This window comes from Duncaniella sp. (genome assembly GCF_029056165.1).
Taxonomy (GTDB): Bacteria; Bacteroidota; Bacteroidia; order Bacteroidales; family Muribaculaceae; genus Duncaniella.
In genome coordinates this window covers 1-57,671 of sequence record NZ_JAIDBW010000014.1, presented here as the reverse complement: position 1 = coordinate 57,671, position 57,671 = coordinate 1, and the positions used below count along the sequence as shown (strand labels likewise).

At 47.8% G+C, this 57,671-nt stretch carries 33 protein-coding genes; 29 read left to right on the top strand and 4 right to left on the bottom strand.

The window, feature by feature from the left end; genetic code table 11:
- Positions 1–256 precede the first annotated feature (256 nt).
- Together K2G41_RS03940 and K2G41_RS03935 are read right to left on the bottom strand one after the other, a co-directional pair.
- Entirely contained in the window at positions 257–2,791 is a 2,535-nt protein-coding gene (locus tag K2G41_RS03940; protein WP_300114759.1) for a carboxypeptidase-like regulatory domain-containing protein, read from the bottom strand.
- Positions 2,788–3,669: a GLPGLI family protein gene (locus tag K2G41_RS03935; RefSeq protein WP_300114756.1), complete on the bottom strand. Its 882-nt coding sequence runs from the start codon at positions 3,667–3,669 to the stop codon at positions 2,788–2,790. The genes K2G41_RS03940 and K2G41_RS03935 overlap by 4 nt, the downstream gene beginning before the upstream one ends.
- A 188-nt stretch (positions 3,670–3,857) precedes the next feature.
- Here K2G41_RS03935 and K2G41_RS03930 point away from each other — a divergent pair, with 188 nt between their 5' ends.
- Together K2G41_RS03930 and K2G41_RS03925 are read left to right on the top strand one after the other, a co-directional pair.
- On the top strand, positions 3,858–5,351 hold the full coding sequence (locus K2G41_RS03930) for a HAMP domain-containing sensor histidine kinase (RefSeq protein WP_300114754.1): 1,494 nt from the start codon (positions 3,858–3,860) through the stop codon (positions 5,349–5,351).
- Entirely contained in the window at positions 5,351–6,025 is a 675-nt protein-coding gene (locus K2G41_RS03925) for a response regulator transcription factor (RefSeq protein WP_300114804.1), read from the top strand. Before K2G41_RS03930 ends, K2G41_RS03925 begins: the two co-directional genes overlap by 1 nt.
- A 283-nt stretch (positions 6,026–6,308) precedes the next feature.
- Here the strand turns inward: K2G41_RS03925 and K2G41_RS03920 are convergent, their stop codons facing one another.
- Entirely contained in the window at positions 6,309–7,319 is a 1,011-nt protein-coding gene (locus K2G41_RS03920) for an arabinosidase (RefSeq protein WP_300114751.1), read from the bottom strand.
- A 345-nt stretch (positions 7,320–7,664) separates the two neighbouring features.
- Here K2G41_RS03920 and K2G41_RS03915 point away from each other — a divergent pair, with 345 nt between their 5' ends.
- From K2G41_RS03915 to K2G41_RS03785, 27 genes are all read left to right on the top strand, one after another.
- Complete coding sequence (locus K2G41_RS03915) at positions 7,665–8,057, top strand: YkvA family protein (RefSeq protein WP_300114749.1); 393 nt, start codon at positions 7,665–7,667, stop codon at positions 8,055–8,057.
- A gap of 210 nt (positions 8,058–8,267) precedes the next feature.
- Entirely contained in the window at positions 8,268–11,480 is a 3,213-nt protein-coding gene (gene carB, locus K2G41_RS03910) for a carbamoyl-phosphate synthase (glutamine-hydrolyzing) large subunit (RefSeq protein WP_300114802.1), read from the top strand.
- Between the two features lie 381 nt (positions 11,481–11,861).
- On the top strand, positions 11,862–13,514 hold the full coding sequence (locus K2G41_RS03905) for a leucine-rich repeat domain-containing protein (RefSeq protein ID WP_300114747.1): 1,653 nt from the start codon (positions 11,862–11,864) through the stop codon (positions 13,512–13,514).
- 330 nt (positions 13,515–13,844) lie between these two features.
- A complete protein-coding gene (locus tag K2G41_RS03900; protein ID WP_300114744.1) occupies positions 13,845–14,666 on the top strand; it encodes an AraC family transcriptional regulator in 822 nt (273 codons plus the stop codon).
- Positions 14,667–14,756: 90 nt separating this feature from the next.
- Entirely contained in the window at positions 14,757–15,323 is a 567-nt protein-coding gene (locus K2G41_RS03895) for a DapH/DapD/GlmU-related protein (protein WP_300114741.1), read from the top strand.
- A complete protein-coding gene (locus K2G41_RS03890) occupies positions 15,323–16,471 on the top strand; it encodes an aldo/keto reductase (RefSeq protein ID WP_300114738.1) in 1,149 nt (382 codons plus the stop codon). The genes K2G41_RS03895 and K2G41_RS03890 overlap by 1 nt, the downstream gene beginning before the upstream one ends.
- Before the next feature lie 44 nt (positions 16,472–16,515).
- On the top strand, positions 16,516–17,211 hold the full coding sequence (locus K2G41_RS03885) for a flavodoxin (RefSeq protein ID WP_300114735.1): 696 nt from the start codon (positions 16,516–16,518) through the stop codon (positions 17,209–17,211).
- Positions 17,208–18,023 carry a carboxymuconolactone decarboxylase family protein gene (locus tag K2G41_RS03880; RefSeq protein ID WP_300114733.1) on the top strand — a complete coding sequence of 272 codons (816 nt, stop codon included), beginning with the start codon at positions 17,208–17,210 and terminating at the stop codon, positions 18,021–18,023. Before K2G41_RS03885 ends, K2G41_RS03880 begins: the two co-directional genes overlap by 4 nt.
- A 419-nt stretch (positions 18,024–18,442) precedes the next feature.
- Entirely contained in the window at positions 18,443–19,507 is a 1,065-nt protein-coding gene (locus K2G41_RS03875; RefSeq protein ID WP_366145387.1) for a glycoside hydrolase family 43 protein, read from the top strand.
- A 287-nt stretch (positions 19,508–19,794) separates the two neighbouring features.
- Positions 19,795–23,886, top strand: coding sequence for a hybrid sensor histidine kinase/response regulator transcription factor (locus K2G41_RS03870; RefSeq protein ID WP_300114730.1), 4,092 nt, complete (start codon positions 19,795–19,797; stop codon positions 23,884–23,886).
- 174 nt (positions 23,887–24,060) lie between these two features.
- Complete coding sequence (locus K2G41_RS03865; protein ID WP_300114727.1) at positions 24,061–27,330, top strand: TonB-dependent receptor; 3,270 nt, start codon at positions 24,061–24,063, stop codon at positions 27,328–27,330.
- An 11-nt stretch (positions 27,331–27,341) separates the two neighbouring features.
- The gene (locus tag K2G41_RS03860; RefSeq protein ID WP_300114724.1) at positions 27,342–29,222 is read left to right on the top strand and encodes a RagB/SusD family nutrient uptake outer membrane protein; all 1,881 of its coding nucleotides are present in this window, start codon (positions 27,342–27,344) and stop codon (positions 29,220–29,222) included.
- A gap of 35 nt (positions 29,223–29,257) precedes the next feature.
- Positions 29,258–32,419, top strand: coding sequence for a SusC/RagA family TonB-linked outer membrane protein (locus K2G41_RS03855; RefSeq protein ID WP_300114721.1), 3,162 nt, complete (start codon positions 29,258–29,260; stop codon positions 32,417–32,419).
- An 11-nt stretch (positions 32,420–32,430) separates the two neighbouring features.
- A complete protein-coding gene (locus tag K2G41_RS03850; protein ID WP_300114718.1) occupies positions 32,431–34,191 on the top strand; it encodes a RagB/SusD family nutrient uptake outer membrane protein in 1,761 nt (586 codons plus the stop codon).
- 174 nt (positions 34,192–34,365) lie between these two features.
- On the top strand, positions 34,366–35,034 hold the full coding sequence (locus tag K2G41_RS03845; RefSeq protein WP_300114715.1) for a GDSL-type esterase/lipase family protein: 669 nt from the start codon (positions 34,366–34,368) through the stop codon (positions 35,032–35,034).
- A gap of 10 nt (positions 35,035–35,044) precedes the next feature.
- Positions 35,045–36,328, top strand: coding sequence for a trehalase family glycosidase (locus K2G41_RS03840; RefSeq protein ID WP_300114712.1), 1,284 nt, complete (start codon positions 35,045–35,047; stop codon positions 36,326–36,328).
- Positions 36,329–36,353: 25 nt separating this feature from the next.
- Complete coding sequence (locus K2G41_RS03835) at positions 36,354–38,246, top strand: hypothetical protein (RefSeq protein WP_300114709.1); 1,893 nt, start codon at positions 36,354–36,356, stop codon at positions 38,244–38,246.
- Between the two features lie 37 nt (positions 38,247–38,283).
- Positions 38,284–39,819 carry a family 43 glycosylhydrolase gene (locus K2G41_RS03830; RefSeq protein WP_300114707.1) on the top strand — a complete coding sequence of 512 codons (1,536 nt, stop codon included), beginning with the start codon at positions 38,284–38,286 and terminating at the stop codon, positions 39,817–39,819.
- A 21-nt stretch (positions 39,820–39,840) separates the two neighbouring features.
- Positions 39,841–42,357 (top strand): glycoside hydrolase family 3 C-terminal domain-containing protein, encoded by a 2,517-nt coding sequence (locus K2G41_RS03825; protein ID WP_300114704.1) that lies wholly within the window; start codon positions 39,841–39,843, stop codon positions 42,355–42,357.
- 12 nt (positions 42,358–42,369) lie between these two features.
- Positions 42,370–45,600 carry a glycosyl hydrolase gene (locus K2G41_RS03820; protein ID WP_300114701.1) on the top strand — a complete coding sequence of 1,077 codons (3,231 nt, stop codon included), beginning with the start codon at positions 42,370–42,372 and terminating at the stop codon, positions 45,598–45,600.
- A gap of 2 nt (positions 45,601–45,602) precedes the next feature.
- A complete protein-coding gene (locus K2G41_RS03815; RefSeq protein ID WP_300114698.1) occupies positions 45,603–46,964 on the top strand; it encodes a family 43 glycosylhydrolase in 1,362 nt (453 codons plus the stop codon).
- A 5-nt stretch (positions 46,965–46,969) separates the two neighbouring features.
- Positions 46,970–48,862 (top strand): sugar-binding domain-containing protein, encoded by a 1,893-nt coding sequence (locus K2G41_RS03810; RefSeq protein ID WP_300114695.1) that lies wholly within the window; start codon positions 46,970–46,972, stop codon positions 48,860–48,862.
- The gene (locus K2G41_RS03805) at positions 48,859–49,833 is read left to right on the top strand and encodes a hypothetical protein (protein ID WP_300114693.1); all 975 of its coding nucleotides are present in this window, start codon (positions 48,859–48,861) and stop codon (positions 49,831–49,833) included. Before K2G41_RS03810 ends, K2G41_RS03805 begins: the two co-directional genes overlap by 4 nt.
- Positions 49,834–49,917: 84 nt before the next feature.
- Entirely contained in the window at positions 49,918–51,138 is a 1,221-nt protein-coding gene (locus K2G41_RS03800; protein ID WP_300114691.1) for a hypothetical protein, read from the top strand.
- A gap of 143 nt (positions 51,139–51,281) precedes the next feature.
- Positions 51,282–53,234 (top strand): CotH kinase family protein, encoded by a 1,953-nt coding sequence (locus tag K2G41_RS03795; protein WP_300114689.1) that lies wholly within the window; start codon positions 51,282–51,284, stop codon positions 53,232–53,234.
- 8 nt (positions 53,235–53,242) lie between these two features.
- The gene (locus K2G41_RS03790; RefSeq protein ID WP_300114687.1) at positions 53,243–55,048 is read left to right on the top strand and encodes an alpha-L-rhamnosidase C-terminal domain-containing protein; all 1,806 of its coding nucleotides are present in this window, start codon (positions 53,243–53,245) and stop codon (positions 55,046–55,048) included.
- Positions 55,049–55,051: 3 nt separating this feature from the next.
- A complete protein-coding gene (locus tag K2G41_RS03785) occupies positions 55,052–56,710 on the top strand; it encodes a beta-L-arabinofuranosidase domain-containing protein (protein WP_300114684.1) in 1,659 nt (552 codons plus the stop codon).
- 123 nt (positions 56,711–56,833) lie between these two features.
- Here K2G41_RS03785 and K2G41_RS03780 read toward each other — a convergent pair whose 3' ends face one another.
- On the bottom strand, positions 56,834–57,466 hold the full coding sequence (locus K2G41_RS03780) for a nitroreductase family protein (RefSeq protein ID WP_300114681.1): 633 nt from the start codon (positions 57,464–57,466) through the stop codon (positions 56,834–56,836).
- Positions 57,467–57,671: the final 205 nt, after the last annotated feature.

The window sequence follows — 57,671 nt, the reverse complement described above, 5'->3', positions numbered from 1 at the left end:
GGACAGTATAGAAATAAGTAAGATTTATCTCATACAGCAAGATTAACAATTAAGGTAAAAGATTGATTTAAAGTAAGCCGGGGACAGACCTACGTGAGTATCTCTGTCCCCGGTATTTTTTATTTAGTTCATATAGCTTTCCACTATCTGATTTACTGATAATTGTGACTGCGTACTGATTAAGTGTGATTCTTTATTTCCACTATACATGACGTTGGTTATAAAAGAATTTTTTTTATAGATTAATCAAAAACTTTCAGAAGCGGTATTGTAGTGAGGCGAGAATTGAACGCGGTCTGATATTGAACCTGTGTTCCGAGCGTGAAAGCGTTCCATAGTTCACATATTCATAACATCTTTTATCAAGGAGGTTATTGGCTGTGGCTGCAAATCTGATCTTACTATTTATCTTCCAGACAGCAGAAGCATCAAGCAGGATGAGATTTGAGAAATTACCCTCCGGAAATTTCGTGAGATAGTGCTCTCCACCGATGGTGAATTGTACGATATCATTCGGGATTATCGTTGCGAAAAGATTCTGGTGAAGGGTTCGGTATCTGTTTGTGACTTCGGCGATATTGAGCTTTGAGAAGCCACATTCCGCATCATAGTTGGCTGAGAGCCAGCTGAGAATACTTCCTTTGAAATAAGGTTTTATCCCGATTCTCACCTGCTTGTAGGGAATGACTACGTTATCGCGCATGGAAGAGGCGGATGTGAGCGATCCGTCAGTCTCGACTCCGATCACCATTTTGCTGTGACCAAGACCTTTACTGAAACCACCTTTCAGATGCCATGTGTCGTTATGTGAAAGCTTGTCAGTATAAGTCGATATGATGAAATCTTCGATAAACAGTTGATCCGACATTATATGACTGCGATGGTAGCTATATGCTGCCGATAAGTTGACAAACAGTGATTTCATTGGGTTGCGATAGCGGTAAGAAAGAGCCGATGTTACATTATGTGAATATCTGTCAGGGTTACAGGCGATTAAAAGATTCCGGTAATCGGATAGGATCGGGATGCAGATATCGAGATAGGCCTGCGGAGAGCCGAGAAGATAGCCCATCGTCCACGATAGCTCTGATTTTGCGGTAAGTTGCTTTCTCGCATTGAGCTTCGACGCAATATTTATATAGTCATGATGCCCGGTTATGGAATAATGATACCATTTCAATGGCACTACGAGCGATAATTTCCAACCGTTTCTGTCATAATCGGCCTGAGGCGAGGCGTAGAGATTTGACAGGAGTGCCTCATGCACACCATCGTTGTCAAATTCCCCAAGACCTTTGAGCATACTGTTCATGCGGTGATAGTTGATGTCGATACCGGTTGTGAGGTAGTATTTCCAGAAACGTGTCAGTTTTCCTAAGCGAGTTTCTGTCCGGCTTCTGAAATCCGCAGTTCCGATGGTCTGCGTCGCCTCTTCATTCCCTGACACGATTAGTTTATCGGGATGATGCCGGAAAGAATTTCGGGACGAGAGTGTAAATAATCTTTTTTCATTACGTTTGACCAGTTTCAGATCGTTCACGGCTGAAAAGTAGTCTCTGTTCACGCGCTGCGCGAGATCGTATGAACCAGTGATAGCTGAGTTTGACTTATTATGGCCCGTTGAAAGTGTCAGTTTATCTTTCAGATAATAACCGGGTTTGTTTGTCTCGCTATAAAATTGAGCGGACATGTCGCGGCTTTTCATACTTTGAGAATTATACTGAAGGAAAGTCGGTATCTGCTCACTGAAATAGTCAGTGACAATCCCTGAATTGTACTCCAGCCTATCACCTGTAAAATCTATTTTGAGCCTCATTGACGTATCACCCGATTTCCATGCGGTGATTGCGTTGCCGAGCCACGATAGATTGTCGCGTGTCCGTTTTTCTGATAGAGGCGTGTCAATGATGTCCGCTGAGACATATTCGGGCCAAAGAGAGGATTTGTCGTCCGATGAAAACATCATGTCGAAATCATTATCGCGTATCTCATTCGCAGGATTCCATCCGGTATTGTCGGCTTTCAGTGTGAACATGTTCTGTATTTTGGATGCCATACGCAGCGTGAACACAGAACCATCATAAAGAACAGGCTGCACTCCTGCGGCGGCTTTAGCCACACCGACCCAACGGCTACGGGCATCATCTTTAAGTTTCAGGTTGATTCCGGCCTCTTCCGGGAACTCGATACCTTCGAGGGCCTTGACCGGCTGATGGTGTTCCATAACCTCGACGGATTTCACATCCTTGTGCGAGATATTATTGGTGGCCAATCCATACTGACCTCCGATAAAGTCATTGCCGTCAAGATAAAACTTATTGATCGGTTTGCCCTGATACTTTATCGTACCGTCCTCCTCGACCTTAATGCCGGGAAGCCGCTTGATGACATCGATAATCGCATCATCCTTAGCATTGGCATAGCGCGAGACGTTGAACACCAGAGTGTCCCCCCTGGCATAGATGTCCGGAGCTTGGACTATCACATCATTCAGCTGTGTAGCTTTCGGGTTAAGCCTTATCTCCCCAAGATCGGCCGATGCTGCTAACGTGAGAGTCTCGTAACCTATGCAACGGAACGAGACCGAATCCGCATCGGCTTTCAGTGAAAGATTGAAATGTCCATCGCTGTCAGTCGATGTGAATGAACCCTTGGCCTTCACGATCGCACCGACGACCGGTTCGCCCGTGACGGCATCTCTGACAGTGCCATGCAGTCTGCCCGGATCTGCCGCCATTACTGACAGCAGACCGAGCATGAGGCATAGTATGAAAAAGCTGTATCTGTTCATTTCTTCCAATCGAGTTCGATGTAGTCAAACGGCAGCTCTATCGGGTCGTAAGCATCGAGCTGGATATTCCCGGTCTCATCACTTACCGTTATGTGTCCACCTGTTGTTGCTTCAAAATAGGCGTATGGATTCACCTCGTAGCGATGCTTGGTATCGTAGTAATCGCTGCGTTTCACTTTGTTGAAAGGGACTTTGTAGATTGTGATCGGTCGATCGGCTTTCGATTTTATACCTATACATTCGAAGGTATAATGCCCTTTTTCATCAGATGCCCTCATTATAAGTCCCGGCAAACCATGTAGTTTCCAAGGGCCGTCGGCGAGGGGAATATCCTCCGTATAGAATACCGTCCATTCTCTTCCACGGAACATGCATTTGGCACTCTGACATTCATAGCCGAGCACATTTATGACGGAATCCATAAGCTCCCAATCAAAGCAGGGCATATCCTCATCGTAGCTGAACCAGTCCTGACAGATTTTCTCCGTATGCGTCAGTCGCCCTGCCGGATAGTTCTTATAGATCGTCATGAATTCACCATTGCTGAGTTTTCCCTCCAGAGCGGCGTTGGCAATCTGCTCCTGACTTGAACGCATGAGGAGGGAATCGACCGTGAGATTCTTGTAACTTGAAAACTTCGAAAGACCATCCGGTCCTATCTGAAGTAGCATATTGTCACTCGATATGTTATCTTCAATTATATTAGTGGTATCGATGCAACAACGGTAGTCATAGACGAACTCCATAGTTCCACGGGCGAGCGTTTCGGTTTCCGGAACTGAATTTTGAAAAATACTGAGCTGACGCTTGATAATCTTGCCTGAAACAGTGGTTGACAGCATGACTGTAATAGTGAGAATTAAAAGATTTCGTTTCATTCGGTATATTGGTTATATGGTGTCGAAGTGTTGATTGATTTCACGATGCAAAGTTATCCATACGAATCCCTTTATGCCGAAAATAATCATTACTCAAACATTATGGAATTATTACTAAATTATTACTGTCAGTCAAATAGCTTGATATGTATGGTGATCAACTGCCGTGGCTTTCGTAAATTTGCATCATGGAAAAACGTATCAAGTCACTGTATATAATTACTATAATTGCCATACTCGCGTTCCTCGGAATGCAGGTCTATTGGCTGTATGGCCGCTATGAGTACGCGCTCACGGAATATGAGAGATCTCTGTATGAACGGATAACTGAATGCGTGGAAGACTATGCTGAAATCCGTAATTCAGCCAGCAATAGTATTGTTGATTCAATAAATAAAAATGATGCTGAGAAGATCATGTCAGTTCCGACATTCTCACTCCGGCATGAATATGGAGATTCAATTAAGACTACGCGTACCTCCAAAATCTATACTTATGTTTTCTCCGCCCACGAACTTCTTGGTATCGAACCCGGAACATCTCTAAGTGACAGTCAAAAAGATCAGGCTATTGAATTGGCTCAAATGCAGATGAAAGAGCCTGTCGATTCAATGTCTTTCGATGCTTCGGGGGCTAAAGATGAGAATGAAGCTTGGATAGCCACTAAAAATGTCCAGATCGAGAGGAAATCTCCATTTACGGTCCAAGGTATTGACTCTGTTCTTATGAATGCCGGAATAAAGGCCACGATAAGTCTGGCCAAGGCAGATACGACGGTGTGGAGAAATAAAGTCGAAGATCACAGTCCGGTCTTTAATCCCGAACTGTCGGTTACAATACCGTATTCACAGTTGGAAGGTAGGACGGTCACTATCCTGATTGCCATCAATCCTTTTAAGATCCTTCCGGGAATATGGCAGATACTTACCATCTCGATACTCGTGTCATCCTTACTGATAATATGTCTCATTCTGCAATTTTCCACGGTGTTGAAACTGTCACGCCTTGACAAGATGCGAAATAGCTTCATCACGACGATGATCCATGAACTTAAACGCCCTCTCTCCACACTGAAGATGTGCGTATCGGCTCTGTACAACGAGCGGATGATGGAGGACAAGATAACGAAGAAGGAGATCCTGTCGGAGACAAGAAATGCCCTTGATAATCTTTCGGCGTACTTTTCAAAACTCAGGGACATCATATTTAATAATGTGGAGCAAATACCGCTCAACTTACGGAGCGTTAATCTCCATGAATTGTTTGACAACGTGATTTCTGCAACTGCCTTCCCTGCCGATAAAGCGGTTAGGATAAAGAACGGGATTGATAGGGGAGTGGTAGTTTCGGCGGACCGTACCCACCTGTATAATATTTTGAATAACCTTGTTGAAAACGCTGTCAAATACTCCGGAGCTTCAGTAGAAATCAATGCTACTGCGGATGAGAAAAATGGATGTGTCGAACTTCACGTGAGCGATACCGGCAACGGAATTCCATCCTCCGATATAAAGCATATATTCAAACGTTTCTACCGAGGAAAGGCATCTGCCGGCAAACAACCCGGAATGGGACTTGGACTTGCATACGCAAAGCTTCTGATAGATGCGCATGGAGGCGATATCTCAGTTGAAAGTTCGGAGGGCGAAGGCTCGTGTTTCACTATAATATTACCTCAATGATGAAGGCGATTAAGATACTTCTGGTCGATGATGATCTCCGCAATTCGATGCTTCTGAAACGTTTCATCGAGGCGGAAGGTTATGAAGTGATCTATGCCAACAACGGTATGGTAGGATTGGAAATGTATAGGGAGATCCGTCCGGATCTTATCCTCCTTGATATCAATATGCCGGAACTCGACGGATTTGAGATGGCGCGTATCATCAGGCAGAACGACAAAAGAGTCATTATATTCTTTCTTACTGACCGAACGGATAAGGTTGATCGTCTGCACGGTTTTTCTCTTAAAGGGAATGACTATATACCGAAACCGTTTTACCCTGAAGAGCTTATGGCCAGAATCAACGAGCGGTTTGGGAGTATGACGGTCAATCAGGACGTTGAATACCATTTGGGTAATACTATTTTCCGGCCGAATCTGTCATCACTGACCTACGAAGGCGAGACACATTCCCTTTCAGTCCGTCAGACCGAAATTCTCCAGATACTTGCTGAGAATATAGGAAATCTGGTGGAGCGTGATGTAATACTTGATAAGATATGGGGTGATATAAGCTATTCCAACTCTCTCGCCTTGAATGTGCAGATCACCTATCTCCGCCGACTCCTCCCTGACCCGGCTCTGACAATCACTTCAATTAAAAAGAAAGGATATATACTGTCAGTTACCTGATTGAAAATAAGGCTAAAATAGACAATAAAGATTGAAAACTTCAGGTGAAAAAATCTCATCGAGTTGGATTGCCGGAGTTGGTACCAACGTGATCATGGCAGTAAGAAATCTAATTTGTAGTAACGTTGGATTAATACGTTGTTAAGAACACAGCGTATAGCAGAGCTGATTGTGACTCAATGCTATACGCTGTGTTTTATTTGTGTTCTCGATACGGTCTGTCCCGAAAAAATGCTCTTAGATCAAAACTTCGGTTACTGAACGGATATCGGATATCTCCGGTTTAATTCGACTCATTTTCTGAGCCGGCATTTTTGTTGGCCGTTTCCAGCATATTTTTCAATACTGACTCCGGAGCTTTGAAGATTGTGCCGTGCTTGTGTCCGTTCGGAATAGATATCTTGTCGTCGATAGGGGTGAATGTCTTGAAATCTTTTGTCGAAACCGCACCATATTTCCCCTGACGATACACGTCGAAATATATCAGCCATTCATCGCCGACTTTCACGGCACAAGGACCTTCGGAATATGTAGGAGCGAATTTCTCGGATGGATCAGAGAAAGGTCCTTCGGGAGAATCTGAAGTGACACAAAAGAGATCGCTGAAACCGGGCTTGCGATTATCTTTAAGTATATAGACATAGTCATTCTTGTCGCGTTTCAGTAGGAAACCGTCAATAGAATTAAAACCGGGATCGTAAAATTGCTTAGTGGGTTCGAATGTCTGGAAATCAGTGGTCGTCGTGTAGTAAGTACGGTGGGCGATATTTTTTCCTAAAGTATCTGCCGCAGTATATTTTTCAGGCATTATTGACGATGACCATATTATAAGGAAACGGTCATGATCATCATCGTAGAACAATTCAGGAGCCCATACATTGTTGGTCATCGAATCAGTCATGACTTCTATCTCACGCTGCTCTGTCCAGTTGACCAAGTCCTTTGAGGACGAATAGCCGAAACCTTTTCCTCCGCTCCAGCCAAGGGTCCACACCAGATGGAACGTACCGTCAGGTCCCTGAATAATCGACGGGTCTCTCATCATTGAGTTCGGGAAATATTTAGGTTGCTCAACCTGCTGAGTGTGATAGTTGAAATATTCTTTCTTATTGCCTATCTTCGGTTTGAGCCACACTCCCGGCACACTGTCCCAGTGATAACCGTCGTAACTGTAGAGGAAATGGAGTCCGTCAAGAGCGGGTTCGCGATGGGAGGTAAACATATAGACCTCTTTTTCTTTATTTACACACGCCATAAATGGCAATAACAGAAGGATTAAAAGCAGTTTCTTCATTATAAAAATTTATATTAAAATTGATTATTCCCGCATGTAATGCCGGAATTAAGATGTCTTCACGGAATGATTGTCTTTGCGAAATTAGTGATTATATCGCTGCCGGCATAGTAATATATGTTTAAAAATATGTTAATTCTATCATAGAAGTAGAAGGGATATTCTCTTCTTAGATCATAGTCGTGTCTATTAATAGCTGGGTATTAAACGCTTATGCCGTCGTTTTGCTCTTGTGATAAAAATACTGCATAGAATTTATATTTTTGCACCGGATAAACTTATCGTAAGTATAACCGTCATATATATAATGGTAATAATCTATTAATATGAAATTACGACGCACCGATGAACATAAAATCTTTTACCAATAATCTTTCCAAGTATGCAGGATACTATAATCCACCAGCTCTCCTTGATAAAATAAAGAAGGTGGCGCGAAAAGCGGGCATAAAACTGACCTATGTAATATTGATTCTATATTATTCTACCCTTGATAATGAGTTACCGGTTAAGGATAGATTGCTGGTATTGGCCGCACTCGGTTATTTCATTCTCCCCATCGACTTTATACCGGACACATTGCCCGGCGGTTTTACGGATGACACGGCAGCTTTGATATATGTAGTGAAGCAGATTTGGAAAAATCTCACACCCGAAACAAAACGTAAGGCAAAGGAGCGTCTTACAGAATGGTTCGGCAATGTATCTGAGTCTGATCTCCATATTCCGGGACTCTGATCTTATTCGGATAAAGCCATGATATGGCTAAGATTACAATTGCACAGATAACCATTGAGGGGAGAGTGAGGAAACAGGCGTTGCACTTCTTATTGGAAACTTTGATCGGAACTTTTAAAAAGTTTAAATCAGGTCGTTGTAGGAAAGTGAAAATTTATGTAATTTTGTGGGCAAATTATACTCATTTTCGAAAAATCATTATCATAACCGATAAACCACATTATGAAGAAGGTACTACTACTCGGTTCCGGCGCCCTCAAAATCGGGCAAGCGGGCGAATTTGACTACTCCGGTTCTCAGGCTCTCAAGGCACTGCGTGAGGAAGGTATTTCCACCGTTCTGATAAACCCCAATATCGCAACAATCCAGACATCAGAAGGTGTTGCTGATCAGGTTTATTTCCTCCCGATCACTCCCCATTTCGTGGAAGAGGTAATTAAAAAGGAACGTCCTGACGGTATTCTCCTTGCTTTTGGTGGTCAGACTGCACTCAATTGCGGAACAGAGCTCTATCTTAACGGAACTCTCGAAAAATATGGCGTGAAGGTGCTCGGCACTTCGGTTGAAGCAATCATGATAACCGAGGACCGAGACCTTTTTGTAAAGAAGCTTAATGAAATAGATGTCAAGACACCTGTTTCACAGGCTGTTGAAAGCATAGAGGACGCTGTTGAGGTGGCTCACCGTATCGGATATCCCGTTATGGTTCGTTCTGGCTACGCTCTTGGTGGTCTCGGTTCTGGTATCTGTACCAACGATGAGGAATTCCGTACGCATTGCGAAAGCGCACTCGCTTATTCAAAGCAGATTCTCGTAGAAGAATCACTGAAAGGCTGGAAAGAAATTGAGTTTGAAGTTATCCGCGACGCCAATGACCACTGCTTCACTGTAGTTCCGATGGAAAACTTCGATCCGCTTGGAATCCATACAGGTGAGTCGATTGTAGTAGCTCCGATTGTTTCCCTCTCGAAAGAGCAGATCAAAATGCTCGAAGATATCGCCACCAAGGTTGTGCGCCATATCGGAATCGTCGGTGAATGCAATATTCAGTATGCTTTCAATGCCGAGACCAATGACTATCGTATCATCGAGATCAACGCGCGTCTCAGCCGTTCGTCAGCTCTTGCATCGAAGGCATCCGGTTACCCCCTCGCTTTTGTGGCAGCCAAACTGGCATTAGGCTATACTCTTGATCAGATCGGTGAAATGGGTACACCTAACTCTGCTTACGTTGCACCCTCCGTTGACTATATGATCGTGAAGATCCCACGTTGGGACCTTACGAAATTCGTCGGTGTGGATCGTGAGATCGGAAGTTCGATGAAGTCTGTCGGTGAGATCATGTCAATCGGTAAATCGTTCGAGGAGATCATTCAGAAGGGTCTCCGTATGATAGGGCAGGGCATGCACGGATTTGTCGGCAACAATGACATCCATTTCGATGATCTTGATAAAGTCTTGTCTCACCCGACGGATATGCGTATTTTCGCCATAGCTCAGGCTCTTGAGGAGGGATATTCGATAGAGCGCATTGAGGAACTGACGAAAATCGACAAATGGTTTATCGAACGTCTCAACAATATTGTAAAATACAAGAAAGTTCTTGAAGGTTACAACAAGATAGAGGATCTCCCGAAGGATGTGCTTAAAGAAGCCAAGCGTCTTGGCTTCTCAGATTTCCAGATCGCACGTTTTGTTGAAAATCCTGAGGGCAATCTTGAAAATGAGATCCTGCGTGTACGCAATCACCGCAAGAGCCTCGACATTGTGCCCTGCGTGCGCCGTATCAACACTGTGGCTTCCGAGTATCCGGATCTCACCAACTATCTCTATGTTACATACGGAGCTGATGAGAACTCGATCCGTTACGACATGAACTCCGGCAACAATATAGTCGTGCTCGGTTCAGGTGCTTACCGTATCGGTAGCTCTGTTGAGTTTGACTGGTGCTCGGTGAATGCTGCTACCACTTGCCGCCGTCTCGGTTACAAGGCCATCATGATCAACTACAATCCTGAGACTGTTTCTACTGACTATGACATGTGTGACCGTCTCTATTTCGATGAGTTGAGCTTCGAGCGTGTGATGGATATCCTTGATCTTGAAATGCCCCGCGGTGTGATTGTCAGCGTCGGCGGACAGATCCCCAATAACCTTGCGATGAAGCTTTACCGTCAGCATGTCCCCGTGCTCGGAACTTCACCTATCAGCATTGACCGTGCCGAAAACCGCCACAAGTTTTCGGCAATGCTTGATCAGCTCGGCATAGATCAGCCTCGCTGGAAGGAACTGACCACTACAGAGGAAATCGACGGCTTTATCGCTGAAGTAGGCTTCCCGGTTCTTGTCCGTCCGAGCTATGTGCTTTCCGGAGCAGCTATGAACGTATGCTATGATCATGAACAGCTTCACCGCTTCCTCTCACAGGCAGCTAAGGTGTCGAAGGAGTATCCTGTGGTCGTTTCCGAATTCCTCCAGAATGCCAAGGAAATCGAGTTTGATGCCGTGGCCCGTAATGGTGAGATCGTTGAGTTTGCGATATCAGAGCACGTGGAATTTGCCGGTGTCCACTCCGGTGATGCCACACTTGTGTTCCCCGCACAGAAAATTTACATGGCCACCGCACGTCGTATCAAGCACATCAGCGCGCAGATAGCCAAGGAGCTGAATATCTCAGGACCTTTTAACATTCAGTATCTTGCAAAGGATAATTATGTGAAGGTAATCGAGTGTAACCTGCGAGCTTCACGCTCCTTCCCCTTCGTCAGCAAGGTGCTCAAACAGAACTTTATCGAGACCGCGACGCGCATCATGCTCGGTGAGAAGGTTGATGCTGTCGATACTTCGACATTTGACATTGACTACGTTGGTGTGAAAGCTTCACAGTTCTCGTTCGCACGTCTCCATAAGGCAGATCCCGTCCTCGGCGTGGACATGTCATCAACCGGCGAGGTCGGTTGTCTCGGCAAGGATTTCGATGAGGCTCTACTCAACGCCATGATCTCTGTAGGACATAATGTCCCCAAGAATGCTGTTCTTGTCAGCTCCGGTGATGTCCGCGGTAAGGTGGATATGCTTGAGGCATGCCGTATGCTTGCTGAAAACGGTTATAAGATCTATGCAACTGAAGGAACTGCTGCATTCCTCAACGACAATGGTGTGGTGAGCGATTCAGTATGCTGGCCTGATGAGGAGGGAGAAAACATTCTCAATCTCATAGCTGACCATAAGGTTGATCTCGTGATAAATATCCCGAAAAATCATACGAAACGCGAGTTGACCAACGGTTACCGTATCCGTCGCTGGGCTATTGATCATAATATACCCTTGCTCACAAACGCCCGTCTTGCAAGTGCCTACGTTAAGGCATTCATCAACAAGGGCACTGAGAACATCGGTATTACTCCTTGGAAGGAATATTGATTCTATTTCCGGAATTAAGTAGATTATAAAAAAGAGGAATCGGTCTAAAAATAGGCTGGTTCCTCTTTTCATTTTACGATATGCATTGAAATATACGTAAAAATTTAAAAAAAATTAAATAATTTGCTTGCAATATGAGATATTATTCATACATTTGCTTCAAAAGCCATTATCACTTTGAACATTAGTGACTTTGAGTGATAGTGGGATATTGACTATTGTAATTATATGCTTATTTGCAATGACTATTTTGTAATGGCAGTTATATAATTAGCTTGAATATTTTTTAATAATTAACATTCTGTCTATTCATTACTATTACATATACAGAGTTGTTAAGGGAAAGGAACGACAGAATATTTTAATCCCCTCATTCAAACCATGAGAACAAAAGAGCTTTTGATGGCGTCTCTGCTATCACTTACAGTCATTTCATGCGGACAATCGGAAGATCAGCCACAACCGGACGTAGTGGAGGATTCTCCTCTTGAGAGTGTGACGTTCAGCATTTCGACAGGTGAAATGTCACGTGCCGGAACAGACAATGCCGAGCCGTCACCGACAAGAGCATTCATGTATGTCAAGGACAATACTACTGGCGAGATCCTGTCAAAGGCTCAAGAGGAAAGAGTCAGCAATGGAACATTCAATTTTGAAATCGATCTCAGGAGGACGCATAGTTATGCTATCGCATTCTGGGCTGATGATGAGAAATATGACATCGATCTGGATAAAGGGTTGGAGGTCATAACGTATAAAAGTGAATTTGTCAATAATCCCGGAATTGCTTTCTCATATCAGATTGATAATTTTTCTCCGGATGGAAATTCAAAACAAGTGGTACTGACACATGCGGTCGGCAAGCTGATCATACGTGAAAGTGATGTGCTGGATGTGAATGACAGGGTTTCGATTGCGTTTGACAGGGAGGATTGCACGTATTCAGCCATAACAGGAGAGTATAAGAAAACTTCTACTAAAACTCCGGTTTCAATTAAATTTATCGCTGATGCATCAAATCGGAGCGGTGACTTGATATCAACCTATATGCTTGCTCCTAATTCCGAGAAGACATCCTTGATGATTGACAATATCAATTTGGAATATACTCCTGACGGAGATACGGAATCAAGTAAAAAAAGGATCTCCTATGTTCCGCTGAAGGCAAACAGACGCACGATAGTTGAAGGTGCTTTCAAGGGACTATCCTTAGTGTCACAAAGCTTTTTGGTTTCTGTAGATACCGGATGGGAGGGGGATGACTCATTACCATCGACAGGTAACGATGGTGACGATATCAATACGCCCTCATCAGATGTTTTTGAAATAGCACTCTCTTCCTCAGTCCGTCTTACATCATCAATGCTGGATGGAATAGGAGATGCCACTACTCTGAAGATTACCGGAGAGATGAAAGATGCGGATTTCTTGGTATTCCGTGACTATTTTTCAACTAACGGAGCAGGGGAGAGCAAACGTATCGCCCTTGATCTGAGTAAGGCTTCCTTTACATCGATGCCTGAATATGCATTCTCCATTGATGATGAGGATATCTATGATCAGACACCGATCAATCCAATGTTGGCTCTAACATCCATAATATTACCGGAGGGATTGACGGCTATATCAAAAGGCGCATTCATTGATTGTCAGAATCTAAAGAGTATAACAATACCGTCAAGTCTAACCGAATTGGGCGAACTCTCCTTGTATCGCAGTGGTATCACCGAACTTAATGCTCCATCAGTGACAACCATTGATGTAGATGCTGTTGAGGATTGTCCTGATCTTACGACTGTTGTTCTCGGTCCTTTGAGCAAGGTTGGGAACAATGCTTTCCGTAACTGCCCGTCGTTAAAAGAAATGGATCTGACAATGTGTACCGGAATCCCGGGTGGAAACCAGCCTGTATTTGGTGGGTCTGCATCTACTACTCCATCCATCAATATATATGTTTCTTCGACCGACATAGCCAATGCGTTCAAAGGATCTAATAATTGGAATACCAAGAATCACAATTGGATAGTGAGATAACTCCCGGACCTATCTCTTCAACTCATCACAAAGGAGTCAGACGAAATGCCTGACTCCTTTGTTGCTTCATCAATAATGGAGGGTATTTTATATATTTTATAATGGTAATCATTCTAAGTTATGGATTGCTGCAGTTGTAGAAATTGCAACAAAAATCTCATATATCTCTCAGAAGTGATAGGAAATTTCGAAAGTTCTATCAGAAAGCGACAGATGTCGATCGAGTAAGCTGCCACAGATATGACAATATCATAAATATGTCGAAATTGAGCTTGTCAACAAAGTGTTTCTTGATATTATATACTAATTTTGCAGCGTAAACCTCTTGATATGGAAAAACTTGAAGTTTTTGATTGCTCAAATGTTTTCATTGCGAGCTTTTTCACGGATGACCGCGGTTGCGCCCACTGTAACCGCGAACATACACTCATATATATTCTCTCCGGAGAGTTGGAGATCACTGATGGTGGAAAAAAGACAATCCTGCATCCGGGAGATTGTGCTTTCATGCGCCGTGACAACAGAATGTGGCTACAGAAACGGGCTTCAGAAAACAAGCCTTACCGTTCTGTGGTCATGAAATTCTCACGCAATTTCTTAAAGGAATTTTATCATAATATAAATCACCGCGAGATACCGTCCGACTCAAAGAGGGAGAAGGTGAGCCTTATAAAATTTCCTTCCAATCGTCTGGATGTCAGAAGTCTTTTTGAGTCATTAGTCCCTTATTTTGATGCAGGGGTAAAACCAGACGATGACATTCTTAGGATGAAGATGACCGAGGGTATGCGGGCTATCCTGAAGACAGATGTAAACCTCTATGCTTCGCTTTTTGATTTCATAGAACCTTGGAAGATAGATATTGTCGATTTCATGGAGAAGAACTATATGAATGAACTATCCATGGAGGAAATGGCATATTATACCGGACGTAGCCTTGCGACTTTCAAAAGGGATTTCAAGAAAGTAAGCGAGCTGACTCCTCAGAAATGGCTGATACGCCGTAGGCTGGAAGCTGCCCGCGATCTGATCCTTAAAGGTGGGAAGAAGGTATCGGAGATATGTTCCGATGTCGGATTCAAGAACCTTTCGCATTTCTCAAAACTCTACAAAGAAATGTACGGTATCGCACCAACACTTTCTGCAATTTGAACTTCCTGACAAAACAGTATGAGCCTCGCAACAAAGCGGAGCTATTTTTTTAGAAGTAATTTTGCATCATAATAATTAAACAATCAAGGTATGGAAAATATATTTGAAAGAGACCGTAACGGTGAGGTCATATCACCCAATGAGCCGGGATATGAACTCCTGATTGACGACATTTTTTCCTGTATGGAAACTGCTCAGGAACTTTCTACCGTAAGCGTCCGCGATCAGAAACGCGTACACGAGCTGATGGGAGAGATTCTTGGCAAGCCGCTTCCCGAAAGCACAACGGTCCTTCCTCCGTTCTATATAGACTATGGCAAACCAGTAACCATTGGAGAAGGCTGCTTCATTCAGCAATGCTGCACGTTCTTCGGACGCGGTCAGATTACTATTGGCAACGGGGTCTTCATCGGTCCGAAGTGTAACCTTATCACCATCAACCATGATGTGAATCCCGACAACCGCAGTGCGACTTACGGCCGTCCTATCGTTATCGAGGATAAAGTATGGATCGGTATAAACTCTACGATTCTACCCGGTGTCAGAATCGGTTATGGTGCGATTGTCGGAGCGCAGAGTGTGGTTACACACGATGTTCCTCCGATGACAATTGTTGCCGGAAATCCTGCACGTGTAATCAAGAAAATCGAGCTGTAATGAGCGGAAATAAGTTTAGCCGAAGAGGATTCATTAAGACTCTTGGATTGACTATGGGTGCGATGGCATTGGAACCCACCTATAATAAAGTGCAGGCTGCTACCAAACTCGTTGAGCAGAAAGACGGTAAACCTATGTCCGGAAGCCTTCCTGTCCGTACGCTTGGTTCGGGTAAGGCCGCTTTCGATGTATCGGCTCTCGGATTCGGTGTAATGGGTATGACCTACAACCGTTCGCAACATCCGGACAAAAAACAGTGCATCCGTCTTCTGCATGAGGCTATAGACAGAGGTATAACGCTTTTTGACACTGCAATCATCTATGGCCCGCTGACGAATGAGATTCTTGCTGGTGAAGCCTTGTCTGAGTTTCGCAGAAAAATCAATGTCACCACAAAATTCGGCCATGAGGTTATCAATGGAAAAGGTACGGGGCGTCAGGACAGTAGCCCTGCAACGATTCGTCGTTACTGTGAAGATTCCCTGCGTCGATTGAATACAGATTGCATACCGATGTTCTATCAGCATAGGTTTGACCCCAATACACCGATAGAGGATGTGGCCGGGACAATCAGTGATTTAATGAAAGAAGGAAAGGTTCTTCATTGGGGTATGTGTGAGGTCAGTCCCGAAACAATCCGTAAAGCTCATACGGAATGTCCGCTTACCGCTATCCAAAGCGAATATCACCTGATGCATAGGCTCGTTGAGGAGAACGGTGTGCTTGATGTATGCAAGGATCTCGGTATCGGATTCGTGCCTTATAGTCCGCTCAACCGTGGTTTCCTTGGCGGTTGCATAAATGAATACACCGTATTCGACAGCAATAACGATAACCGGCACACACTTCCACGGTTTCAGCCTGAGGCGATGAGGGCGAACACAAGAATAGTAAACGTGTTGCAGAACTTCGGACGTGAACGTGGTATGACCTCCTCGCAGGTTGCTCTTGGCTGGCTACTGCAGAAAGAACCGTTCATAGTTCCGATACCCGGTACGACAAAGCTATCGCATCTGGAGGAAAACCTCAGGACATTGGATTTCGAAGTGTCGCCCGAAGAATGGAAAGAATTAGAACTCGCAGTAGCACAAATACCCGTAGTAGGGGACCGCTACAATGCAGAACAACAAAAGCAAGTAGGATTTTAGAAAAAACGCAAGCATATATGAAGAGAATCGTTTTTATTTTAGTAATGATGATTGGTTGCTTGTCAATCAATGCGAAAACACTGATAATATATTACAGCTACACCAATAATGTCGAGAAGATAGTCAACGAACTCAACCGGCAGATAGAAGCGAAAGTAGTAGAAATAGAACCAACGGAGAAAGGTCTTGACTATGCGGCCAACAACTACGCAATAGGAAGTGCACAGATCGGAGCTATAAAGAATAATCCTGCCGACAGTTCCTCATATCCTACAATTGACTCTGTGAATGTGAATCTCGATGAATACGACACCATAATCATAGCGGCGCCTCTGTGGTGGAGTCAGATGGCAGCTCCATTACAAACCTATCTTTTTCACAACGGTAAGAAAATGGTAGGAAAGAATATAGGATTGATTGTATCGAGTGCAAGTAGCGGTATACGCGGAGTTGAGGCTGATATGAAACGCCTTATCCCTGATGGAAATTTCCTGAGTCCCAGTCTCTGGATTCGTAGTTCCCAGATCTCAAATGCCTCATCCATGCTTGAAAACTGGCTGAGGGAAATTGACTATGAGAAGTTGACCTCCGGAATTAATCGCGTAAGCAACGATGTAGCAGCAGATTTCACAGTCTATACTTTATCAGGAAGACAGCTCATGTATAAATCCAAATCCATTGACTCACTGCACGATGGAATATATATAATAAATGGAAATAAAACTTACATATCACGATGAAACGATTAATAATAATGCTAATGAGCATAACCTTCATTTTCAACCTTATGGCACAGACAAAAATAGTTCAGACTGCCGGACGCGATGCGCTCGGCGAGTTTGCTCCTGAGTTTGCCCGTCTCAATGACGACATACTCTTTGGAGAGGTATGGAGTAGAAATGATCTTCTTTCCCTGCGCGACCGTAGCATGGTCACGATAACTTCCCTTATTTCACAGGGTATCACCGACAGTTCGCTCACCTATCATCTTCAGGAGGCAAAGAAAAACGGTATCACCCGAATAGAGGTGGCTGAGATAATTACCCATGTCGCATTTTATGCAGGTTGGCCCAAAGCATGGGCAGCCTTCCGTCTTGCCAAAGATGTATGGAACGATGATATCAAAGGCGATGATGCGAAAGCTGCTTTTCAACGTCAGATGATATTTCCGATTGGAGAGCCAAACACCGCATACGAGAAGTATTTCATCGGCAACAGCTATCTTGCTCAGATTTCAGACTCCCAGATCCCGTTCGCGAATGTCACCTTTGAACCCGGATGCCGCAACAACTGGCATATCCACAAGGCAGAAAATGGGGGAGGGCAGATGCTTGTTGGTGTTGCAGGTCGTGGCTGGTATCAGGAGGAAGGGAAACCGGCAGTAGAGATTCTACCCGGTACAGTGATTCATATTCCGGCCAATGTCAAGCATTGGCATGGAGCCGCCAAAGATTCATGGTTCGCGCACTTGGCATTTGCTGTTCCCGGAGAAGAGTCCGAAAACGTATGGCTCGAACCTGTGACTGACGAGCAGTATCTTTCAATTGAGTAAACGAGCTATGGCTGTGTCAGAATGAATAAATTCCGGGTTGATGCTGTGTCAAAATCAAATCAGTTGATTTTGACACAGCCATATCTTTATTTCAAGGATGCGAACACGCCTTTAGGACATGTACGGATACATTTATTCGTTAATGGATGTCGTTCAATGAATTTAAACTCACCGTTGTTTTTCAGTGCACTCTACGAGCTGCATGAATGAAGTTAGTACGTTTTTCTGTTATTGACCATCAGTCCGCGTGTTGTTGACATTGGATCTTTCACTACTGCACGGTGTGAGGCCTGATTTATGCGGATAAGCAGTCAGTGAGTGGAAAATAGAGAATTTTGCAAAATTATGGCGGTATTGTGGCATTTGATGTAGTTGAGGAATGATATTTTTGCAGCAGTTAAACTTCGCTTCTATTTGATATGAAACTGTTCTACTATTTAATTGGGATCTTTATGTTTACCGGCGGCATTACGGTCAATGCAGAGAATGTAACACCATTATATGAGAATCCTGTGTGGCCAATGCCCACTGCTGATCCGGCGGTAATCCGTGCTGATGATGGGGCTTTTTATGTTTATGCCACTCAGGGAATAGATGCAGATAGTATAATGTGTAATATACAGGTGCTCCGTTCGTATGATTTAATTAACTGGACACATCTTGGAGATGCATTGCCCAAGAAACCTAAATGGGCTCACTCAACTCAGAATTTCTGGGCACCTCATGTGACTCGTCATGAGAATAAGTATTATATGTATTATTCAGCTGAGCCGGATGCTGAAGTCAAGACAGGAACTGATTTGGGACTCTGTCTCGCAGTGGCTGTCTCCGATAACCCCGTAGGTCCGTTTATTGATTCGGGTTCACCCTTGATTTCCGGTGATGGTTTTGATAATATAGATCCGATGGTATTCAATGATCCGGTGAGCGGGAAAAATTTCCTTTATTGGGGATCGGGATTCAAACCTTTAAAAGTTAAAGAGCTTGCCGATGACATGATCAGTTTTAAAGACGACACTCCGGGGATTGAACTCATCAAGGCTTTCGGGCCGGGTTACGGATTCCTTGTTGAAGGATCATGGGTGATTTACCGCGACGGTTATTATTATCTGTTTTATTCCGGTGACAATTGTTGCGGTGAGCGTGCCCACTATGCAGTGATGGTGGCGCGATCCAAGAATCCTACAGGTCCGTTTGAAGTCTATTGTGATGGCCGTGATGACGGCTGTCCAATTCTGGCCGAGGGTGCCAGATGGATGGCATGCGGACATAACTCCATTATCACCGATGACGATGGTCGGGATTGGATTATGTATCATGCGATAGATCGGTCCGATCGTGTAATTCATAAATACAATAAGTCAGAAGATAAACGTGTGCTGATGATTGATCCGATAGAGTATCGTGACGGATGGCCGAGAGTAGTGGGTGATTATCCGTCGGAAACTGAATGCTCAGCACCGAGAGTAAATAGGTATAAGTAATACGACTAAGCTATAGTTGACATTTGTGTTGGGCGGGGCGATTGAGCCTGTGACATTATTGTGTCACAGGCTTTCATTGTTTTATTGTCGTATAAATGACTGAATATTCTGTTAAATGAGAGTAATGTTCAGAGCTAAAGGCCTGTAGCTTGTGCGAGGATATTGCCACCAGTGAATTGGCAGTGACAAAAATGTTACCTTTGACAGAATTGTTGTAGTAAATGCGCAGTTTATAATAGTATATAATCAAGTAAGATTTTAATTTTGCATTAACATAAATTTGGTATATGAGTGCAAAATTTGAACGTGTGCTGAAGTTCCCAAATTTCTTCATTGTAATCCTGCTGATGTTTATGACAGGAGTAGAGATGAAGGGTATGGACGACTATCAGTTTAGAATATACAGAGTGGAGGATGGATTGTCGCAAAATACAATATGGTGCTCTCTGCAGGATCATAACGGTTTTGTGTGGTTCGGCACAAGGGATGGCCTGAACCGTTTTGACGGATGTCATTTCAGGGTCTTCAGAAACACCCCGGATGATAATACCAGCTTGGGCAATAACTTTGTCCGCGCACTCTACGAAAAGGCTGATCATATTATCCTCGTTGGCACGGATAACGGTCTGTTTAAGTATGATCCTGACGAGGAGACATTTGCTAATGTAAGCCTTCCGGGAACTGAAAATGACAGGCAGGTGGCGATCAATGCCATTACCGCTGACCGCGAAGGCCGGATATGGATAGGAACATTCGGGCAGGGAGTCTATGTCTATGACAATGGTAAGTGGAGTAATTACCGTGCCACAGGTAAGGAGGGAGCTTTGAAGTCTGACCGCGTATGGAAACTCTATCTTGATTCATACGGGACAATCTGGGTCGGCACTCTTGGCGGCGGTCTCTGCCGTTATGATGCGTCGCGTCGTTGTTTCAAGTGTTTTAACTCCGATAGCGCCGGAATCGACAATGATATATATGATATATATGAGGATTCCTCACATCGTTTCTGGATCGGAACATGGGGCAGGGGACTGCTCAGTATGAATCGCCGTGATGAGACTTTCACCACTGAAATATCTCAGGATATATGCGTGGCCGTAAGGGCTATTCACGAGACAGATCCGGGAGTCTTTCTGCTGGGTGGCAATTCGGGCCTGTTTCAGTATAATACAGTGACCGGAAAGTGCAGCGAAATTCAGCTTTCAGGTATAAATACACGTCTGCAGGTCAAAGATGCTGTCTATTCAATACTGTCTGATAGAGAAGGTGGATTATGGGTGGGCGGATATTTCGCCGGTGTAAACTATACTCATAGCCATGCGCGTAATTTCATTCACTACCGTCTGTCGGATATCGATCGTAGTCCTGCCAGTTCGGTGGCAGGTAAGATGATCGAGGATAAGAAACGCAATCTGTGGGTAGCCACCGAGGATAGGGGACTTGTCTATTTCGATAGATATAACCGTAATATGAAATTTATCAACGAGCCAAAACTCTCACATTATAATCTCCATGCATTGATGCTTGAAGGAGATCACCTGTGGGTTGGCAATCTCAAGGGTACGATAGATATTGTGAATGTGACAAATTGTAAGGTCGAAAGGACCGCGGATCACACCGACGGACTGGATGTCGGTCCTATATATACTATTTTCCGGACGCGCGACAACGATATATATGTTGGCGGAATCTTCGGACTGTTGAAATATGACAGGGCGTCACGGCGGTTCATCCGTGTTACAAAATTTCCCCCCACGGCCTTTGTCTATGACATAATCGAGGATAATGAAGGTCTGATGTGGGTTGCCACCAACGGCAGCGGTGTCTTTACGTTTGATACACGTTCGGGCAAATGGTACAATTATCTTCATAATCCGGCGGATCAAACCACGCTCATGTCCGACAAGATCATCAGCCTGTGCATGGATGATCGCGGGGTGATATGGGTCGGAACTGAAGGTGGTGGTCTCTCCCGATTCAACCGCACGGATGAAACCTTCACCACATATATGGAAAAGGACGGACTTCCGAACAATGTGATTTATGGTATCGTGCCTGACCGCAGTGGCGCGTTGTGGCTGAGTTCTAACGCCGGACTCTCCTGCTTCTATCCTGACAACGATTCTATATGTGCCTATAAGTATGGAGACGGAATGTTCGGTTCGCAGTTCAACTACAAATCCTCTCTTCGTCTGGGTGATGGTTCGCTCTGCTTTGGGGGTATCGATGGAATCAATATTTTCAATCCCGGCCATATCGATCGTAATACTTACGTGCCTCCGGTGATGATAACGCGCTATGACTGTACGCGTCACGATGGCACGCATGATGAAAATTCAGTGGCCGGTAAATACGGAGACACAAAACTTGATTTTTACGATGTAGCGTCGGTGTCGTTTGACTTCGTGGCTCTCAGCTATATTGATCCGTCTAAAAACAGGTATGCCTTCAGGCTTAAAGGTGTGGATCATGATTGGGTCTATACGGATGATCCGCACAGCGCGATCTACAGGAATCTGTCGTCGGGCAAATACACATTCGAGGTGAGAGGCTCAAACAGTGACGGTATGTGGAATCCCGACATTACTTCGATTGACTTTGAGATCCATCCTCCGATTTACCGCAGCAATATGGCCTACGTCATCTATATTCTGCTGGGCTTAACGTTGATATATTGGACCTACACTGTTGTCAAGGCCCGGCAGGAACGTCGGCGCATGCTCGCACAGATGAAATATGAGAATGAGAAACAGCATGAGTATTACGAGACTCAGCTGAGCTTCTTCACCAATATCGCTCATGAGATCCGCACTCCGCTCAGCCTGATCAATGCTCCGCTTGAGGACATAAAGGATATGTATCCGGATGATCGTGAGTTCAATGAGGCGGTGGATGTCATGCGAGACAATACGTCGCGTTTGATGACACTTGTCAATCAACTGCTTGATTTCCGTCAGATTCCTCACATGTCAACCCTGAGTTTCTCGGCCGTGGACATGAACGCTCTTATTGCGGGCATCCGCAGTCGCTTCGGCCTGCTTGCGCGCCGGCGCGGAGTGAATATCATGCTTGACCTGCCTGCGGAATCCCTTGTGGTTTACAGCGACAAGGAAGCGATCACCAAGATATTGAGCAATCTTATGTTTAACGCCGTAAAATATACGCGTGACACCATAAAGATCGGTCTAAAGGTGGCTGATTCGGGGCGCATTTTTGCAATTACCGTGACGGATAACGGTAAAGGCATCCCTGCAGGACAGAAAGAGAAAATATTTACTCCGTTCTATACCACCGCTACTATGGAAAATCTTCCTGTGACCGGTTCCGGCTTGGGTCTTGCGATAGTCAGCAGACTTGTGGAATTGCTGAAAGGTAGGGTAGAGGTGACGGACAATGAGCCGTCGGGCTGTGTGTTTACCGTTGAATTGCCGCTCGGCGACAGCAGCATGGTGACGGATAGCAGTGAAAATGACAAGGCCTATGATGAACCGTCGGACGAAGAGGTCTCGACCGCCGGCGATACCGTAGGTATGCTGGTCGGTTCCGAGTCTGAAAAACCTACAGGTGCGCTCAAAACCATACTCGTGGTAGAAGACAATGCCGAGCTGCGTGAATTTTTAGTGAAAAAATTGCGGACGGAATATAATGTGATGTCGGCTGAGAACGGCAAAGTGGCACTTGGCGTGCTTGATAATCAGGACGTCGATATGGTCATTACAGATGTGCTTATGCCTGAAATGGACGGCATGCAGCTTTGTGAGGTCATAAGGTCCAAGAACAAATGGAATAACGTGAGCATCATACTCCTTACAGCCGTGTCAGGTGAGATGGTTCATATGAAGGGGCTTGATGTCGGTGCGGATGCCTATATGTCCAAGCCGTTCTCTATCGGACTGCTGCGCACGCAGATTCAGAACATATTTGCTTCGCGTTCGAGAATCCGTCAGGAATATATGGATAAGTCATGGTTACCCTACAAGGAGTCCAAGGATGTCAATGCCAATGATGGTTTTGTGAAGGAAGTTGACCGGATTATCGAAGCGCATATCGCCGACAATGAATTTGACATAGATATGCTCGCCAATGAGCTGCACATGAGCCGAAGCGGTCTTCACCGTAAGATCCGCAGTGAAATCTCCATGATCCCCAATGACTATGTGCGTCTCTACAGACTGAAGAAGGCGGCCGAGTTGCTGGCCTCCGGGCAGTATCAGGTCTCGACCGTGGGGTATATGGTAGGGTTCAACACACCGTCATATTTCAGCAAGTGTTTTCTTGCTCAGTTCGGTGTCAGCCCGAAGGATTTTCTGGCTAAAATCGTGGAAAAAGATCGCTCCCGCACCAAGAGGGCAGAGGGCTCTGAAACGAAATCGGAGTAGAGTGCCTTTAAAATGCCACTGGAAGGATTGTTGCATCATTTGGCAGAATTGTTCCCTGTGCATAATTGGCTATAAGCTAATTTTGTGACGTTGCCATGGGGATAAAACGTATCCGGTTATGGCAAAAACCTTGCTGTAAAACCATTCATAACACAACTAAATATTAGTAAACCAATGTATGCTTTAAATCTAATCGTAAAAGGCATATCCGTCCCCCGACTGCTGCTTGGCGTGTCATTAGCCATGAGTACAGTTGCGAGTGCCACGGCTATACCTGAGCCTCAAGCGAAGGCTACGGTGGGACAAGTTACTGCGTCCGGAGTTGTTGAGGATACATCCGGCGAGCCTCTTATCGGAGCTACGGTGCTTGTAGTAGGAACCACGACAGGTGTTTCCACCGATATTGACGGACAGTTCTCTTTCTCCGTTCCTGCTGGCTCGAAACTTCAGATCTCCTATGTCGGCTACAAACCTGTAGAAGTTGCCGCGGGCCAACACCTCAAGATTGTCCTTGACGTTGATGCCGATGTGCTTGATGAGGTCGTAGTGGTGGGCTACGGTACTCAGAAAAAGACCACCCTTACCGGTGCCGTAGGTGGTATTAAGGGTGACGAGGTGCTCAAGACTCCCGTCGCTAATATCCAGCAGTCACTCACAGGCCGTATCCCCGGTCTGGCCACGACAGTCCAATCAGGTGAGCCGGGTGCGGACGACGTTACATTCTGGCTTCGCGGTGCAGGTACTGTCAACGGTACTGCTCCCCTCGTTCTCGTTGACGGTGTTCCCCGTGACAACATGCGTGTGATCGATCCTCGTGAGGTCGAGAGCATATCGGTGCTGAAGGACGCATCCGCAACTGCCGTGTTCGGTGTGCGTGGTGCCAACGGTGTCATCCTGATTACAACCAAGCGTGGTCAGAAGGGTAAGCTTGAAGTGTCGGCATCTTTCGAATATTCCATTCAGGAGATGGCACACCGCGAGGAGACCCTTGATTCCTATACATTCGCACTTCTTAAAAACGAAGGTCTGCGCAACGACGGTATTGTCTCGACTGACAACCGTTACTACTCGGATGCTGACCTCGCGGCCTATCAGTCATGGCTCACGGGTACTCCGACTGACCCCGTAGGTCACCCCAACACGAACTGGATGGACGTCCTTTTCAAGGACTACGCTCCCCAGACGCGTGCCAATGTGGTTATGAACGGTGGATCGGAAGCTACACAGTACTTCGTTTCTGTAGGTTACGTTCATCAGGGCGGTATGTTCAATGTCCCCTCCAAGGATAAGGTGGGTTATGATGCCAATACTAACCTTAACCGTTACAACTTCCGTTCGAATATCGACCATCAGATCAGCCGTTACCTCAAGGCGAGTCTTGACATCTCAAGCTACATCGAGAAGGTCAACAAGCCTGCCCGTGCCGGTGACAACATTTATCCGTGGGGTTATGTTATGCGCCCGACCACTCCCGGCCCTCTGACACCCGAAGATAATCCATATCCCTTCGAGTACAATGGCGCACAGTCCGAGATGACTCCCGGTATGCTCGTCGTTGATGAGAATGGCCGAAATGACCCCAGCCCTTACGGTAACCTCATCCGAAGCGGCTATGAGAAGCAGACCCGCGCCGGAGTTAATGCGATCGCAAATCTCAACCTCGATCTCTCGTTCATGACGCCCGGTCTTACTACTCGCGGACTCGTGTCGTTCGAATCAAAGGGTAATTCTTATCAAAGAGCTGAGAAGAGCTATGTCACATATTATCTTGACAGATCACAAGGTGACCCTGAAACTTATGTGTGGAAACTTACCGATGCGAATAACCCTGAGGACGGCCAGCTTGGCCTGAGCAAAAGCACATTCACAAGTTACTTTGTCAACCTCCAGTGGTACCTCAACTATAACCGTACCTTCAATAACCTCCATGATGTTGGTGCTATGCTCCTCCTGCAGCGTGACTATCGCCGTACAGAGGCGACCGGCGGTGACGGAGTGCTTCCTTACAACGTGATAGGTCTCTCAGGCCGTTTCCAGTATGCCTACGATTCACGCTACCTACTTGAATTCAACATGGGCTACAACGGTTCCGAGCAGTTCTCACCCAAGAAACGTTTCGGTTTCTTCCCCGCATTCTCGGCAGGCTGGGTTGTCAGCAATGAAAAATTCTGGAGTTCGCTTGCCCAGACTGTCAGCAATTTCAAACTGCGTGGTTCATGGGGTAAGGTCGGTAACGACAACATCGGTGGCGCACGTTTCCTCTTCATGGATAACATCGGTATCAACGGCACCGGCGCTTACTGGGATTCACGTGAGAACGGTATCTACGACATGCCTTCGCTCGGCATCGGCAATGGTTACAACCTTCAGTATCTTGGCATCGGTAACCCCGACATCACATGGGAAGTTGCCACAAAGACCAATGCCGGTCTTGATCTCACGCTCTTCAATCACCTGACTTTGACAGCCGATGTGTTCTGGGAGAACCGTGACCACATGCTCATCAGCCGTAACACTATCCCTGTACTTCAGGGTCTTACCGGCGGCATTTTGCCTAAGGTCAACATGGGTGAGATGGAGAATAAGGGCTATGAACTTTCAGCTCAGTGGCGTCAGGCTATCGGAAAAGATTTCGCGTTCAGTGTAGGAGCCAACTTCTCCCGTACAAAGAATAAGATTACGAAGTTTGACGAAGTGCCCCTTGGTGAGGAATATGCTTACCAATATCGCACCACTGGCTTTAGCTACGGACAGCAGTGGGGCTATCTGATAAACTATGAGGTTAATCCCGAGCTCGGACTTGACGGTTCAGGCTTCTTCAATTCACAGGACGTGATAGATAATTATCCTACCTATGAGATTGGCGTACCCCGTCCCGGTGACTTCGTTTATCAGGATCTTAATGATGACGGAGTTATCGATACCAAGGACCTCGCGCCGGTGGGCAAATCCACAGCATTCCCCGGAATCACCTATGGCTTTAACTTCTCGGCAAACTGGAAAGGATTTGACCTTTCATGCCTCTTCTCAGGCGTGGCTGACTATTCGGTCAATCGTCAGGGCTGGGGTATCTTCGAGGAGCATGGTCAGGGCGGTGGCGTCTATTCCCAGCAGCTTGGCCGCTGGTCACAGGAACGCTACGAAGCCGGCGAAAAGATCACATGGCCGCGTCTGTCATCAGCCGGAGGTAGCACGAGCCACGTTACCAATGACTTCTACGTCATGGACGGTTCATTCCTCCGTCTGAAGAACCTTGAGATCGGTTATTCATTCCCCGCTTCGATCACACGTCCCCTTCATGCCGAAAGCATCCGCATCTATGCCAATGGCAACAACCTCATTACGTGGGACAAGCAGCGCACCTCTGTCTATGACATCGAGCAGGCAGCAATGCAGTATCCTACGATGCGAGTATATAACTTCGGTATTAACGTTACTTTCTGATAATTCACACTATGAAATTACTACATAAATCCTTAATTTTCGGTGTGGCATTGGCCGGAATCTCAGTGACATCATGTAATGATTCTCTCGATGTCACGCCTGACGGCCGTCTGCCAATTGAAGAAGCATTTCAAGACCCGAAGGGCACTGCGGCAGCGTTCAAGACCTGCTTCAATCATCTTCCCCGCCGAGGTATGCGAGGCGTATATTTCTGGACGAATGCCCGTATTCCCCTGTCGGATGAGGCATTTGTCAATGCTGCCAGTTTCGCTGTCAATGACTGCTATGAAGGCAGAACTACGGCGGATAATGACTGGCGTTGGAGCATCGGTCACGTAGGTGGTTTCGATGCCATGTACTGGGAACGCTATTGGGGGCAGATCCGTACGATCAATGAATTTCTAAAGTATCTCCCTACCGCTGCTCTTACCACCGAAAGCGACCGCGCTGTCTGGGAAGCCGAGGCTAAAATTCTCCGTGCATTCTTCATGAATGAACTGATCAAGCTTCACGGACCTCTGCCCGTGGTCAAGGAGGTGTTCGCTCTTGACTATGACTTCGCATCGCTCGGTCGCGGCACCTATCGTGAGAACGCCGAGGCTATCATTGAGGATTGCAACGATGCCATCGCATGCGAGTCACTTCCTTGGCGCTGGACCAATCCTAACTATAAGATGCGCATGAACAAGGCAATGGCATGTGCGATCAAGGCGGAGGCAGCCCTGTTTGCCGCCAGCCCCCTCAACAATGAGGGCGAAGATATGTGGGAATGGGCTTATGATGTATGTAAGGACAGCTATAATAAGCTTATCAATAACGGATATGAGCTCTATGCTACTGTTCATGATCCCGCCAATTACGGCGACAATCCTTATCAGGAATTTTTTGCGCTCCAGCAGGATCTCTCTACCAATCCACGTGACCGTGAGACAATCTTCCAGTTCACCGGACAGGGTACCAATATGAGTTATTTCAATGCTCTTCCTTCCTATGGCGATTACGCTTACTGTGCAGGTCTGTGTCCGACACAGGAACTTGTGGATGCCTACGATATGATTTCAACCGGCAAGAGTGTCCTGAATCTTGAGCAGCCTTATCTCGACGAGACACATCTGCAGCCTAATTATAACGAAGGATCAGGATATGACCCCGCTAAGCCTTATGAAGGTCGTGACAAACGGTTCTATGCGACAGTGCTCTACAATGGTGCTCAGCGTGGAGGTAAGGTTGCCAATATCTTCACTTATGATCCTGAACATAGGGCAGGTAGCCGACGCCGTCAGGACGGAGCTGACCGCATAAAGGTAGGCGATATGAAATATACCGCTACAGGTTATTATCGTCTGAAGCATCTCCCGATTGACTCATACGGTTCACTTACCGGTGAGGAAGGCGACGGAGGCACTAGGTATTACCGTCTCGGTGGAGTCATGCTCGACTTTGCGGAGGCTGCCATAGAGGCCGGCCATATTGATGAAGGTCTGAAGGCAATCAATGATATCCGTCATCGTGCAGGCTTCGATCCCTCTGTCGATCTCAAGACTTCTGATAAGAATCAGGCTCGTCTGCTCGTGCGTCATGAGCGTCAGGTGGAGCTTGCATACGAGGAGAACCGTTATTTTGACCAGATCCGCTGGTGTCTTCCCGATGAGGACATTCAGGATGTCAAGTATTCGACAGGCATGAACATCCTGCGTTGGGATGTCGGTAATACCACTGATCTCGATCATTATTCCTATGAGCGTATTCTCCTGAACCAGAATGAGTCGGAAGATCTGCGTCCTACCCGCAAGTGCTACGTGTCAAAGTACAAGAGATATCCTATCCCTCTCAATGAGGCTTCGCTGTTTGAATCGATCACCGGCGATAAGTGGCAGAATCCCGGCTGGTAATCCAGTTATTTACCATTAACTACTCACAGTCAATCATGAAAACATTTATAATAACTAAATATCTGGTGCTTGGGATGCTTTGCGCAGCAACCCCTGTAGCGGCCGTTGCCATGCCGATTGAGACAACTCAGCTCGACGATCAGAATAGCGTCGCGCTCATCGGTAGGGTACTCAATGAAAACAACGAGCCGTTGGCAGGCGTGACGGTAAAGGTGGTGGATACCACTATCCAAGGCATCACCAATGTTGACGGTAACTTTACAATCAACGCACCTAAGGGCTTCAATGTGGTCACTCTTCAGTTCATAGGTTACTCGACAGTCACCGTCGATGTGAATCTGAATGAAGAAAATGTCTATCACATGACCCCTGATGCCCATGACATGAGCAAGGTGCTTGTCCTCGCACAGGGAATCCGTACCACAGAGGAAGCTCTCACGGGTGCAGTATCGACTGTAAGCGGCGATGCTCTCCTGCGCATGCCCGCCGCGGGCACTACTCCGCGCCTTGCCGGTCAGCTCTCAGGTCTGGCATTCATCTCAGGTACGAGTGACCTGAACGCTGACGGTGCTACGCTTTTTGTACGCGGTCGCCGTTCGGTCAACGGCAATGATCCCCTGATCGTGCTCAACGGTGTTCCTTCGCCAACTACTGACCTCAATCTCATCGATCCCTATTCAATCGAGGATATCGTGCTCCTCAAGGATGCATCCTCAATGGCTCTTTACGGTCAGCAGGGTGCCAACGGTGCTCTCCTCGTCAATACAAAGCAGGGGCGTCAGGGCCGGACTAACATCAATGTATCAGCTGAGTTTGCAATTCAGCAGGCCACAGTGCTCCCCACCGTCATGAACTCATGGCAGTATGCCACACTGCGTGACTGGTCGCTTCTCAACGACGGGCTCGGCCTCCTGTACTCTCAGGATCAGATCGACCGCTACCGCGAGGGTAACAATCCGCTCTATCCCAACAACCGCTGGTATGACATGTACACCAACGATAATGCCACAATGCAGCGTTACAATGTGAATATCACCGGTGGTAATCAGCGAGTGCTCTACTTCCTGAACGCATCCTATATGCGCCAGACAAGTATTTTCAAGACTGAAAAGCAGGATAAATACAATCCTGAATTCTATCTCAACCGCTTCAATGTCACCAGCAACCTTCAGGTCAACGTCTTCTCCAACTTCAAGGCCAGCCTTAACACCAATGTGATCATTGACAACCAGAACGGTGCCAACAGCGATGATTTCATCGGTACAATGCTCCGCACACCGGCTTTGGAATTCGGTCCTTTTACTACCGATATTATCAATGATGAAGGGGAGATCGTGCCTTACGACAAGGGTATCGTAGCTTCGGACTACAATATGAATCCTATCTACGGTCGCCTCAACAAGAGCGGTAACCGCAATTCAACCCGTACGACGGTCAACGTGGCTCTCAATCTTGACTGGGGCCTTGACTTCATCACCAAGGGACTTAGTGCAAAAGGTCTTCTCGGTTATGAGGCGCGCTATGCCGAAACCACCTACGGTAATACGGACTATCAGCGTTACATCTTTGACTCTGACGCATCAGAGGCCGCCGGACTGCCGGTATTCACCGAGTACGGCACAAATGTCAATACCCCGCTTTCCATGAGCAAGGGCAGCGAGCAGTATTACTATCTCAACTTCATGGGCTCGCTCGGTTATAACCGTGTGTTTAACCGCGTCCACTCTGTTGATGCGCTCGCAAGCTACTTCTATCAGGATTATCAGAAGCAGAACTTCGACGCTCAGGGAATGCTTCCCTATAGCCGAACCAATATTTCGCTTCATGCACAGTACGGTTTTGATCGTCGTTACTATGTGCAGTTTGACGGAGCTTACAGCGGCAGTGATGCATTCTGTTCCGCACCCAATAAGACCCGCTGGGGTTTCTTCCCATCGGTATCCGGTTCATGGGTTATTTCAAACGAACATTTCTATGGCAACACCGGTATGTCACACTGGTTGACCATGCTTAAACTGCGTGCGTCCTACGGTCTCGTCGGTAATGACAATGTCGCAGGCGGTCGTCGATTCCTCTACATGGACGATTACTATGTAGGTGGAGGCGGCTATCTCAGCCAGTCGCCCTACTACGGTGCTATGGCATCCGAAGGTCTGCTGGGTAATCCCGCCATCGAATGGGAGAAAGTCCACAAGCAGAACTATGGTATCGACCTCGGTCTCGGTAACTGCATCACTCTTCATTTCGACTACTTCCGCGAACGTACCAATGACATGGTGGTTCAGTCACAGCTCTTCCCTGATTTCTCAGGTACTGACCGCAATAACCTCCCTTACGTCAACTTCGGCAAGATGCACAACAATGGTTTTGACTTCGACGTGACTTTCCGCAAGCAGCTTACCAAGGACTGGACTCTTTCAGTAGGCGCACGTGGCGGTTATGCCAAGAACAAAGTTGAGAGTGTAGGTGAGCTTGACCGCACGGAAGCCGGGTATGCTTACGGCCTCCGTACTGAGGGTCATTCCATAGGCACGACTTGGGGCTATCTCATCGACTACTCTCAGGGTCGTGGTTTCTACAACAGCCTTGAGGAGATCGCCGACGGTCCTATCTTCGAAGGCCAGAGTCCGCGCGTAGGTGATTTCCGCTATGTTGACCTTAACAATGACGGTTACATCAATGACAAGGACCTCGCACCATTCTCAGGCACAGATATCCCCACATTCAACTACGGTTTTGATGCGGCGGCCCAATGGCGTGGATTTGATCTCTATGTGCTTTTCCAAGGTGCGTCCGGACGTACGTTCTACACCTCCGGCCTCGGAGCAATGGAGAATGAAGCCCGCGGAACATACGCTGACATTCATCTGCATGCTTACACCCCCGAACGTTACGCAACAGGTGCGGAAATTACTTACCCTGCACTGACATCGACCACTTCAACCAGCCTTCAGGCTAACTCATTCTTCGTTACCAAACGCAATTATATGCGTCTGAAGACTCTTGAATTCGGATACAGCCTTCCCTCCAAGATCTGTCGGAAAGCCACTCTGCAGGGTGTCCGTTTCTACTTCAACGGTATGAACCTCCTGACGTTCGACAAGCGTAAATTCAAGGATTTCGATGTTGAAGCTTACAACGCTTCATCCTATCCCATCTATCGCACATATAATCTCGGCGTGAATGTAACCTTTTAAAATTTAGTAGAATGAAACTCATCAAAAATATAATAATCGCAAGCGCGCTCTTAGGCTCTATGGCCGCATGTTCGCCCGAATATAATCCGGATGGTCGCGTTGACAAGAGCGAGCTTTTTGAAACTGACAAGAAGACTTTCAGCTACCTTAACCTCTGCTACAGCCATCTGCAACAGCAGAGAAAGGGTAACTGGTACGGCAACGATGCGTTCCTGTCGGCATTCACTGACGATGCGTATGATGCAAACTCGATTGACAACAGTTCATCTGCACTTTACTGGCGCGGAGTCTCCACGGCATATAATTTCCCTGTGGAGTCAGGTGTCAATGCTGGTTGCTGGAGCGAATATTTCAAGGGTCTGAACCAGTGCAACACATTCCTTGAAAATATCGAGACCGCTAAAGTGAATCAGCAGGAAGATCGTGAGTCATGGAAAGCACAGTGTCTCATCCTCCGTGCGCTCTACTCTCTGGAACTGGCAAAGCGTTACAATGAGATTCCTTATACAACTAAGTCATACGATGCGGATTTCGATTTCGGATCGGCTGAGTTCAAGAATTTCAGTGCCATTGCCCGTCAGATTTTCGCTGACTGTGATGCGGCTCTGGAATGTGAATCTCTTCCTTGGAATTCAGGTAGCAACGAGGCTCTGCGCGGCATGATGACCAAGGCTGTCGCATACGCCGTGAAGTCACAGACCGCCCTTTATGCCGCAAGTCCGCTCTATAGTGACGGCTCTATCTCATGGAGTGAGGCTGCTGATATCACCAAGGCTTGTCTCGATGCTCTCCGTGACAATGGTTTCACTCTCTTCACGAGAGCCGGTGCCGCCAATCAGAATATCAGTGCGTATGATTCATATTTCATCGCTCGTCCTGACGGCGCACGTGTCACGGATAAGGAAACAATCCTTGAGACCCGTGATCAGATGTCGGTCTGGGTCTCAAGCGGTCTGCCCTCAGTGACCGGTTCAATCAGTGCGGGTACATGCCCCTCACAGGAACTTGTGGATATGTATGAGACAATAGACGGCGTTCAGCCTATCCTCGGCTACAGTGATGCGTCGCACCTACAGCCCATCATCAATCCAGAGGCTACACTCTATGATGAGCAGAACCCATATGCAAACCGTGATCCACGTCTGGCATCTACCATATATTATCATGGTGGGAAGCGTGCTCTCGACTCTGCGACAAGTATCATTAACACCAGTGAGGATGGTGCAGAAAGCATTGACCTTACCAAGCAAGACAAGAAGCACTCGCCGACAGGTTATTACCTGCGTAAGTATAACAACTTCGCATCTGATCTCAACAACAATGCCGACGGGTATTTCCGTCAGTTCCGTTTTGCAGAGATCCTCCTCAACTATGCCGAGGCTGCCGCTGAAGCCAACGCCAATGTTCCCGCTGAAGCGTATGCGGCTGTCAATGAAGTCCGGGCACGTGTTAACATGCCTGAGATCGAAGGCCTGAGCCGTGATGAATTCATCAAGCGTGTCCGCAACGAGCGTCGTGTGGAGTTTGCGTTCGAGGAACAGCGTTACTACGACGTACGCCGTTGGAAAGTGCTTGACAGCAACTTCTCGGTAATTACCGGCATGAAGGTGACGGAGGGAAGTGACGGGAAAGCCCGCTTCGAGCGCATCGTCGTTGATAATACCCGTAATTGTCACGACAGCAAATATCTTCTGTCCCCGATACCGGGCAACGAGGTCGTCCGTATCCTCTCGCTTTCCGGTGTGCGTCACCAAAATCCCGGATGGGAATAAGTAACGCAGAAAGGATAGAATTTCCCGATATGGAAAAATGACTTCTCTTTTGTGAATTTCCAATAAGTAAGTGAAATATATTTAAGGTTAATTGATTTAGGATTCGTGTATAGCAGTGCCGGAGTTTCGATAGCCCGGCTTCGGCACTGCTATCTTTCCAACCATTACGATTCAATGATGACATACCTTTACAGACTTCTCCTGCTTCTCACTATTTCATGGGTGATTCCTGCAACGGCACAGAACAAGCACTCTGAGTATTATTATCAGCGTGTCTCGCTTTTTGACCGTCTCCCGGCTGATTCCGATGACATCATTTTCCTCGGCAACAGTATCACCAACGGATGTGAGTGGTGTGAACTTTTCTCGAATCCCCACATCAAGAACCGCGGCATAAACGGCGACACATCGCGCGGTGTACGTGATCGCCTCCAATCGACTCTCAAGGGAAGGCCTGCAAAAGTATTCCTCATGATAGGTGTCAACGATATCGCCAACGGCGCATCACCTGACTCGGTGATATCCGTTATGACCCAAATTATTGACCGTACAGCCTCTCTTTCTCCCTCAACACGTCTCTATGTCCAAAGCATACTTCCCATCAACGATACATATAACATCTTCTGGGGTCACATGGATAAGAGCGAACAGATAAAAGAATACAATTCAAAGCTGGAATCATTGTGCAAGAAACGCGGAGTGCCGTTCATCGACCTTTACAGCCGTTTCTGCAATCCCGGCACCGACCGAATGAATCTTGCCTATACAAATGACGGCCTTCATCTCATGGCCGACGGCTACATGTTGTGGCGCGACACTATAATGCCTTATATAACTGAATAACCAATCGACAATGAATAAATATATCGCAACTCTTGCACTTGCCGGTATGGCGGCCTTACCGAACGTTTCGGCCCAGAAAATCGCTGACAATGAATCGCTAAAAGCGCTGCGGACCGAACTTTCGGATGTCAACGAACTCATGAAAAACGGCATCATGACCGAGGAGGTTTCCGGTCTGGATTACTTCACCGGTTACAGTTACCGCACGCTTTATGACTGGGATCAGTATTTCGAGTCCATCATTCAGCTCTACATGGGTTGGCCGGCTACATATATGAAAAACGGTGTGCAGATCTTCCTTGACAATCAGCGTGAGGATGGATTTATCGTCCGTTCAGTTCCCGGCAACGAATTTCATGACAATGAACATGTAAAACCATTCCTCGCCCAGATAGCGTTGCTCGTATATGATGAATATGGCGATAAGGAACTGATCCTCAAGCCTGAAAATATGAGACGCCTGAAAAAATATCTTGACTATTGGTTGGTGGATATGGACAGTAACGGAAATGGTCTCAGCGAATGGATGAGTGCGCCCCACACAGGTATGGACAATCAGCTCGAACGTGCCGGCCTGTGGTTGGAGCGTGTGAGTGAAGGTGTGGATCTAAACTCCTATCTCGTCCGCGAGTGCAGAGCATTCGCCCGTCTGGCCGAGCTCTCAGGCGACAAGGAACTTGCTGCTGAATATCGCAAGAAAGCCGATGAACTTGCCGAGCGTATCCGCACAATGATGTGGGATGACGAGGACGGTTTCTTCTATGATCTCAAGGTCGATCCTGAAGGTCCGATGGATCACTATAATAAGATTGCCCGTGTGAACATGTATAAACAGAAGGGCAACATGATTCCCGTACGTTCTATTTCATCGTTCACACCTCTATTTGCTGAGGTGGCTACTCCCCAGCAGGCCGACCGCATGATCAAGGAGTATCTTTTTAATCCTAATGAATTCTGGACTCCGGCACCGATGGCAGCCCTTGCAAAATCGGAGCCGTGGTACAGCACCATTCTTCTTCCCAACGATGTAGGATGCTCATGGCGTGCAAATGTCTGGATTCCTACAAATTATATGGTATATCACGGTCTGCGCAACTACGGTAAGGATCAGCTTGCCTCGATCGTGGCACACTACACTCAGAAGATTGTGAAGGAGGCGGGTAACCGTGAGTACTACAATTCAGAGACAGGCGAAGGATGTGGTCTCGATCCTTTCTGGGGTTGGAGTCTGCTCGGCCACTTCATGGAGTGGGAGGATTCAATCCCTCAGGATGTAACTAAAATTGACAAATAAATTAAAAGCTTAAAGTAACATATCTATGAAATCATTTGCAACATGTTTTCTTACAGCAGCATTAGCTACTACAAGCCTTGCGCTTGCTGCATGTGACGATACAATGCCTAAATGTGATCCCGATCCCCTTCCCGCAGAGCCCGAACCGGATCGTACGGAAATTCTTCAGGGTGCAACAGCTCCGGTGGAGGCATTCGGTGATAATCTCGTCGCTACCGACGGCCTTGGCCGTACACTTCCCGGATTTGATGAATGCGGTAGCCGTTATGGCAACCGTTATGTCGGCCTTTTCTATTGGCTTTGGCACGGTGACCTCCGTCGTGACCGTGACAGATCTAACTATGATATAAGCAAGATACTTGAGAAAGATCCCGGCTTTACCCAATGGGAATTTGCCGAGTATTACTGGGGAGAACCCGAACTCGGCTACTACCGTTCGGATGATGAATATGTGCTCCAGAAACACCTCAACCTTTTCACTCTCGTTGGTATCGACTTCCTTTACCTTGACTTTACGAACTGTGTGATCCATGCCCCCGAAACCCATGCGCTCATTAAAGTTATCAAGGATATGCAGTCCAAGGGCTATCAGCCTCCGCGCATCGTGCCTTTCTTCAATGCAGATGATCCCAACAATCTCGATGGAAGATACTCGCTCGATTATGAGCTTAATCAGTGGTACACTGAGTTCTATTCGAATACAGATTATGCAAACTGCTGGTTTGTGCTTGACGGCAAACCTCTCGTGCTCTCTCCCCGCCAGCACACAAGCAACTCCGCGTTGAACAAAGCTTTCACATGGCGCACTATGTGGGCCGATCTGCCTCCTACACCTGAGAACGCTGAAAAATGGCGTTTCTTCAACAAGTGGGATCAGCGTGCATGTGCTGTCGTCAATGGCAAGAAGGAGCAGTGTTGTATCTCCAAGGGTCTCGGTGCTCCGCTTTGGGACGCACATCTCTATGGCGGTGCTTCATCAACACATAACTACACACCCAGCTATAATGCCGCATGGGTATGCGACGAGACATACGGAAACGGTAAATTCTTTGAAGAGCAGTGGGGTTGGGCACAGGAAGAGAAAGCTCCCATACTCTACATCACCGGATGGAACGAGTGGACTGCCGGTGCATGGCCTGTGGATGCAGGGCTGGTTGGCGCAGGATTCAAATTCCAAGGTCGCTTGCTTGCCGAAGGCGAAATGTACTTCGTGGATGAATTCAATGAAGAGTTCAACCGCGATATCGAGCCTGCCGCCGGTGCTCTCTCTGACAATTTCTTCTATCAGATGGCAGGTTATATCCGTCAGTACAAAGGCATGAATGCCCCTGAGGCCGGTTCTGCATCACAGACCATCGCTATTGACGGGTCGTTTGATGAATGGAATAATGTCACGCCTTTATTCAACGACTTTGTAGGTGAGAATCCCAAACGAAACAAGAAGGGATCACCATTTGATAAGCAATATATCGACAACACCTCACGCAACGATATCGCGGCATCGCGCGTAGCTTATGACAATGATAATGTCTATTTCTATGTCAAGACCGCTAATGATATGACGCCCTGTACCGACAGCAATTGGATGATGCTCTACATTGACGCTGACCGTGACAAGGCTACCGGTTGGGAGGGCTATGACTTCGTGGTCAACATGGAGGTTACTTCGGCTAACGCTACCACTCTTAAATCACGCAACGGCGACAAGTGGGAGACGGTTGCTTCATGTCCCTTCACCGTTAACGGTAACGAAATGGAGATCGCTGTTCCCCGTTCGGCTCTCAAGGTCGGTGACAAGCCCGACTTCTACTTCCACTGGGTTGACAATATTCAGGCTATCGATGATATCACCGAATTCTTTAAGCACGGTGAATCAGCTCCTGAGCGTCGTTACAACTATCATTACTTTGCTGAATAATAAACAATTGTATAACTGAATAGAAGTATTGATTTGAATGAGTACCGGTCATAACATAATTCTTGCGATTGCACTTCTTTCCGGCGTGCAGTTTACAACTTATGCACAGGAGGAGTTTCCTCTTGCGCCACGGATTGCGGATGCATTCATTCAGAAGTATGGTGACTGGTACTACATGACCGGTACTCCGTGTCCCGGTGATTGGGAAATGCAGTGGGTGGGACTATGGAAATCACGTGACCTTGTCAATTGGTCAGGTCCGATGCTCGCATTTGAGGGCGATCCTCGTGATCGCCCCATGTGGGCCTCTGAAATCCACCGTAAGGGTGACGAATATTACATCATCACCACCTGCAACACATGGAATCCCGGCAATACTTTTATGGTGCAGAAAGCTCCCGCACCTGATGGCCCCTACAGTTTTTATTCCTTCTTGCCGAAACGCGGCCTTGATCCGAGTATCTTTGTCGATACGGATGGACGGTCATATCTACTCGACAGTGAGTGGATTGCACCTCTTAGCGATGACTGGACGCGTATTACCAATGACTATGTTGGTAACAGAGCCAATAAGGAGGGTCCTTTTATGGTCAAAAGCGATAATGACTACCTTCGTTTCTATGCCCGCATCGATCCGACTTATTATATGGAGATGGAGGCTTTGAAAGCCGATAACCCTTATAGCACTGATTATGTGGAGCAAGGTGAGGTCCTCACCGGACCTTGGCTTCCGGGCCACGGTTGCATTACGGTGTCGCCTGACGGTTCCGAACTTTGGTATGCGGCCCACGCCAACACTGATGGCAGTTGGGAGACACGGGCACTGGCCATAGATCCCATGCGCTTCGATGAGGGACGTCCTGTCCCTACCAGCCGTAACGACCAGCCGAAACCTGCGCCATCGATGTCGCGAACAGTCAATCTCGCCCGTGGTAAGGTTGCAAACTCGACGGCCTTTGCTTCCGGTCATGAACCGCATAAGGCTATTGACGGAGATAAATCGACTTGGTGGGAGGCAGTGGTGACGCCTGCCGACACTATCGCGCCGTATCTTGAGGTCGATATGATGGGTGAGTTTTTAATTGATGGTATCGCTGCCCGCACTCCTGACAAGAAGAAAGCAGATGCCGAAGTGACAGTGTCGTGTGATCGCATAAACTGGTCAGCACCTTCATCTGACCGCACGGCACGTTACGTGCGCTTCACGCCCGCATCGCCTTGCCGCATCGCCGATGTCGAGATCACGCGTGTGCCTTACCACATTCCTTCACGTGGGAAAGAGGTGGCCAGTTTCAGTATAACTGACGATGTGAAATTCACTGTCCCCGCAACCGGTCTGTATGATATCGAGTATGTCGTTGAATCCCGTGCGCTGGATTCTTCATGGGCACTGTACGACAATTCAACTCTCGTTGCACGCGAAACTGTTGCAAATACAGGGCCTGCCGGCAATAATACACGCATAATATCCTTCGACGTACCGCTGTCGGCCGATCGCGTCCACAATTTTAAATTAGTGCCGTTAAGCGGTGACTATACCATACAAAAAATCACAGTCTATTCACAGAAATAACGCAAATACACGACGATATATATGATAAAGACTTTTGTTACAGCAGCCATATTATCTTCAGCCTTGCTTGCAAGTGCAGCCAAGACTCAGGCAGAGATAGACCGCGAGATAAAAGACCTGATCAGCCAGATGACACTTGAGGAAAAGGTCCGCATGACCTTTGGAGGTGAACGTTTCGGTGAAGTGGTATTTCCCGGGGTCGAGCGTCTGGGTGTGCCCGAACTTCTCGGTTCTGACGGCCCGCGCGGTGTGGTCATCCCTGATGTTACCACTTTCCCTTCCGGCCTTGGCTTTGCAGCCACATGGAATCAGGAACTTGCCGAGAAAGCAGGTCATGTGATAGGGGAGGAGGCACGTGCACGTAATATCTCAGTTGTGTTCGGTCCTGCATTCAATATCAATCGTGATCCTCTGGGCGGACGTTTCTTTGAGTATATGTCGGAAGATCCGGTGGTGAGCGGGAAGATCGCTGCCGCGCAGATCCGCGGCATGCAGGATGAGGATGTGATTGCCTGCGCAAAGCATTTTGCTGTGAATGGCCGTGATCTCAACCGTAACTTATACATGACTTGGGCTGATGAGCGCACACTCCGTGAGATTTATCTGCGCGGATTTGAGATCGCTGTCCGTGAGTCCGATCCGTGGTCGGTGATGACGGCAGCCAATGGTCTCAACGGCGAACTGTGCAGTGATAATCAGTGGCTGCTCAATCAGGTGCTCAAAAACGAGTGGGGATTCGGCGGTATCGTAATGACCGACTTCTGCCACTCCCGTTCAACTGTCAAGGCTGCTCTTGCAGGTCTTGATGTAGATATGCCATGGGGACATTATTCAGATGTACCTTTTGGTGCAAAACTTGCCACTGCAGTAGAGGAGGGTAAGGTACCGATGGAGGTTCTTGATGAGATGGTGCGCCGTCTCCTTCAGGTGCGCTATAACATTGGCAAGATGGGTGGTGATAAAGAAACTCCGGCCCCTCAGGTCAATACTCCTGATCATCAGCAGGTGGCACTTGATATGGCCCGCGAAGGAATAACCCTCCTCAAGAATGATAATAATCTCCTGCCGATTAATCCGGACAGGATCAAAAACGTGGTTCTGATAGGTCCGTCGGTCAACCGTCGTTTCGATGTGCTCGGTCTCGGCGGTTCATCAGGTGCGCAGTCACCTTTCGAAACAACCGTTCTCGACGGTTTCCGCGCGCGTCTTGGTGATAATGTGAACATCACCACTATTCCTCTCACCGGTGAGGCCGAATTTGTCACGCTTAGCGGCGATCGTCTTAACGGATCTCTCAAAATTGACTATACGGATGCATCCGGCAATAATCATACGGCTGCTGAGAGCGATGAATTCAGTTTCCGTTGGTTCAACGAATCACCTTCAGAGAACATTCGTCCCGAAGAGATCCGTGCCGTCATCAACGGTGTCTTCAAAGCCCCTGCGTCCGGTCTATTCATCTTCCGTCTGAGCAGTGATGATGCAGCTGAACTCTGGGTGGAGGATATGGGCGCACCAACACTTAAAAACGGCGAACACGGAGTACCTCAGACCGGTTACTCTATGGTTCAGCTTGAAGAGGGTAAGGAATACCCTGTCAGAGTGTCCTACAGGCGCACTCCCGAAGGCGCGAAGAATTCTACCGAAATGAACTATTGGGCTAAGGAAAATCCTTCGCTCAAACTTGAATGGTCCATGCAGGGCGACAGTAAGAGTATAGCCCATGCACTCGCTCCCTATAAGTCCGCAATCAGAAAGGCCGATTTCGTGCTCTTTGTCGGAGGGCTTGATCATAATCTCGACTGTGAGGGTCGTGACCGTATTTCGATGGAGTTCCCTGAAGGTCAGACCGAGCTCATCAATCAGCTGGCAGCTCTCAATAAGAAAACTGCAGTCGCTCTCTATCACGGTTCGCCTGTTACCCTCCCTTGGTTAGACAAAGTCCCTGCTGTTGTCGATCTCTTCTATCCGGGTATGTTCGGTGGTCAGGCACTTGCCGAGGTTATTTGCGGTGATGTGAACCCTTCGGGCCGTCTCACATTTTCTTGGCCTGTCGATTATGCACAGGCACCACTTAATGTGCTCTCTACACAGGATTTTGATAATGTGTATTGTAATGAGAAACTCAATGTCGGTTATCGTTACTACGACAAATATGACCAGCAACCTCTATTCCCATTCGGTTACGGTCTCGGCTACACCTCATTTGCTTATAGCGATCTCAGCATAGACCCCGATGGTTCGACCGTATCAGTCAATGTCACCAATACCGGCAAACAAAAGGGAAAAGAGGTCGTGCAGATCTACGTCGGTCAGCCCGATGCTGCTGTCGAACGTCCCGTCCGCGAACTCAAAGCTTTCAGCAAGGTTGAGCTTGAACCCGGTCAGACTACCACCGTGACACTTCCGCTTGGCGAGGATGCTTTCACATATTATGATGTGGCGAGCCACTCTTGGGTGCGCGATCCGGCCCCATTCGTCATTGAAGCAGCTTCATCCTCACGTGATATCCGCCAGTCAAAAGAATTCAAATTTTAAACTTATATCTTCATGAGATTTAATAAAATATGCCTACCTGCTGCCGCAGTGTTAACCCTCCTCGCTGCATGTCACAGCGAGTCATCCGACCGTCTGACCGACAAGCAACTAATGAAAGAATTTGCCGATCCATCTGCCGAATGGCGTGCCAAGCCTTTCTGGGCATGGAACGGTAAGCTCGATAAGGACGAACTGCTTCGTCAGGTCGGGGTGCTTGATTCGATGGGTTTTGGCGGTTACTTCATGCATTCGCGTGTGGGGCTGCAGACCGAATATCTCGGCGATGAGTGGTTTGAGCTCACTAATGCAGTTGCTGATTGTGGCACAGCTCGTGGCATGGAGAACTATCTCTATGACGAGGACCGCTGGCCCTCAGGAACAGCAGGCGGATATGTGACTCAGAATCCCGATTTCCGCATGAACTTCATTACGATGAAAGTGTATCGTCCAGAAGAGTTCAATTGGGAGGATTCGATCACTGCTGTATTTGCGTGTAAGCTCGACAGCACTTCATATACTGGTCTCCGTCGTCTGAAATCACCTGCTGAAGTGGCCGATGTGACTGCCGGTGAGAGCATTCTCGCATTCTTTCCAGAACGTGCAGCCGACACTGACTTCGTCAACGGTTACTCCTATGTGGATGCAATGAACCGTGAGGCAACCGATACATATATATCGCTTACCCACGATAAATATAAGGAAAAATGCGGTGGTCGCATAGGTACTACCATCAAGGGCATTTTCTTTGATGAACCTCACCGTGGACCTCTCTTTACCGCATTCAGCAATGACAATGCCAACCGTCCTTACATGGCTCCTTGGACAGCCACGCTGCCTGAGAAATACCGTGAGACTTATGGTACTGACATAATCGATGAGCTTCCCCGTCTTTTCCTTCATCAGGACGGTGCGACATACGACCGCGTGAAATGGCAGTACTGCAACGTGGCTCAGCAGCTCTTCCTTGACAATTTCGTAAAACCTCTCTATCAATGGTGTGACGACAATGGCATGGAACTCACCGGCCACGTGCTTCATGAGGACGACTTCGTGTCACAGGTGTCAATGCAGGGATCACTTATGCGTACTTACGAGTTCATGCATGTCCCCGGTATCGATATCCTTACCCAGAGCAACCGCAACTATTGGGTGGCCAAACAGCTTCAGAGTGTAGCCCGTCAGACCGGCAAAAAGATGCTCCTTTCAGAGCTTGACGGTTGCACGGGATGGCAGATGACATTTGACGACTATAAGGAGATCGGTGACTGGCAGGCACTCTTCGGTATCAATCTCCGTTGCCCCCATCTCTCATGGTACACTATGGAGGGAGAGGCCAAGCGTGACTATCCTGCATCTGTAAGTTTCCAGTCAGGTTGGTATGGTGATTACAAATATGTGGAGGATTATTATGCCCGCATGGGGCTGATACTTTCGCAGGGCACTCCCGAATGCGGACTCCTCGTGGTCAATCCCATCGAGAGCGTGATGGCTCAGGTGGCTGTTGATGTGTTTGATAATCTCAACGCCAAATCACCCGTAATTGCAGCCATGCAGAACCGTTATGCCGACCTTTTCCATTGGCTTGAGGGCAATCATATCGACTTTGACTACGGTGATGAAGAGATGATGTCGCGTCTGGCACGTATTGAAAAGGATTCAGAAGGCAATACCGTAATCCGCATGGGTGAGGCTGCTTACTCTACAGTATTTGTAGGAAATATGGCTACAATGCGTGAATCCACTTTTGATCTCCTCCGCAAATTCATTGAAAAAGGCGGTAAGATCGTAGCCGCCGGTGATCTTCCTTCGATGGTCAATGTTGAGGAGACCACTGCTGTGGCTGAATTCCTTCTCACCAATGCCACTTGCGTACCTTACACCGAATCAGCCATTGTCGATGCCGTGAGCCAGACTGTAGCTCCTATGGCAAGCGTGACCGACATTGAAGGCACTAATATACCTGAAATCTACTGTCAGGTGCGTAACGACGGTGACCGCAAGATCTATGCGTTCATCAACATGAGCCGCGAAAATGCCTATAATAATGTCAATATCTCTATCCCTGCCGAGGGTTATCTAAGCGAGTGGAACTGCCGTGACGGAAAGGTATATGAGGTAAGCGCGACTCAGAATGATGGAGGCGACAGTTTTGTAGCCGACTTCGCCGGATTGCAGGAACACATCTACATGGTCACTCCCAAACCGCTCGAAGGTGTCATAGATGCGGTTGTTACTGACAATGCAGCCGGCACACCTCTTGAGCAGACTGCTTTTGCTTATGAACTCAACGAACCGAATGTACTCCCGCTCGACTTTGCTACATGCATGATTGATGGTAAACCACTCGAATCCAAACCCACAGAAATCCTAAAAGTGGATCAGGCTATCCGCCGTCACTTCGGTCTCAAATATCGCGGTGGGGCCATGCTTCAGCCTTGGTTCTTTACAAAATATAAGGGAGCTGACAAGCCTGTCTATGGGAAGGTGCGGTTGACCTATCCGTTTGAGATTGCTGATATGCCACAGGGTGATGTCTATCTCTGCATGGAAACTCCCTCTCTGTTCAGTATCACTGTCAATGATTCGCCTCTCACCACAGCTCCCTCTGGATGGTGGATAGATCCCTGCTTCAAGAAGATCAAGCTTGATGCCTCGATGCTCACCATCGGAAATAACGAGATTTCGATCGAAAGCCCCTTCACGGAGGATCTCAACTTCGAGACCATGTATATCATAGGTAACTTCGGTGTACAGGTTGATCTCGCAGGTCTTGCCGAAACTCCCGGTGCGCGTCCACGTATCCACACCAATGCTGATGGTATCCTTGCGTCCAATCCCCGTATAACCACGCTCCCTGACTCACTCACCATCGGCGATATAACCGGACAGCGTCTGCCGTTCTACTCCGGCACAGTTTCTTACCGTGTCGATAATTCCGATGCCATCAAAGCCATCAAGTCCGATGACTTCGTGGGTGCTTGTTTGAAACTACGCCGTGGCGACGAAAGCTCCATGATTGCATTTGAACCTTACGTGGCAGCTGTCCCCGATGGCGATGCACCTCTCTATCTTGACGTGGTTCTCACGCGCCGAAACACATTCGGTCCGCTCCATCAGCTCCCCGCACGCATCTGGGCCTACGGTCCTGAAATGTTTGTCAGCGAGGGCGATGCCTTTACAAACGGCTACGTTCTCTTCCGTTCAGGTCTCCTCGAATCTCCAACCACTTATAACAAGAAATAATAATGGGACGTACGTTAAGGATATATCTTCCGCTTGCCGCAGCACTCAGTGTCGTGACGGCATGGGCTCAGAATCCCATTGTGCCTCAGGGCATGTATATGGCCGATCCATCAGCCCATCAGTGGAAAGCCGGAGGACCGGTTTATGTATATGGATCGCGCGATGAAGCTCTTGATTACTATTGTTCGTATGACTACGACGTATGGTCATCCACGGACATGAAGAACTTCAAACTTCATCCATACGTGTTTGCATCCCGTGGTGACAATGATGAGGTTAAATACAACGAAGAACTCCTTTTTGCTCCCGACTGTCTTGAAAAGGATGGTAAATACTATCTCTTTTATTGTCAGGGTGGATCGCCGGACGTCGAGGGTGTGGCAGTAGGGGAGACCCCTGCCGGACCGTTCAAGGCCGGTAAGCTTCTCAAAGGTGCATGGCAGATTGATCCGGCTGTATTTGTCGATACCGATGGCAAACCATATCTGTTTTACGGCCAGTTCTCTGCAAAGGCTGCCCGTCTGGCAGATGACCTCATGTCGATTGATCGCTCCACCATCACCGACAGTATCATCACTGAGCGTGACCACTCGTTCCATGAAGGAATTCAGGTGCTCAAGCGCGACGGCTGGTATTATCTTGTGTATGCCGATATCAGTCAGCGTGGCATGCCCACATGTATCGGCTATTCCATGTCGCGCAATCTCATGGGTCCCTACGAATATAAGGGAGTGATCGTCGATAACTTCGGTTGTGATCCTAACGTTTGGAACAACCACGGCAGCATCGCTGAGATCGACGGTAAGTGGTACGTCTTCTACCATCGATCCACCAACGGTTCGGAGCGTATGCGCAAAGCATGTGTAGAACCCATCACCTTTAATCCGGACGGTACGATCAATCGTGTGGAGATGACCACTCAAGGAGCTGCCGGACCGCTCAATCCATTCGAGACTATGGAGGCATGGCGCACATGCTATCTTACCGGCGATGCCCGCATCTCGCTTGTCAAACCAGCTGACTATCGGACCAATACCCCCGGCATGGAGATGGTAACAGACATCCGCAACAATAACACCGCGGCTTTCCGCTACTTTGATTTCACCCGTGAACCCCGCAAGATCACCATCACAGTGGTGCCTGAGGCCGGTGGTACGATCGAAGTATATGCCAATACTCTTTCGCTCCCCCGTCTTGCTGTGATCGACGTCCCTGAGGGCAATGGAAATACCCCTATGACCATTACTGCCGATGTGATTCCGGAACCTTCTATGTCACTCATCGGAGTGCGTCCCATATTCTTCCGTTTCCGCGGCGAGAATGGTAAAGATCTCATGAAATTCCTTTCCTTCAAGTTTGAATGAACCTTATGAACTTCACAGCAAAAAAAATAGTATCGATCCTGCTGCCGCTCCTCGCATTGTTCGCAGATGTTCCATCAGTCAATGCCGCCGATGTGCGTCCGGAGTATCCGCGTCCCGACTTCGAACGTCCCGATTGGGTTAATCTTAACGGCACATGGACTTACACCCTCGATCAGTCTCTTTCGGGTCACGAGAAAAACTATCAGGTATCTACTGGATTTGACGGCAAAATCACCGTACCTTTTGCCCCAGAAAGCTCACTGTCTGGCGTAGGTTTCAAGGACTTCATCAACGGTATCTGGTATCAGCGTGAGGTCAGCGTGCCTTCCGACTGGCAGGGCAAAGAGATACTGCTCCACTTCGGTGCCATCTATTATAACGCCGAGGTCTATATCAACGGTCAGCTCGCCGCTCTTCATAGAGGAGGTAGCGCACCTGTCAATGTAAACGTTACCCCTTATGTCACTCCCGGTCAGAACGCCAATATAGTGGTCTGCGCGACAAGTGATCTGCGCTCGCAGCGTCAGGGTGCAGGCAAGCAGAGTCTGCGCCACGATTCGAATGGTTGCAACTACACCCGCACCACCGGCATCTGGCAGACTGTATGGCTTGAAGCCGTAGCCCCCGGAAGTCTAAAGGATGTCAAGGTCAACACAGACCTCGCTCAGAAGCAGATCGTTATTCACCCTACGTTCTATCCCGGTGGTGAAGGCCGTACCCTCAAGGTCGAGCTCCTTGACGGAAACCGCACTGTCTCACGTGCCAGTGTCGATGGGACTAATCAGTCCGTTGTTGTTCTCCCCGTCAAATCACCCAAGCTTTGGTCACCGGAATCACCTTATCTCTACAATGTTGTCTATACAGTCGAGGACTCCGATGGCAAGGTGATTGATACCGTGAAGTCCTACATCGGAATGCGCAGCATCGACATCCGTGGCAATAAGCTTTATCTCAACGGCGAGCCTTACTTCCAGCGTCTCGTGCTCGATCAGGGATTCTATCCCGACGGTATCTGGACAGCTCCTTCCGACGAGGCTCTCCGTCACGATATCGAGATGTCAAAGGCTGCCGGTTTTAACGGTGCACGCCTCCATCAGAAAGTCTTTGAGCCCCGTTATCATTATTGGGCCGACAAATTAGGTTATATCACATGGGGTGAGGCTCCCTCGTGGGGTATGGATGCTAACGATGAGATTGCTGCTTACAATTTTCTCAGTGAGTGGAGCGACATCATTGCCCGTGATACCAATCACCCCTCCATCGTCATCTGGACTCCGCTCAACGAGGAGTGGTGGCCCGATACACGCAACTATCCTCGTTTCGTGACATCCCTCTATGATCTCACTAAGCAACTCGACCCCACACGTCCGGTCAACGATGCCAGCGGCGGCTGTCATGTGAAGACAGATATATGGACAGTCCACACATACGAGCAGGATCCTGCGGCTCTTTCGCGTCAGCTCTATGACCACGAGCGTTCTGAGGATTATGCCGGACGCTTCATGCAACTCAGTCATGCACGTGGTGTCACCATACCAAATATCGGATTCAACACCGTTGCGACAGTCGATTATCCTTTCCCTGCTTATGACGGCAAGATGCCATTTCTCGTCGATGAATTCGGTGGTATAAAGTGGACAGGTGAGACTACCGATGGCGACGCATCAGCGTGGGGATATGGCGAGGCACCCAAGACCGCCGAGGAATTTCTCTCGCGATTGGCTGGTCAGGTGGATGCTATCGTGTCCCTCGGAGACCATATTGCCGGATACTGTTACACACAGCTCACTGATGTGGAGCAGGAGCAGAACGGCCTCTATTTCTATGACCGTCGTCCCAAATTCGACACCGCCACACTTTACGGGATATTCTCGAAAAGCCCTGAATACAGTAAATGAAACAACTTTTTAATTCTGCAAATAATATGACCGCGAAATTCAAATCACTCTTTTTGGCTGCAATGCTTGCGTCATCCACCTGTGCATGGGCGGGAACTCCTGTCACACATGTGATGCCCTGCTGCCGCAGCATGAACAATGGCACAAAGTTTCTTGTCAACGGCGAGTGGAATCCTGATCATGATTACAATGATATCAATCAGTGTCGTGACATACTCCAGAAAATCAAGGATGCCGGAATCAATGTGGTTTCCGTTGATTTCACCAATCCCTCGCAATGGGATCTCCCTTACTTCGACAATGACAAGCAGGGTGAGAATTTCGATGAGACTTTTCTTCCGATGCTCGACAATATCGTCAAGGTGTGTGCTGAAAAGGATATGAACTTCTTCATATTCCTCGGCAATACGCGCGCTTGGACCATGAAATATTGGAACGATATAGCAAAAAAGGTGTGGGACAACTACGCACAGCTCCCTCACTACCAGCATTACGGTTACGGCGATGATCGTCCCATGCTCCTGATCTTCCTTCCCGGACGTGATTTTGCCAAGCAATGGGCAGAGACTCCCGACAACGAGAAGGACTATCTCGCTAAATTCCGTATAGGCACCACCGAGGTCAATGAACGCATCCTCCCTGTCGAGACCGACGGATGGGGTTACCGTAACTTCTCCCAGTCATCTGACGGAAAAGTCCGGTTCTGTGCTCCCAACGGTGGTGTCCATCCATCCACATGGTGTCGTATCGACGCCAAGGAGTGGGCCGATCGCGTCAATTGGGCGCTTGATGCCGATGAATATACCGTATTCGGATCGTATGACGATGTCTGTGACGGTATCTTCTGGGGCATTGCAGATTGCAGCGGTTCGCAGAGCAACTATCATTGCAACACCTCCACACTCAATGATCCTTATGTGTATTATAATATCGTAAAGGAAAGTCTCACCGACAATATCGCCGCTAAATAAATGCAAAACTGATTTACTTTACTCAAATATCTAACAATTTAAATTCTTCTTACGTTTCTTTAACCCATGTAAACCAATTAACTTATGAAATTGAAACATTTTCTCCTTTCTGCCGCTGCAATTTCTGCGCTCTCAGCAAGTGCTGAGGCCATCCCCGTAACGTTCTTCCCCGTTGCCAACCGTAGCGATATCGCTATCGTGGGTACCAACGCAGATGGTGTATTCGAGTACATCTCTGAAGGAGCGGATACCCGTCCTACTGATGAAGACGGTAATCCGACAGGAGACTTCGGCAACACCATCATCGGTATCAACAAGTTCGAGGTGCCCGCCCCGGGTAGCTACGTACTCGCGTTCGACTACAAGGTGAACACTGATATATTCACCTATATGGGTGTTCGCCGTACATGGGACGACGGTAGATCCATCTGCACAGAGATGGAGCTTCAGGAGGCATTCGAACCGAATGACGAGTGGCTCACCTACTACGTACCCTTCATCAATACTACTGAGTGGGACTGGATCTCAGAGTCTTGGCAGGATGGGAAGTATGAGCCTTACATGATCCTTGCCCAGAACAACAGTAACGGCAAACCCGGTCCTTTCAGCCTTCTCATCAAGAACGGACGTGTGATGACCAACGAAGAGGCTACCGCAGAGATCAACGCTTCTTCCGCAGAGCAGCCGGAGAATATCTTCCCCTTCCATGGTCTCCGTGCTGAATTCGATGATTTCACAAACTCGGATTACTTCACATTCGATGAGCTTGCAAAGAATGAGGACGGCACTTACGCTGAGCAGGCTATCATCGGTACAAACACCCGTGTTCTCCCCATCAATCCTAAGAACAATCACTTCACCTTCGAGTACAGTGTTATGGATGCGTTCAAAATGCACGTTATGGCTGTGATGGAAGGTACTGAATGGTTCGCAAGAGAAATCGGTACTATCGATCTCGAAGCCTCAGGCGATAACGCCGGTTTCGCTGATTCATTCAAAACCGCTCAGGTAGATCTTTCAGAAGTAATAAACAATGACAAGTTCGGTGCTACTTTCGGCAGCAAGAGCTATCTTTGGATTCAGTGCTATGAGTCACCCGCACAGAACTTCATCTATATTCAGAATCCACGTTGGGCTCCCGCCATCGGTGGTGGTGATTCAAGTGCTATCTCTGAAATCGCTACCGACAACGCTGAAGGTGAAGCCGTGTTCTACAACCTTCAGGGTATCCGTGTAAACAATCCTGCCAACGGCCTTTACATCAAGGTTCAGGGTGGCAATACTTCTAAAGTGCTTGTAAAGTAATCAGTCTTACCTTGTTTCTTTAAGAAGAAATCTTTGTTAGATAATTTTTTATCGATTGGCGCAGGCTGTGGCAGAAATTTTCATGGTGCGGCCTGCGCCTCTTTTTATAGCATCTGACCTATTAACCTGAACTCAGTGAAGATATGACAACTCGTTTCCTTACCTTAATTGCAAGCCTTATCTGTACGGGTGTTACATCCGTCCATGCTACCGACACCAAGCTGTCGGGTGTACCTTTCGGCTCCGAGTCCTTCGACTATTCGACAGGCATGCCATCCACAACCGTCAATATCCCCGCGAACGCTTTTGATGGTGACCTTTCGACATTTTATGCTTCTGATGCCCGTTCGCGTACCTATGTCGGTCTTGACTTGGGCGAACCGCACGTCATAACCCGTGTCGGTTGGTCGCCCCGCAACGACACCTACGGGCCGGGACGCGTTGTCCTCGGAGTGTTTCAGGGAGCTAACAGCCCTGATTTTATGGATGCTCTTCCTCTCTACATCATCACGGAAACAGGTGAGATCGGCACTATGGACCATGCCGATATAAATTGCTCGCGCGGTTTTCGTTACGTGCGCTATGTCGGTCCTAACGATGCCCGCTGCAACATCGCCGAAATCGAATTCTACGGACATACCTCTGCCGGAGATGATTCACACCTCTACCAGTTTACCAATCTTCCTACGGTTATCATAAATACCAAGGATGCGCAGGAACCGTTTGATAAAGAGACCAACATCGAGTCCAATGTCATCATACTCGATAAAAATACAGTTGATGTGGAAGCCATTGCCGGAACGCGCGAACGCGGTAATGCCTCGCGCGGTTTTCCAAAGAAACCGTGGCGTGTGAAGTTTGACAAGAAGCAGAATGTGCTGGGTTCACCTGCCAAGGCAAAAAAATGGTGTCTGATCAACAACTACGGTGACAAGACCCTTATGCGTAACGAAATCGCTTTCGAGGTGTCGCGTCGTATGTGTATGGCCTATACTCCATTTATCCGTTCGGTCGATGTGGTCATGAACGGTGAATACAAAGGTACTTATCAACTCTGTGATCAGGTGGAACTCAATGACGGACGCATCGAGGGTGTAGAAATGTCGGAGAAGGACATCGACGGGGATGCCCTCACCGGCGCATATCATCTTGAGATCGACGGTTATGCTTACGAAGAGGTATCGATGTTCGAGTCGCGCAACGGTATTCCAGTCACTATAAAGTCACCGGATGAGGATGAGATCCTGCAGGTGCAACATGACTACATAGAAAAGGCATTCAATCTCATGGAATCGACTGCGCGTGACAACCGATTTCTCAACGAGGGGGTCAGAAACTATCGCAATTACGTCGATACCGACAGCTGGCAGCGTTACATGCTAATAGAGGAGATCGTGGCCAATCCCGATCAGCTTTTTAGTATCCATCTCATAAAGTCACGTGGCGATGACCACATTGCAGTCGCATGCGTGTGGGATTTTGACATTGCTCTTGACAATGACATCCGTTATCCCAATTCTGGTAACATCGGAGCTTATCTCTGGACAGTCAGCAACCCTGCGGGAACAGTCCGGGATCTTTATAAGCGTTTCTTCAACGATGATCCTCAGGGCGTGGAGGACATCAAGAATCTTTGGACTAAAGCACGCCGTGAGTATGGTATCGACGAAGATGGAATGCAGACATGTGTGGATAGTCTCGTGAATCAGCTGCGTGAATCGCAGCGTCTCAACTTCATGAGATGGCCTATCCTTGACCAGATGGTCCACAATAACTATCAGGCTCTCGGTTCATGGGAGGCAGAAGTGAACCATGTTCGTAAATTCCTCGCAGACCGTATCAGCACTCTTGACAAAATAATCGGTTTCGATGTCGCTTCAGCTATCACAGACGTTGAAGCTCTCGCCGGTTCCGTCACGGTCTGTGATGGTTCGGTAATCACCGAAGGTTTCGCTGAAGGAACAATCTACACGATCTATAATCTTTCGGGCATGACTGTGGCTAAGGAGCAGTGTGGCTCGGCATCCGTAAAACTCGCCCCCGGATTCTATGTGGTTAATGCCGGTGGCTCTAATGTAAAAATATCAGTTAAGTAACTTAAATTATGAAATTGATCTCAGTATTCACAACCGTTGCACTCGGCGCATCGGCATTAAATGCCGGCGCGGAGTTGCCACGTGTCTTTACAGCAGAAGCTGACACCGCAAGAGTGAAAGCCGATGCCCTCAGTCGTGCTTATGTCACTCCTTCGCGTGTGGTGTTTACGGAAGGTGGTGTCACCGATCCGGAGCTTCTACTAATACCCGGCTCAGGTCAGACCGACATTTTCAGCACGGGTATGTGTCAGCTATCCACCGTCAATGATTCTACGGCTTCAATCGTGCTTGATTTCGGACGTGAGCTCCACGGCAGTCTGCGCCTGCTCATATCGGCAGTCTCTCCCCTCAAGACTCCTCACATGCGTCTGCGATTCGGCGAGTCTGTTGCGGAGGCGTGCAGCGAACTCACGACTGCTGAGGTATCGGTAGCTGAGGATTTCAATAATTCAGAAGTGGATCTGAAGGCCAATACGGCTACGAATGACCATGCGATACGCGATATGGTGCTCACTATGCCGCTCTACGGGCAGATTGAGACCGGAAACACGGGATACCGTTTCGTGCGCATCGATCTGCTCGATCCCGGCATGACAGTTAACCTAAAGGAAGCGACTGCGGTGATGCGTTATCGTGACCTGCCTTACAAGGGCTCTTTCAGGAGTTCTGATCCTCGCCTCAACAAGATCTGGGATACGGGAGCTTATACCGTACACCTCAATATGCAGGAATATCTTTGGGATGGCATCAAGCGTGACCGTCTGATATGGCTGGGTGACATGCATCCGGAGACATCGACCATCGCTGCTGTGTTCGGTTGCGATCCCAGTGTCGAAGCCACTCTCGATCTCGCTTGCGAGCAATGGCCTTTGCCTCAATGGTTCAACGGCATGAGTGCATATTCGCTTTGGTATCTTATCATTCATCATGACTGGTTCATGCAGTCGGGCAACAAGGATTTTCTTGACCACCATGCTCCTTATATCACTGCTCTGATTGACCGGATCGATACTCTTGTGGATGAGGACGGAACTGAGCGTCTGTCAGAGGATCGTTTTCTCGATTGGCCTTCAAGCCCCAACAAGGAAGGTGTCGAAGCCGGTTACCGCGCTCTGATGACATGGGCCATGACGGATGCCGAACAGCTATGTGATTATATAGGAGACGAGGCCCACGCTGCTAAATGCCGTGACATCCGGCGCCGTCTCGACAAGAAAAAGATGCCTCACAATGATCTGAAACAGGCTGCTTCACTCATGGCTATTGCCGGAGTGATGGATCCGAAGAAGGCTGTCGGTGAGTGTGTGGCTGTAGGTGGAGCTAAAGGATTTTCAACTTTTGGTGGCTATTACATGCTTGAAGCACTTGCGCTCGCAGGACGTTATGACGATGCTCTCGACATTATCCGTAACTACTGGGGTGGTATGCTCGATCTCGGTGCTACGACATTCTGGGAGGATTTTGATCTTGAATGGGCTAAGAACGCCGGCCCTATAGACCGCCTTCCGGCTGAGGGTGAGGCTGACATCCACGGCGATTTCGGCGCATACTGCTATCCGGGATTCCGCCACAGTCTCTGCCACGGTTGGGCAAGCGGTCCGACGGCATGGATGAGTAGGCACGTGCTTGGTGTAGAGGTGCTCGATCCCGGTTGCAGGACAGTTCGGATCAATCCGCATCTCGGCGATCTTGAGTGGGTCGAAGGAACGTACCCCACACCTGAAGGTGAGATCAGGATTTCTCACCGTTGCCGTCCCGATGGATCGGTGGATACCAAGATTGATGCTCCTAAGGGGGTGAAAATAGTGAAATAAGTTATGAGAAACCATAATTTCTTCATATATGTAACCGCTGTCCTTCTTTCTGTCCTGTGCTCATGTCATGGGCAGAAAGGGGATGACGGCTCTTGTCTCCGGCCTGTAAGTCCGGAGGATGTGAAAGTGTCTGGTGAATTGGCCGAGCGAATCTCGCGCAATTTCGATCGTCTTGAAACTACTCTCTATCAGCCAGACTCAGTGTTTTGGAGCGAGGAAGAATCCGGAGGTTGGCCGGCAGATAAAGAGGGTAGGACTATTCTTGCACTCGTCCTCGACGCCCGCGCATCGGGGCGCACTCCAAAATATCTCGACACGATGATGACCATACTCCCCACACGTCTCAATGAGCATGTGTATTTGGGTACCATCCACACTCCTGTGGTGGATGAGCAGCAGCTGTCGGGGCACGGATGGCTGTTGCGAGGTCTGTGCGAGTATTTCGAATGGAAAGGTGACTCGTCTGCGCTTGATGTGGCGCGTGGAATTGCCGAGAATCTGTTTCTCCCCATCAACGATGCCCTCTCACGTTATCCGGTTGACTCCATCGCCCGTCATAAGGATGTCGGCGATATGAGCGGATCGGCTCAAGAGGCTGTAAACGGTTGGCGTCTGTCATCTGATGTGGGTTGTATTTTCATCGGCATGGAGGGTCTGATCCACTATTATGCCCATGATCCAAATCCGCGCATCAAGGAGCTGATCGACAATATGATCAATCTCTATCTCGGCATAGATCTCGCCGGCGTAAGAGCTCAGACTCACGCTTCACTGACGGCTCTGCGTGGAATATTGCGCTATGCGGCCATTACAGGTGACTACTCGTTGATCCCTGAAGTCGAAACACGTTGGGCTCTGTACAAGGATCGCGGCATGACGGAGAATTTTGAAAATTACAATTGGTTTGACCGTTTTGATACATGGACAGAACCGTGTGCGGTGATTGATTCATATATTGTAGCGATGCAGCTGTGGCAAGCCACGCGCCGGTCGGAATATCTGGCGGATGCAGATCGCATATATTACAACGGTATCTGTATGGAACAGCGTGCCAATGGCGGATTCGGTTGTGACACGCCCGTAGGACGCGAGTCGGATTATATAGGCATACATGCTGATGAGGCCCATTGGTGTTGCACAATGCGGGGTGGGGAAGGATTGCCTCGTGTGGCGCAATACACGTGGTTCACCGCCGGTGACTCGATTTTCGTTCCAGTCTATCATGCAAGTACTCTTTCTCTGCCCGAACGCAGCTTGAAAATCACCGAACAGACCGACTATCCGTTTGGCGACATTGTGAAATTTACCTTTGATGAGGTACCGGGGAAGGCATTCACGTTAGCATTGGTATCACCTGCTGACGTAAAAGTGGTCAAGCTCTCCGTCAACGGCAAGACTACTGATATGGCAGTCACAGACGGTTTTTATCATGTTTCACGAGACTTTAAGAAAGGTGACATCGTGGAGTTGACTTATGCCGCAGAGGAGCGTCAGGTAGCTACACATTATGATCCGTCGAGCTACAAGCTGATGCGTGGCCCACTCGTGCTCTCCACAGTCGCTGAAGGAGATTCTCTCACTCCGCTTTATCATCTCATGTCACCCTCAGTAGCCCAAGCCACCGATTTCAGACGCCGCATACTGTATCATAACCATAAATGAATAATCTAACAGATAATAACCCCTTAGGTATGGGCAGAGCAGAAACATAGTTTATATCAAAGTGTCCCGAAAGTTTTATCATCTCTTTCGGGACACTTTATTGTTGAATGTTATCGACGTTGCTTATTTTCCCAAAGGATAGCCTATGACATTGTTCATGATAGGAATCTGATTGACGTTCAGACCAAGCAATTCCTTTATGGCATCACTGTTCATTGAACCTCTCGGACGGGCTGCAAGACCAAGTCCGGCAGCTGCCACACTGATGTTCTCACAGACTATACCTGCATCTACTGTAGCCATAGATATCTGACGAGGCTCTGTACCTCCGAATTTATCCATGTCCATAACAAGCACAAGGCTTACGGGGGCGGACTTTACAAAGTCCTGATCAGCGGCTACGAGATCACGGTGGTCGCCATCGGCAACTTTTTTCAATTCATGACCGTGAGGGAGATACTCACTTACTCCGTCTTCGGTGAAGACGAAAAGTCGTACCTCCTGCTTGTTGCTTGCACTGGGAGCAGTCAATTTGCCATTTTCTCGGTTTTGACCCATTGCACCCCACAACAGATTTGCCAAATCCTGCTGAGTCAAAGCGCGACTGTCGAAAGCGTTGGTCGATTGACGTTGTGCCAAAATGCCAAGTATTGCAGGTCCATTATCAATCTGCGGAGAGGGTAGGGAAACAGTTTGAGCCGATACCCCGGCAAATGATGCGAGAAAGACTCCGAGAATTAAACTTTTAATTTTCATATTAATTTATGTCTTCTGCGTGATTATGCCGAGATATTAACCTTACTTATCACGGCTTCTCGCCATTTACCGATACTATCTTTGACTGCTTGACAAGAACAAAATCATACTCATCGGCATAGCCTCTCACTTCGCCTTTCATTGTGACTTTATCGCCTTTACTTACATGACGCAGTTTCAGGTAATCGGTGAATGGTAATACACA

Bases quoted from the DNA above. Each gene is read 5' to 3' on its own strand.
- K2G41_RS03940 (WP_300114759.1), bottom strand. From the start codon at position 2,791: ATGAACAGATACAGCTTTTTCATACTATGCCTCATGCTCGGTCTGCTG.
- K2G41_RS03935 (WP_300114756.1), bottom strand. From the start codon at position 3,669: ATGAAACGAAATCTTTTAATTCTCACTATTACAGTCATGCTGTCAACC.
- K2G41_RS03930 (WP_300114754.1), top strand. From the start codon at position 3,858: ATGGAAAAACGTATCAAGTCACTGTATATAATTACTATAATTGCCATA.
- K2G41_RS03925 (WP_300114804.1), top strand. From the start codon at position 5,351: ATGAAGGCGATTAAGATACTTCTGGTCGATGATGATCTCCGCAATTCG.
- K2G41_RS03920 (WP_300114751.1), bottom strand. From the start codon at position 7,319: ATGAAGAAACTGCTTTTAATCCTTCTGTTATTGCCATTTATGGCGTGT.
- K2G41_RS03915 (WP_300114749.1), top strand. From the start codon at position 7,665: ATGAACATAAAATCTTTTACCAATAATCTTTCCAAGTATGCAGGATAC.
- K2G41_RS03905 (WP_300114747.1), top strand. From the start codon at position 11,862: ATGAGAACAAAAGAGCTTTTGATGGCGTCTCTGCTATCACTTACAGTC.
- K2G41_RS03900 (WP_300114744.1), top strand. From the start codon at position 13,845: ATGGAAAAACTTGAAGTTTTTGATTGCTCAAATGTTTTCATTGCGAGC.
- K2G41_RS03895 (WP_300114741.1), top strand. From the start codon at position 14,757: ATGGAAAATATATTTGAAAGAGACCGTAACGGTGAGGTCATATCACCC.
- K2G41_RS03890 (WP_300114738.1), top strand. From the start codon at position 15,323: ATGAGCGGAAATAAGTTTAGCCGAAGAGGATTCATTAAGACTCTTGGA.
- K2G41_RS03885 (WP_300114735.1), top strand. From the start codon at position 16,516: ATGATGATTGGTTGCTTGTCAATCAATGCGAAAACACTGATAATATAT.
- K2G41_RS03880 (WP_300114733.1), top strand. From the start codon at position 17,208: ATGAAACGATTAATAATAATGCTAATGAGCATAACCTTCATTTTCAAC.
- K2G41_RS03875 (WP_366145387.1), top strand. From the start codon at position 18,443: ATGAAACTGTTCTACTATTTAATTGGGATCTTTATGTTTACCGGCGGC.
- K2G41_RS03870 (WP_300114730.1), top strand. From the start codon at position 19,795: ATGAGTGCAAAATTTGAACGTGTGCTGAAGTTCCCAAATTTCTTCATT.
- K2G41_RS03865 (WP_300114727.1), top strand. From the start codon at position 24,061: ATGTATGCTTTAAATCTAATCGTAAAAGGCATATCCGTCCCCCGACTG.
- K2G41_RS03860 (WP_300114724.1), top strand. From the start codon at position 27,342: ATGAAATTACTACATAAATCCTTAATTTTCGGTGTGGCATTGGCCGGA.
- K2G41_RS03855 (WP_300114721.1), top strand. From the start codon at position 29,258: ATGAAAACATTTATAATAACTAAATATCTGGTGCTTGGGATGCTTTGC.
- K2G41_RS03850 (WP_300114718.1), top strand. From the start codon at position 32,431: ATGAAACTCATCAAAAATATAATAATCGCAAGCGCGCTCTTAGGCTCT.
- K2G41_RS03845 (WP_300114715.1), top strand. From the start codon at position 34,366: ATGATGACATACCTTTACAGACTTCTCCTGCTTCTCACTATTTCATGG.
- K2G41_RS03840 (WP_300114712.1), top strand. From the start codon at position 35,045: ATGAATAAATATATCGCAACTCTTGCACTTGCCGGTATGGCGGCCTTA.
- K2G41_RS03835 (WP_300114709.1), top strand. From the start codon at position 36,354: ATGAAATCATTTGCAACATGTTTTCTTACAGCAGCATTAGCTACTACA.
- K2G41_RS03830 (WP_300114707.1), top strand. From the start codon at position 38,284: ATGAGTACCGGTCATAACATAATTCTTGCGATTGCACTTCTTTCCGGC.
- K2G41_RS03825 (WP_300114704.1), top strand. From the start codon at position 39,841: ATGATAAAGACTTTTGTTACAGCAGCCATATTATCTTCAGCCTTGCTT.
- K2G41_RS03820 (WP_300114701.1), top strand. From the start codon at position 42,370: ATGAGATTTAATAAAATATGCCTACCTGCTGCCGCAGTGTTAACCCTC.
- K2G41_RS03815 (WP_300114698.1), top strand. From the start codon at position 45,603: ATGGGACGTACGTTAAGGATATATCTTCCGCTTGCCGCAGCACTCAGT.
- K2G41_RS03810 (WP_300114695.1), top strand. From the start codon at position 46,970: ATGAACTTCACAGCAAAAAAAATAGTATCGATCCTGCTGCCGCTCCTC.
- K2G41_RS03805 (WP_300114693.1), top strand. From the start codon at position 48,859: ATGAAACAACTTTTTAATTCTGCAAATAATATGACCGCGAAATTCAAA.
- K2G41_RS03800 (WP_300114691.1), top strand. From the start codon at position 49,918: ATGAAATTGAAACATTTTCTCCTTTCTGCCGCTGCAATTTCTGCGCTC.
- K2G41_RS03795 (WP_300114689.1), top strand. From the start codon at position 51,282: ATGACAACTCGTTTCCTTACCTTAATTGCAAGCCTTATCTGTACGGGT.
- K2G41_RS03790 (WP_300114687.1), top strand. From the start codon at position 53,243: ATGAAATTGATCTCAGTATTCACAACCGTTGCACTCGGCGCATCGGCA.
- K2G41_RS03785 (WP_300114684.1), top strand. From the start codon at position 55,052: ATGAGAAACCATAATTTCTTCATATATGTAACCGCTGTCCTTCTTTCT.
- K2G41_RS03780 (WP_300114681.1), bottom strand. From the start codon at position 57,466: ATGAAAATTAAAAGTTTAATTCTCGGAGTCTTTCTCGCATCATTTGCC.